We start from the raw sequence: 57,445 nt of genomic DNA, 5'->3' as shown, positions 1-57,445 counted from the left end.
CGCCATTACATCACCGGAATGACCGATCGCGGCTGGGGACGGGTGCAGTTCATCGCGAGCGACTCGGCCATTGTCACTCCGGGGGAAATGGTGCACTACGGGATGACGAAGACCGCGCTCCTGGCGGTGTCCCGTGGCCACGCGAAGGCCGTCGCGGGGACCGGGGTGACGGTCAACACCGTCGTCGCCGGGCCGACCCACACCGGGGGCGTCGAGGAGTTCGTGGCGGAGCTGGTCGGCGACGATCTGCCCTGGGACGAGGCACAACGGCGGTTCATGGCCGAATACCGGCCGAACTCCCTGCTGCAGCGTCTCATCGAACCCGAGGAGATCGCCAACATGGTCGTCTACCTCAGCTCGGCGGCGGCCTCCGCGACCACGGGCGGCGCGCTCCGCGTCGACGGCGGTTATGTCGACAGCATTCTCCCCTGATACCTCAATCACCCCGCATATCGGGAAGTGAATACGGCGGCCGGCCACGACTCCATCTGTGATCAGTACCGATCCTCACCGGCGGCGGCAAAACGCGCTGCCGGGTCTCCACCGGAGCCGCCCGGCCGTGATGACGTCGATCTTTGAGACGACAAGAGGAGCTCAAATGATCACGTCGATCGGAAAGCAGGCCGTGGCCGCCGCCACGGTGGTGGCGGCCGCCGGCCTCACCGCCCAGGCGGCCGCCCATACGGCGCGGGCCGCCGGCTTCTCCACGGCCTACACCTGCAGCGGTCCGATGCTCGGCACGCGGACCGCCGTCCTCGACGGCTGGCTGACCTCGCCCGGCCAGGCGGCGGTGAACCGGCCGGTCGACTTCCAGCTGCACGTCGCGAGCCTCGGCCTCGGCGCCCCGTACCCGCTCCACTCCTGGACCGCCTCGGCCCGGGTCGGCGTCGGCGGAGCGGAGAACACGGCGTTCCGCGTGACGGGCTCGGGCGAGTCCGTCCCACTCGGAGAGTCACTCTCCGGCGACCTGCCCGGCCGGTGGACGCCGCTCGCGAACGGCACGCACGAGCTCACCGTCGGCGCCATCACGATCGACGCCGACACCCCGGCGGGCGGGCTCACGGCGTACTGCGTCCCGAGCGGGCCGCACCCGGTGGCCGCGACCCTGACGGTCTTCCCCGTGTTCCAGCCCGCGTGGGACCAGCCGGTCGCCCCGCCGTACGGCGTCGAACCGCCCTACAGCGACCCGCCTCCGTACAACGTCGCGCCGCCGTACACCCCCGAACCGCCGTTCGTGGCCCCGTACCCGCCCGGCGGGCATCGCCCCGGGGGCCGCCCCCCGCACCACCACCACGGGCGGCCGCACCACCCGCACGGCCGCTAACCGCCCGCCACCCGCCGGTGCCGCGCCGGCGGGTGGCCGGTGACGCGCTTGAAGGCGTTGCTGAACGCGCTCTCGGAGCCGTACCCGAACTCCGCGGCGACCGAGCCGACCGTACGCTCGCCCGAGCGCAGCGCGCGTGCGGCCGACCGGATGCGCCAGCGCCCCAGGTAGTCCAGCGGCGGCAGGCCCACGAGCGTCTTGAACCGCAGCGCGAACGTGCTGCGCGACAGGCCGGCCACGGCGGCCAGTTCGGCCACGGTCCAGTGCCGTGCGGGTTCGCGGTGGATCGCGGCGAGCGCCACGCCGACGCTGTCGTCGGTGAGCGCGCCGAGCCAGCCGGGCAGTTCGTCGGCGATCAGCAGCGTCCGCAGGGCCTGGACGAACAGGATCTGGGTCAGCTGCTCGCGCATGACCATCGAGCCGGGCGCGTCGCCGGCGGTCTCCTCGCCGAGGAGTTCGAGGATGGGGCGCAGCACCTGGGCGCGGTGGCTGTCCGCGCCGATCCGTACGCAGGGCGGCAGGTGGTCCAGCAGCAGGGCGGCGGCGGTCTCGTCGAAGGTGACCGACCCGCCCACGAGAATCGTAGGTTCCAGGTCGCCCGCCGCGACGTTGTGCCGCACGGTGCCGGGGTGGACGCCCTCGAACACCGCGTGGCCGTCGACCGGCTCGACCTCCGGGTCGGAGGCGCTGGTGTACGGCCGGCCGCTGGCGAGCAGGTAGCAGTCGCCCGGCCGCAGGAGCACGGGCTCGGCGCCCTCCGGCGTCAGCCAGCACCGGCCGGCGAGCAGCGCGCCCACCTTGACGTGGTGGTGCCGTTCGAAGCGCAGCGCCCACCGGCCGCCGGCCTCGAAGCGGGACGGCAGCGCCGCCCGTACGTCGAGCAGGGTGAGCACCTCGGACAGCGGGTCCACGCGATCTCCCGGACGGTCGAGCAGGTATTCCGGAGTTCCACTCATGGATTATCCGCCCTGCCGTTCCTAGCCTGACCAGCAGATCTACGGAAAGGAACCCCTGTGCGCTTCGAGCGACTCGGCACGACCGGCGTCTACGTCTCCCGGCTCGCCCTGGGCACGATGACCTTCGGCGGGGCGGGCACGCCGCCCTGGAGCACCATCGGCGCCCTCGACCTGCCCGCCGCGGACAAACTGCTGGGCACGGCCCTCGACCACGGCGTGAACCTCATCGACACCGCCGACATGTACGCCGGCGGGGAGAGCGAGTCGATGCTCGGCGAGCTCCTCGGGTCGCGCCGCGACGAGGTGGTGCTCGCCACCAAGCTGGCGGCCCGCATGGGCCCCGGGCCGAACCAGACGGGCCTGTCCCGCCTGCACCTCATGAACGCCCTGGAGGCCAGCCTCCGCCGGCTGCGGACCGACCACATCGACCTCTACCAGATCCACAGCTTCGACCCGCTCACGCCGATCGAGGAGACCCTCACGGCGCTGGACGACGCCGTACGGCAGGGCAAGGTCCGCTACATCGGCGCGTCCAACCTCGCGGCGTGGCAGCTGGCCAAGGCGCTCGGCGTCGCCGACCGGCGCGGTCTGACCCGGTTCGTGGCCTCGCAGTCCTACTACTCGCTCGCCGGCCGTGACATCGAAGCCGAGCTCGTACCGCTGCTGGCCGAGGAGAACGTCGGCCTGATCGTCTACAGCCCGCTCGCCGGCGGATTCCTGTCCGGCAAGTTCGGCCGGTCGGGCGGCACGGACGCGAACGCCCGGCGGTCCAAGGCCGACCTGCCGCCGATCGACAAGGAGCGGACCTACGACACCATCGACGTGCTCCGCGACGTCGCCGGCCGGCACGGAGCGGCCGTCGCCCAGGTCGCGCTGGCCTGGGTGCTCACCCGGCCCGCGGTCACCAGCGTGATCGTCGGAGCCCGGCGCCCGGAGCAGCTCACCGACAACCTCGGCGCCCTCGACGTCGAGCTGACCGCCGAGGACCTCGCCCGGCTCGACGCGGCGAGCCGCCCGCCGCTCGGCTACCCCGGCTGGGTCCAGGCCGACATCGCGAGCTGGCGGCTGCCCGTCGGCTGATCCCGTATTCGCCGGGCGCCCGCCGGGTATGGCCCCTCCGGTCCGGCGCCCGGCGGAAGGGGTACCCAGTGGAACGGATCACCATCGGCGACATCGAAATCCAGCGCGTCATCGAGTGGCGCGGTCCCATCAGCACGGTGGCGGAGATCCTGCCCGACACGCCGCCCGAGGTCTGGGCGGCCAACCGGTCCTGGCTGAGCCCGGACTTCTGGAACCCCGAGACCGACGCGTACGAGGCCGTCGTGCAGACCTGGGTGCTGCGCAGCGGCGGGCGGACCATCCTGATCGACACCGGCGTCGGCAACGGCCGCGACCGCCCGCAGATCCCGCAGTTCGCGCACCTCCAGACCGACTTCCCGGACCGGCTCGCCGCCGCCGGCGTACGGCCCGAGGACGTCGACGTCGTGGTCAACACGCACATCCACTACGACCACGTCGGCTGGAACACCCGCCGGGACGGGGACGCCTGGGTCCCGGCCTTCCCCAACGCGACCTACCTCGTGTCGCGCGCCGACCACGACTACTACGACCCGGTCAACGCGGCGCGGATGCGCCCGCCGCGCGACGAGGACGAGCGGCGGCGCTTCACGGGCATGCGGCTGATCTTCGAGGACAGCATCGCGCCGATCGCCGCCGCCGGTCGGCTGCGTCTATGGGAGGACGGCCTGCGCATCGACGACGCGCTGCGGATCGAACCGGCGCCGGGGCACACGCCCGGGTCCGCGGTGGTCTGGGCGGAGTCGCGCGGTGAGCGGGCGGTGTTCGTCGGCGACGTGCTGCACAGCCCGGTGCAGATCCTGCGTCCCGCCTTCGCCTGCCGGTTCGACCTCGACGCCGACCAGGCCCGCGTCTCCCGCCGCCGGGTCTTGGAGGCCGCGGCGCGTACGGACGCGATGGTCTTCCCGGCGCACTTCGGGGGTTCCGGCGCGGTCGCGGTCGAGAAAGGGCCGGATCCGGACGCGTTCCGCCTCGCGCGCTGGGCGGATCTCAAAACCGCAGGGTAAGCGGCTTTCGGGCCCGTACGCGAAGTTGACCGCCGTGCCGCCCTGGCGCACCTGGCGATCCGCGGATCCGCAGGTCCGAATCGCCACTACGCGTTGACTTCCCGGCCCGCGCGCCGAGTCAATCTCCGGCCGTTCTCCGGCGCCCTCGAAGAACGCCGATCATTCCGTCCGATTCGAGCGTCGAAAAGGTACTGGCATCACAACGTAGTCCGGATGTTTCGGGCATGTCAGGCAGAGGCTTTGCAGGGTACGGTCGTAATTCGGCATGAAGAGGGCGGGGCTGCGGGTGGACGGTCAGCGACGTACGGGCACGGGGAGACCTCTCCGGCCCGATGATCCCGAGCGGGTGGGGTCGTACACGATCATCGGGCGGATCGGCGAGGGCGGCATGGGGGCCGTGTACCTCGGCCGCGGGCCCGACGGCCGTCAGGTCGCGATCAAGGTCGTACGACCCGAGCTCGCCCAAGACGCCGGTTTCGTCGCGCGCTTCCGCGAGGAGGTGGCCAGCGCCGAACGGGTCGCGTCCTTCTGCACTGCGCAGGTGCTCGACCACGGCGAGGACGCCGGCCGCGCGTACATGGTGACGGAGTTCATCGACGGGGTCTCGCTCAAGGACTACGTCAAGGAGCACGGCGAACTCTCGCCCGGCATGCTCCAGGGCGTGGCGGTCGGCGTGGCCGCCGCACTGGTCGCGATCCACTCGGCCGGGCTGATCCACCGCGACCTCAAGCCCGCGAACGTGATGCTGTCCTTCTCCGGACCCCGCGTCATCGACTTCGGCATCGCGCGTGCGCTGGACGTCGCCTCCGGGCTCACCATGACCGGCCAGCTCGTCGGCAGCCCGGGCTGGATGGCGCCGGAGCGGATCCTGCAGCAGCAGGTGACGACCGCGGTGGACATCTTCTCGTGGGGCTGCCTCGTGGCGTTCGCCCGCAACGGGATCAACCCGTTCGGCACGGGCGACTTCTCGGTCATGTCGGCGCGGCTCGTCCACGCCGACCCGCAGGTAGGCGACCTGCCCAGCCCGCTGGACCGGCTCGTACGGGCGGCGCTGGACAAGGACCCGCGCAACCGGCCGACGGCGCGCGACCTGCTGCTGACGATGGTCGGCGGCGAGAGCAGCGAGGCCGCGGTCCTCAGCACGATGACCGCCTGGCAGTCGCCGGTCCCGCTGCTCCCGCAGGGCCAGACGCGGGTGCTGGGCGACGAGCAGCAGGGGCGGCCCGAGACGCCGCGCGGTCTCTCCGGCCCTCCGCAGGGCAACGGGATGCCGGTGGCGTACGGCGCGCAGCCCACGGCGCTCGACCAGGGCCCGGGATCGCGCGGCGCATACGACCAGAGGACGAGCACCCGGCCCGGCGGCCACCCGGCGACCGTGGCGGCGGGCTCGCCGATGGAGTCGCCCACCCTGCCCTCCGGGCCGGGCGCCCGCCCGCCGTCGGGACCGCCTCCCGCACCCTCCGGTCCGCAGCGCGAGAGCCGCGGCCGCGGCCGGGTGCTCCTGGCCGGCGCGGCGGCGGTCGTCGTCGTGGCGGCGGCGGTGACGGGCTGGTTCGTCCTGAAGTCCGGCGACGGCGACAAGCCGTCGTCCAAGGGTTCGGCGGCGGGGCCGGCACCGCTGCCGAGCGACCCGCTGGTGGTGCGCATCGACCGCAAGCCCGGCTGGCCGAGCCAGTGCTACGGGAGCATCGGCACGCTCGTGCCGACGACGACCGTGGCCAAGACCGTCTTCGATGACGCCGACAAGTGCGACATCCTCCCGAGGTGGTCGCCGGACCGGAAGAGCATCGCCTTCACCCGGGCCACGGCCGCCGCCAACGAGCTGTGGGTCGGCAACGCGGACGGTTCGGGCACCCGGATGATCACCAACCAGATGTCGGGCCGGAGCAGGGTCGCCTGGTCGCCGGACGGCAAGCGGATCGCCTTCCTCGCCAAAGTGGGCACGGGACGTCAGATCGACGTCGTCACGCTGAGCAACCCGAGCGCGTTGCTGCAGCTCACCAACGATAATTCGGGCAAGGACGACCCGGCCTGGTGTGGGAGCCGCGTGGGCTTCTGGAGTGACCGTACGGGGACGCAGCAGATCTACACGGTCGACGCGAACAAGGCGGGCGGCCCGGCGATCCAGGTCACGAAGGCGGACCACGACGTCAACGACCCGTCCTTCTCGCCGGACTGCAAGCAGATGGCGTACACGGACCAGCCCGCCAAGACGGACCGGCACCTGTGGATCACCGCCGCGAACGGCCTCGGGACGCCGCGCCAGCTGACCTCCGACGCGACCCGCGACATGGACGCCACCTGGTCCCCGAACGGTGCCTGGATCGCGTTCGCACGCGGCGCCACGGAGAAGCCGAGCATCTGGGCGATCCGGACCAACGGCAAGGACGAGCAGCAGATCTCCCCCAAGAACCAGTTCATGGCCCACCCGGACTGGTCCTAGCCGATCGTGAGGAGGCCGACGGCGGCGGCGGCGCCGAGGAGTCCGAGGGTCTGCTTCCAGGAGAGGCGTTCGCGCAGTGCGGTGATGCCGAGGAGTACAGGAATCGCCGGGTAGAGGGAGGACAGGACGACGGCGACGACGAGCAGGGTCTCTCGCGTCGCGGCCAGGTAGAAGGTCAGTGCCATCGCGGCGATCCCGCCCGGGCCTGCGGCGAGGAGCAGCTGCCGCCGGCCCGGCGCGTCCGCGCCGCGAGCGCCGGAGGACCGTCTTCGCGCGACGATCAGCGACAGCAGGCCGAGGGCGGCCGTCACGCGACCCGCGACCACCGGCCACAGGCCCGCCCTCGGCTCGGCCTGGGCCAGCGCGAGGTACTGCAGCGCGATCCCGGTGCCGGCGATCAGCCCGTCGAACGCGGCCGGCGTCGTGGCCGTGGCCGGCCCGGCGCGGCGCCGGGTCTGGGAGACCAGCCACAGGGCGGGCACGGACAGGGCGATGCCGGCCGAGGACAGCGCCGAGGGGTGGTCGCCCAGGAACACCACGCCGACCAGGACCGGCAGTGTCACTCCCCCGACGGCGCTGACGGGCACGACGACGCTCATCGCGCCGCGGCCGAGCCCGCGGTAGAGGAACAGCATGCCCGCGCCGGTGCCCACGCCGGACAGCGCTCCCCAGCCGAGGTCCGACGCGGCCGGTCCCGCCGTCGCCACCGCCGGGGCGAACGCCAGCGAGAGCGCGAGCCCGCCCACCTGCCCGGCCAGCGCGACGATCACGAAGCTCCCGCGCCGCGCCAGCAGCCCGCCGGTGAAGTCGGCGAGGCCGTAACAGACCGCCGAGGCGAGCGCGAGGAGCGTGCCCACGCGATCAGCCGGCCCGGTGCGCCGGCGAGGCGCACCGCGCCGCCGCGCCGGGGGCCGGAGCGGTGGCGTTCTCGGGGCGACCGTGCATGACATATGCACGGTACGCCGCGGGGGTCAGCCCTTACGGGCGGAGGCGATGACGTACTCGGTGTTGGCGATGAACTTGGCCATGCCGTCGGCGACCGCCTCCACCGACAGGTTCTTCTTCGCCGCGCCGGCCATGTGGTTCTTCAGGAACTCCAGCAGCGGCGCGTAGACGTTGTCCGTGATGGGGCGGATCTCGATGCCGGTGAAGCCCTCCGCGTCGAGGCGCCGCGCGTAACCCGCGCGGTCGTACCAGTTGTCGATCGCGACGAAGCCGCGCCAGTCGTCCATCTCGGCGATCCGCTCCTCCTCGCGGCCGCCGAGGAGGACGATGTCGGCGGTGGCGAGCGTGCCGCCCGTGCGCAGGACCCGCCACGCCTCGTGAAAGAACGTCTGGCGGGTGTCGAAGTGGAAGGCCGACTCGAGCGCCACGATCCGGTCGAAGGAACCCGCCGAGAACGGTATGTCGGTCGCCGAGCCGAGCCGCAGGTCGAGCCGGTCGGCCAGGTCCCGCGCCTGTGCGCGGTCCTGGGCGATCTCCACCTGGGCGGGAGTGACGTTCAGGCCGGCGATCAGCGCGGGGCCGCGGGTCTCCAGCCAGTGCATGTCCTGGTCGGCGTAGCCGAAGCCGACGTCGAGGACCCGGTCGCCCGCGCCGATCCCGGCGGCGTCGGCGAGGAGGTCGGCCAGCGCCTCACAGGCCTCGTCGAGGCTGGTGCACCCCGGGTTCCAGTATCCGAAGTTCAGATACATGGTGTTCTCGGTCGGATAGATACTCGTCCTCGCGCGGGGATCCCGAACCCGGTCGTGCACCTGTGATGATGCGTCCTGCTCGGCCGCGTCCTCGGACATCGTTGTCACTCCTCGGAGATCTCGGTGATGCTGATCGCTCCGGCGGGACACAGCGAGATGGCGCGCCGTACCTCGGCGGACTCCCCGGGGTCCGGGTCGATGACCTGGACCAATCCGTCTTCCTCGCTCTGCGCGAAGACCTCAGGAGCCGTGAGCGCGCACATGCCGCCGCCGACGCAGACGTCTCTGTCTCCGTTCACCCTCACGGCCACCACCCCGTAGGCGGACGGTGAACGCCGCTGGTCGGCGTCACTGTCATCCCCTCGCAATCGATCTTGAGCGATCCGCAGGGCTCAGGATCCTTAAGTCGGCTAACGACGCCCTTGACATGGCCTAAAGCCCTGAACCGGACATGAAGGGGGTAAAAGCGGGTAGCGGCGATCGTCAGAGAGGAGCACGCCATGCCGAGTTACCTGCGCGAGGCGTCGCGCAATCCGTTCGTCCTGAAGATCTCGCTGCTGGCCGCCCTCGGCGGGCTGTTGTTCGGCTACGACACCGGGGTCATCTCCGGCGCGCTGCTGTACATCAAGAAGGACCTGCACGCGGGAGACCTCGCCCAGTCCTGGATCGTCGCGGGCCTGCTCGTCGGCGCCGTGTTCGGCGCGCTCGCCGGCGGACGCCTGGCGGACATGATCAGCCGCAGATGGACCCTGCTGATCTCCGGCATCGTGTACGTGGCGGCGGCGCTCGCCGCGGCCCTGGCGCAGTCGTCGGGCCAGCTCGTCGCGGCCCGGATGGTGCTGGGCCTGGCCGTGGGCGCGGCGTCGGCGGTGGTACCGCTCTACATCGCCGAGCACACCCCGCCGAAGATCCGTGGCGGCACCGTCTCGTACAACCAGCTGATGGTGACGGTCGGCATCCTGGTGGCCTACCTCGTCGACTTCGCGCTGCGCGACGTCGGTTCGAACTGGCGCTGGATGCTCGGCCTCGGCGCCCTGCCGGGCGTGTTCCTGGTGATCGGCATGCTGTTCGTCCCGTACTCGCCCCGCTGGCTGATGCAGAAGGGCCGCCGCGACGAGGCGCGCGAGGTGCTGCGGCGTACGCGCAAGGGCGACGACGTCGAGGAAGAGCTCTCCGAGATCGAGTCGGTGCTGGCGGAGGAGCGGAGTTCGGGGCTGCGCGCGCTGCTCCGGCCGTCCCTGCGGCCCATGCTGGTCATCGGGATCGGCCTGGCCGTCATCCAGCAGGTGGTCGGCGTGAACACGGTCGTGTACTTCTCACCGACGATCCTCACCTACACCGGCCTGCACGCCAGCGACGCGATCGCGCAGGCGCTGTCGGTCGGCATCACCAACGTCGTGTTCACCATCATCGCGGTGCTGCTGCTGGACCGGGTCGGCCGCCGGGCGCTGCTCATCGCCGGCACGATCGGGCTCACCGTCGCGCTCCTGACGCTGTCGGCGTTCTTCGCCTTCGACTGGAAGGACGAGGCGCCGTGGGTGGCGCTGCTCGCGCTGGTGCTGTTCATCGCCTCGTTCGCCATCGGGCTCGGCCCGGGGTTCTGGCTGATGATCTCCGAGATCTTCCCGCTGGGCGTACGCGGCTCGGCCATGGCCGTGTGCAGCGTGTTCAACTGGGCCGCGAACTTCTTCGTGTCCTATTACTTCCTGCAGCTCGTCGGCGCCATCGGCAAGGCGTGGACCTTCGGCCTGTACGCCGTGATGGGCGTCCTCGGCATCGTCTTCTTCCTCACCAAGGTGCCGGAGACCAAGAACCGGACGCTGGAGGAGATCGAGCACGAGCTCGGCGCCGAGTCCACCCGGCCGAGCGGATCGCCGCGCACCGCCTGAGGCAGGCCCCCGTACACCGGCCGGGTCCACGACCGTGGACCCGGCCGGTGTACTGCCCGGCCCGGGATTCGGCCGGGCGCCCCAGGGACTGGCCAACTTTTAGAAAAGCATTCTAGAATTCCCTCACCACGTTCGAACGAGGGGGCGATGTGTCCGCCGACCAGCCGAAGGCGATCCCCCGGCCGACCCCCGAGACGCAGCCGTTCTGGGACGGCACCGCCGCCGGCGAACTCCGCGTCCAGCGCTGCCTCTCCTGCGCGCGGCACTACTTCTACCCGCGCCCGATCTGCCCGCACTGCGGCGCATCGGAGGTCGAGTGGGTGACGGTCAGCGGACGTGCCAGCCTCTACTCGTACGTGATCAGCCACCGCCCGGCGCCGGGCTTCGCCGGGGACGGCCCGTACGCGATCGCCGTCGTCGAGCTGGAGGAGGGCGTGCGGATGATGACGAACATCGTGGGCACCGAGATCACCCCGGAGAACCTCGAGCTGGACATGCCGCTGCGCGTGGTCTTCGAACCCCGTGGCGACGTCCACGTCCCCCTCTTCACGCCGGCGGGCGACCGGTGAGCGCGGTCATCGTCGGCGCGGCCGAGACCGACGAGATCGGCCGGCTCCCAGACCGCTCGGTGTTCCAGCTGCACCTGGAGGGCGCCCGCAACGCGCTGGCCGACGCCGGGCTGGGCAAGGACGACGTCGACGGGGTCGCGACGGTCGGCACGCCCGGCCCGGTGCAGGTCGCGCACGCGCTCGGCATCACCCCGGCCTGGCTGGACGGCACGTCGGTCGGCGGCACGTCCTTCCTCTTCCACGTACGGCACGCGGTGGCCGCGATCGGGGCCGGGCTGTGCCACACCGTGCTCGTCACGCACGGGGAGTCCGGGCGGTCCCGGGTCGGCGCGCCGCCGCGGTCGTTCGGGCGCGACTCTCTCCTCGGCCAGTTCGAGCTGCCGTACGGGACGATGGGCCCGGCGACGACGTTCACCGTCACGGCGCTGCGGTACATGAAGGAGACCGGGCTCACCCACGAACAGCTCGCCTCGGTCGCGGTGGCGCAGCGCCGGTGGTCGAGCCGCAACCCGCGGGCGGCGATGCGCGACCTGGTCACCGTGGAGGACGTGCTCGCCTCCCGGCTCGTCGCCTACCCCTTTCACCTGCTCGAATGCTGCCTGGTCACCGACGGCGGCGGCGCGCTGATGATCACCTCGCGCGAGCGTGCCGAGGCGCTCGGCACCCGCAAGCCGCCGGTGCACGTCCTCGGCGCCGGGGAGTCGGCCGAGGCGCCGATCATCTCCCAGATGGAGGACTTCACCACGTCGCGGTCGTTCCGCCTGTCGAGCCGGGCGGCGTTCGCCGAGGCGAAGATCACCCACGGCGACGTCGACCACGTCATGATCTACGACGCGTTCGCGCACGTGCCCATCTACGGGCTGGAGGACATGGGCTTCGTCGGGCGGGGCGAGGCCGGTGCCTTCATCGCGGAGGGGCACACCTCTCCGGGCGGGCGGCTGCCGATGAACACCAACGGCGGCGGCCTGTCCTACACCCACACCGGCATGTACGGCATGTTCGCGATGCAGGAGTCGATCCGCCAGCTCCGCGGCGAGGCCGCGGCGCAGGTGCCCGGCGCCGAGATCGGCGTCGTCCTCGGCAACGGCGGGATGTTCATGGCCGCCGCCACCCTCGTGCTCTCCAACCGCCGGCCCTGACCCGGCGACCCCCAGTCCCGGCACCGCGACCCCGGCGGTGTCACGAACGAGCGGAGCGGCTAGTGGCAGATCGTAGATGGCGGCCGGCCATCGCCTGCGTGGCCCTGGCGACGGCGGTGCCGTTGACGACGTACGGGACGGCGAGCGCGGCGCCGGCGCCCCGGCTGAGCATCACGTCGGTGTCGAACCCCCAACCGCGGTTCGTCAGCGGCGGCCAGGTGCTGGTCCGGGTCGCACCGGCGGGCTCGCGGCCGGTGATCCTCAACGCGAACGGGCACGCGGTGAGCCTCCACCGGGCGGCCGACGGCGGCCTGCTCGGGCTCGCGACCGGGCTGCGCACGGGCGTCAACATCCTGGAGGCCCGGCAGTCCGGCCGCCGCGCCACGCTGCGGGTGACCGACCATCCGATCACCGGGCCGGTGCTGTCCGGCCGGCAGCAGCTGCCGTTCTACTGCGAGACGCAGGCGTTCGGCCTGCCCGCGGCCGAGCAGCCGTACTGCGCCGCGCCCACGCAGACCACGTACGTGTACCGCACCACGGCCGGCGCGTACGCGCCCCTCGCCGACCCGTCCGCGCGCCCGGCGGACCTGGCCACCGCGACGGTGGGCGGCCGGGCCGTCCCCTACGTCGTGCGCGTCGAGCGCGGGACGATCGACCGGGCGGTGTATGAGATCGCGGCGCTGTACGACGGCGCGGCGCCCTCGCCGTTCACGCCGGACCGGAGCTGGAACGGCCGGCTCGTCTACACCTTCGGCGGCGGCTGCAACGCCGGGTACCACCAGGGCTCCGCCACCGGCGGCGTGCTGAACGACCTGTTCCTCGGCCAGGGCTACGCGGTCGCCTCCTCCACCCTGAACGTACTCGACAACAACTGCAGCCCGATCATCTCGGCCGAGGCGGCGATGATGGTCAAGGAGCACTTCGCCGAGAGCTACGGCCCGGTCCGGCACACCATCGGCTGGGGCGGCTCCGGCGGGGCGATCCAGCAGTACGACATCGCCGAGAACTACCCCGGCATCGTGGACGGCATCATCCCCGGCGTGTCCTTCCCCGACCCGCTGAGCACGGGCGGCCCGGTCGCGGACTGCCGGCTGCTGGACCGGTTCTTCGCCGGGCCGGGCGCGGACTTCACCGCCGCGCAGAAGAAGGCCGTCGCCGGGTTCACCGACTACACGACGTGCGTCTCCTGGGACCAGACCTTCGCCAGCCGGTCCACCGCCACGGACAGCTGCAACCCGGCGATCCCGGTCTCCGCGCGCTGGGACCCGGTGACCAACCCCGGCGGCGTCAAGTGCAACTCAGGCGAGCAGCTGGTCAACCAGCTCGGCCGTGACCCGAGGACCGGGTTCGTCCGCAGCCCACTGGACAACACCGGCGTGGAGTACGGGCTGGCCGCGCTGAAGGCCGGGACCATCACGCCGGCCCAGTTCACCGCGCTCAACACCGCGATCGGCGGGCTCGACCACACGGGCAAGCCGGTCGCGCAGCGCACCGCGGCCGACCCGAAGGCCCTCGACGCGGTCTACGCCGACGACATCGTCAACGCGGCGGCGCAGGGACTGCGGCAGACCCCGGTCATCGACCAGCGCACCGATCTGGACCTGGCCGGCGCCATCAACGACATCCACACCACCGAGTGGTCCTTCGTCATGCGGCAGCGGCTGCTGCGCTCGGGCGGCGCCGGCAACCAGGTCATCATCGAGAACCACGCGACGGCGGCCGAGACGGCGGCGGCGTCCGTCTACGAGCTCGACGCGATGGACCGCTGGCTCACCGCGATCGAGGCCGACCACTCGCGCCGCGACCCGCGGCAGAAGGTCCTCGCGGACCGGCCCGGCGACCTGGGCGACGGCTGCTACCTGTCGGCCGCGACGCGGATCCTCCAGCCCCTGACCTACCCGCCGGGCGGTCAGTGCGGCGCGGCGTACCCGGTCGCGGCGAACACCCGCATGGCCGCCGGGGAGGGCCTGACGATGGACGTCATGAAGTGCTCGCTGAAGCCGCTGGACTTCCGCGGCCACCCGGCCGGCTTCACGGCGGAGGAGCGCAAGCGGCTGAGCGCGACGTTCCGTACGGGCGTCTGCGACTACTCCCGGAACGGAGTCGGGCAGCGGCGGCCGATCGGGACGTGGCGGTCCTACCGCTGAGACACCTCGCCCGTACGGGTCACCTGCTGGGCTGCGGAGCCTTGCAGGCGACCCACGGGTTGAGGCCGACGTAGTTGAGCGGGCCGGAGATCCACACCACGCCGATCGTGGCGATCCGGCCGCAGCTGCCGTCGAAGTGGGAGTAGTAGTGGCGCTGCCCCGCCGCCAGCCCTCCGATGATCAGCCAGGCGATGACCAAAGGCGGTCCGGTGCGCATCGCCACCTCCGAACTACCTCGTCGTCACCGGGCCTGGGGAGGAACGGCGAACTACGGACTAGATCGCCATAGTTAAGCAAGTTCCACCCCTAGTGTCAGCTACCTGCGTTGATTCGCGGCGGGGTGTCGCGAATGCCGCTTAGTCCGTGTCACGCGCGCCATGTCACGAGCGCGTCCAGGGCCTCGATCCGGGAGCCGCACACCAGCAGGGGGTTGATCTCCAGCGACTCGAGGTCGTCGCCGAGGCTTCCGGCCAGGGCGCAGACGCGGGCGACGACGTCCGCCACCGCGTCCAGGTCGGCCGGCTCGGTGCCGCGCGCGCCCTCCAGCAGTTTCGCGCCGCGCAGCTCGCCGAGCGCGCGGCGCGCCTCCGCGGCGCCGACCGGCAGCAGCCGAAGCGCGGAGTCCCTCAGCACCTCCACCCACACGCCGCCGAGGCCGACCGCCAGCACCAGACCCCACGCCGGGTCGCGTACGACGCCTACGAGGAGTTCGACGCCGCCGTCCCGCTGCGGCTGCACCAGCGCGCCGAGGGCCGCCGGTCCCGCCGCCGCACGGATCTCGCGGTACGCCCGCCGTACCTCGTCCGGCCCGGTGAGGCCGAGGCGTACGCCGCCGATGTCGCTCTTGTGGCCCAGCCCCTCGGCGGCGGCCTTGAGGACGACCGGGTAGCCGAAGGATCCGGCGGCGGCCACGGCGGCCTCCTCGTCGGCGGCGAGCTCGGCCGGAACCACCGGGACGCCGTTGGCGGCCAGGAACGCGGCGGCGCGGTGCTCGGCCCACACGCCGCTAGCCGTGTCATCGGCCGCGCTGCGGGGCCCGGCCCGTGGCGGCTCCGCGGCCTCGCGCCGGATCCGCGACCAGCGGACGGCCGCGCCGATCGCGGCCATCCCGTGCTCGATGCCGCCGACGACGTGCGGGTATCCGGTGCGCTCCTGGACCGTACGGGCGAAGGCGCCGACGTCGACCAGCACGTTGCCGACGATGACGACGGGCTTGGGTGACTCGGCGATGACGCGGGTGGTGTTCTCGTACTGGCGCAGGACCGGCGCGGGATCGGGCGGCTCGATGCGCGGCAGGTCGGACAGGAGCAGGACCACGTCGATGCCGGGGTCCTCGGCCACGACCCGCAGCGCGCGGCTGAGCAGGGTCCGGTCGACGACGACGTAGCCGGTGACGTCCAGCGGGTTCGCCGCGCTGCCGAACTCCGGCATGATCTCGGTCAGCCGCGCGAGCGTCTCCCCGGCGAACGGCGGGAGCTCCAGCCCCTCGTCCTCGGCGCGGTCGGCGATGATCTCCGAGGCGCCGCCCGAGGGTGTGACCACGCCGAGCCGCGGGCCGGGCAGCGGCCCGGACGACGCGAGCAGGCCCGCGGTGATGATCAGGTCCTCCAGCGAGCGCACCCGGATGACGCCGAGCCGCCGGAAGGCCGCGTCGATGACCGCGTCGTCGCCGACGAGCGCGCCGGTGTGCGCCTGCGCCGTACGCGAGGCGAGGCCGCTCCGGCCGATCTTGAGCGCGACGATCGGCTTGCCCGCCGCCAGCGCGCGGCGGGCCACGCGGGCGAACTCCTCCGGCCGGCGGATCGACTCCAGGAACAGCGCGATGGCCTTCGTCGCCGGGTCGTCCACGAGGTGGTCGATCACGTCGGTCACCGAGACGACCGCCTCGTTGCCCATCGAGGTGAGCAGGCTGAGGCCGATGCCCCGTACCTGGCTGAAGGCCAGGACGGAGCTGGCCAACGCGCCGCTCTGCAGCACGACGCCGACCGACCCGGACAGGAGCGGCGGCGGGATCGGCAGGCCGTACGGGGTGACGGAGGTGGCGGCGTTGATGAAGCCGTTGCCGTTCGGGCCGAGCACGGTCAGGCCGTTCGCCCGGCAGAAGGCGGCGAGCTCCTCCTCACGCGCGCGCCCCTCCGGCCCGGTCTCGCCGAAGCCCGCGGTGAGGACCACGTAGTTGGGGATGCCGAGCCGCGCGCCCTCCTCCAGCACGTCGCGTACGGCCGGGGTCGGCACCATGACGTACGCGAGGTCGACGGGTGCGGGCAGGTCGCTCAGGCTGCGGTACGCCCGCTCGCCGTGCACGACCTCGGTGCGGGGGTTGACGAGGTGGATGGGGCCGCCGAAGCCGTACCGCCGCAGGTTCGCGAACGTGTTCACCGACCAGCCGGACTTGTCGGTCGCGCCGACCATGGCGATCGACGCGGGATCGAACAGTGCGCGGATCGCCGCGGTCATTCGCCGATGCCGCCGAGGCGTACGTGACCTTTCAGGAGGTTGCGGGCGATCGTCCGGCGCTGGATCTCATCGGTGCCCTCGTAGATGCGCAGCAGGCGCAGCTCGCGGTACCAGCGTTCGATCGGCAGCTCCTTTGTGTAACCCATGCCGCCGTGGATCTGCAGGACGCGGTCGACCACCTTGTTGGCCATCTCGGCGCCGTTGAGCTTGGCGATCGAGGAGGCGTGCCGGGCGTCCATGCCCTGCTGCACGCGCCACGCGGCGTACAGGGTGAGCCACTTGGTGGCCTCGATCTCCACCTGAGAGTCGGCGATCTGCCACTGGATGGCCTGGTACTCACCGATGAGGTGGCCCATCGACGTGCGGATGTTCGCGTAGTCGATGGCCATCTGCAGCAGGCGCTCGGCCGATCCGATGGCACGCGCCGGGATCATGAAGCGGCCGTTCCTGATCCAGGTCATGGCCAGCTCGAAGCCCTTGCCGACCTCGCCGAGCACGTTCTCGTGCGGCACGCGCACGTCCTCGAAGACCAGGGCGGCCGGGCCCCACTCGCCCATGGTCGGGATCGGCTCGGACTTCCAGCCCATGTCGCGGTCGGCGAGGAAGCAGGTGACGCCCGCGTCCGGTACGACGGCGAAGACCATGACGAAGTCGGCCTCGTTGCCGCCGGTGATGAACGTCTTCTCACCGTTGATGATCCAGTCGCCGCTCGCGTCCTTGACCGCCCGCGCGGCGATGTTGCGGGCGTCGGACCCGGCGCCGGGCTCGGTGATGGCGAAACAGGAGCGCCGCTCGCCCTCGATGGTCGGGATGAGGTAGCGCTGCTTCTGCTCCTCGGTGCCCGCGTAGAGGATGTTGTCCGCGGTGCCGCCGAAGGTGAAGGGCACGAACGTACGGCCGGTCTCGATGACGAGGATGGCCGACAGGAGGGCGCCCGCGTCGAGGCCGCCGTACTCCTCGGGCGTGTTGATGCCCCAGAAGCCGGCCTTCTTGGCCTTGAGCTGCAGCTCTTTGACCACGTCGGGGGCGAGGCCGGGCCGGCCGGCCCGCTCGTTGCGCAGCACCTCGTCCTCGAGAGGGATGACCTCCTTGGCGATGAAGCTGCGGACGGTGTCGCGGATCTGCCGCTCCTCGTCGCTGAGCGAGAAGTCCACCATGGGCCGTCCCCCTTCAGGAACCTTTTCTAGAATCGCGCTCTAAAACTCAGCGTGCCCCTCGCCCGTAGGTGTGTCAAGTCGGCCTGCGGCGCGAGGATTCTGGAATACGGTTCCGTAACCTGAGAGGGAGCGAGGAAGGGTGGCGGATCCGGTGGCACGCAAGACCAACACACGCCCGAGCGCGAACGCCTGGCGGTGGAGCCGCACGGCCGAGACGCGCCGGAGCATGCTGGTGGCGGCCCGCGAGGTCTTCACCGAACGCGGCTTCGCGGACGCGAGCGTGGCCGACGTCGTCGAACGCGCCGGCTCCAGCGTCGGCAGCCTCTATCACCACTTCGGCGGCAAGGCCGAGATCTTCCTGGCGCTGTGGGAGGACCACCAGAACGCGCAGGAGGAGGCGGCGGCCGCCGCCGTCGCGGCCCTGCGCGAGGCGGGCGAGACCAACCCGCTGGAGCAGTTCATCGCGGGCGCGCAGGCGTTCATGGAGGGGTCGTGGCAGCGGCGCGACGTCGTACGGCTGCTGATGGACGGCGACGGGCCGCCGGGCTTCGAGCTGGTCCGCCGCACCCGCAACCGCGAGTGGGTCCGGCAGAACGCCGTGCTGCTGGGCGCGGGCACCGACCCGGTCGACCGCGTCACGGTGGCGGTCCTCACGACGGTCATCGGCGAGGCCGCCCGCGAGGTCGCCGCCTGCGAGACCAAGACGGAGGCCGACACGGTCGCCGCCGCCGCGATCCGCCTGATCCGCCGCCTGGACCCGCTGACCGAGAACGACTGACTACCGCGGTGCCGCCTGGTCGTGGATGCTCGCGATCACGGTGTCGAGGGCGGCTTCCAGGGCGTCGGTGGTGTGCTGGGCCTGAGCGAGCAGAAGGCCGCCCTGGACGGCGGCCAGCAGCGCGAGAGCGAACCGGCCGGCGTCGGTTCCACGGCGCAGGGTGCCGTTGGCGACCATGTCGAGCAGGCCGCCGCGGATCGTCTCGGCCCAGGCGGTGAAGCTCGCGGCCAGGGCGTCGCGGGCCCACGAGTTGCGGTCGGACAGTTCGCTGGACAGGCCGCCGAGCGGGCAGCCGCCGGCGCCGCCCTGCCACCGGGCGGCGTCGACGACGACGTCGCGCCACGCGCGCAGGGCGTCGAGGCTGTCGAGCCTTGCCAGCAGGGGCGCCTGGTGGGCGAGGATCGCTTCGGTCTGGAAGGCGATGACCGTGCTCGTACCGGCCGCCCCGTGCTTCAGGGGGAACATCATGATTCTCGTGACGGGAGCCACCGGGAAGGTCGGCTCCGAAGCCGTCCGGCTGCTCGGCGCGCAACGCCATCCGACGCGGGCGCTGGTGCGCGACGCGTCCCGCGCACCCCGCGGTGACGTCGAGATCGTCACCGGCGACTTCGACCGTCCGGACACCCTCGACGTCGCGATGCGCGGCGTCGAGACCGTCCTGCTGGTGAGCCCGGCCGTGCCCGCCCAGGAGATCGCGGTCATCGACAGTGCCGTCCGCGAGGGCGTACGGCACATGGTCAAGGTCTCGAGCAAGGCGTCGGCGGACTCTCCCGTCGACCGTCGTCGTGGTCAGGCACGGATCGAGACGCATCTGAGGGCCAGCGGCCTGTCCTACACGCTCCTCCGGGCGAACGCCTACATGCAGAACCTCCTCGCCCTGGCCCCGATGATCGAACGGACGGGCGGTTTCCTGATGTCGGCCGGCGACGGCCGGGTCGGCATGGTCGACGCTCGTGACGTCGCCGCCACCGCGGCGGCGGTGGTCACCGCGCCGGGGACACACGCCGGCCGGACCTACCGGCTGACCGGGCCCGGCCTGGTCACGTACGCGGACGTCGCCGAAGAGCTGTCCGACGCGCTGGGACACACGGTCGAGTACCGCCGGACCGGCCCCGCCGAGCACCGGGCGGCGATGATCCAGGCGGGCGTGCCCGAGGCGGTCGCGACCTCCAACGCCCAGGCCTTCGGGCTGATCGCCGAGGGCGACGCGGCGTGGCTGTCGGAAGACGTGGAATCGATCACCGGCACCGCACCGCGAACGCTGCGCACCTTCGTCGCCGATCACGTCGCGGCGTTCACCTGACGCCGGGAGTCCCCTGGGACGCGCCGTCTCCCGTGCCGAGGATCGCGCGTACGACGTGGTCGGTGTCGGACAGGTCGGGCAGGACGTGCTCGGGGTCGGCGCCGCGCAGTTCCCGGACGTCGCTGCCCCCGGTGGCGACCGCGACCACGCGGGCGCCGCCGTCGTGGCCCGCGCGGACGTCGTGCGGGGTGTCTCCGATGAGAACGGTGGTCAGGCGGTCGAAGGCGTGGCCGTACTTGCCTTCCGCCCGGCGCTGGGCCAGGGCCACGAGCGTGGAGCGGTCGGCGCCGTCCATGCCGAACGCCCCCGCGTCCAGGTCGACCCACTCCGTCAGGCCGAACGCCGCCAGTTTGGTGGCGGCGATCGCCTTCATGTTCCCGGTCAGGACGGACTGGACGACGTCGCGCATCGCCGCCAGCCGGACCAGGACCTCCGGCACTCCGGGGAGGGTACGCCCGGCGAGGGCGAGCTCGTGCCTCCGCGCCTCGAACAGGGCCGCCAGCTCCTCGGCGAACGCGGCGACGAGGTCCTCGGCGGGCACGATGCCGTGCGACTCCAGGGTCTCGGCGATGATCGCCCGGTCGGTACGCCCGGCCATGGCGGCCACCCGCTCCATCGGACGGCCGAAGGCGCGGGAGAACACCGCTCCGTAGATCTCCCCGCTCAGCCCGCCGGCGTCGATCAGGGTGTGGTCGATGTCCCACAGAACAAGGGTGCGCACGAACCGGCAGCCTAGGCGCGGCCGGGCAGGAAGCCGACGTGGGGGCGGAGTTCTCCGTGGACACGTCCCTCGCGCAGGGCCTCGGCGAAGTCGCACGGGCCGTCGAAATCCGGCATCTCCACCCACGCCGCGCCCAGGCCCTGCGGGTCGTGGGCGTCCGAGCCGGCCGCGGCGGGCAGGTCGTGCTCATCGGCGAAGGCCGCCGCGCGCCGGTTGTCCTCCCGGTCGGTGACCTTGGCGTTGAAGACCTCGACCACGTCGAGCGCGCCCATCGCGGTCAGCCGCGCCAGGCCCTCCGCGCCCAGGCTCGTACGGGCCGCGTCGAACGGGTGCGGCGCGTACACCAGCCCGCCCTGCGAGCGCACCCGCCGTACCGCCTCCTCCAGCGGCAGGACGTACGGGACCCGCGACGTCAGGAACAACCCGATGATCTCGCCCGCGTGGGTGCGTATCTCCTCCCCGACCACCACGCGGGCGCCGATGTCGCGGGACAGCGCCTCGTGCGCGCCGGCGAGCGTGTGGTGGTCGGTCACGCAGACGACGTCGAGGCGCTCCTCGCGGACGCGCTCGGCCAGGCGGTCGACGGTGGTGACCGCGTCGCCGGAGTGGACGGTGTGCAGGTGGCAGTCGACCCGCACCCGCCGGGGGCTCACCGGAAGCTCGCCCGCCCCCGGTCGATGACGACCGTGCCGTCGTCCTTGGTCGTACGGAACAGCGCGGTGTCCCGTTCGGCCCAGATCGCGACCGTCAGCGCCTCGCCCGGGAAGACCGGACTGGTGAACCGGCCCGACATCGAGGCGAACCTCCCGGCGTCCGACCCGGCCATCGTGTGCAACAGCGCGCGGCCCGTCACGCCGTACGTGCACAGGCCGTGCAGGATCGGCCGGTCGAACCCGGCGCGGGCGGCGAAGGCGGGGTCGGAGTGCAGCGGGTTGCGGTCGCCGGACAGCCGGTAGATCAGCGCCTGTTCGGGCCGGGTGCGGTACGTCACCTGGTGGTCGGGCTCGCGGTCCGGGGCGTTCCAGTCGTCGCGCGGCCCGCGGTCGCCGCCGAAGCCGCCCTCGCCGCGGATGAACGCCGAACTCCGCGCGGTGATCAGGGCCTCGCCGGTCTCCGGGTCGACCGCGGTCGCCTCGGTGACCACCAGGGCGCCCTTGCCCTTGTCGTAGATGCCGGTGACCTTCATGGTCGCCCGTACGCTGCCTGAGGCGGGAAGCGGCCGGTGCAGCTCGAACGCCTGCTCGGCGTGGACGAGCATCGCCGGGTCGAAGTCGCCGATCCGCCGGGCGCCGGGGACCTGGGCGAGCAGCACGGCGTACGTCGGCAGCACCTGCTGGGGCGTGCCGTCGGAGTTCTCCGTGGTGAAGGCCAGCTCGGCGAGAGGATCGTCGATGCCCGCGCCGACGCCGACCGCGTACAGCAGCGCGTCCTTGGAGGTCCAGGAGCGGTCGACGGGCGCGGACTCGACGTCGATCGCGCTGTGGTCGAGGGCCATGTCACGCCTCCGGGGTACGGCCGTCGGACAGGACGTTCGGCGCGGCCTTCTCGACCAGGTCGGGGATGATCTCACCGAGCTCGGCGGGATCCCAGCGGGCGCCCTTGTCGGCGCCCGGCCCGGCGCGCCAGCCCTCGGCGACGCTGATCACCCCGCCGCGCACGTTGAAGACCCGGCCGGTGATGCCGCGTGCCTGGTCGGAGCCGAGCCAGACGACGAGCGGCGCGATGTTGTCGGCGGCGCGGGGGTCGAAGTCCTGCGGCCCGTCGGCCTGCCAGCGGGTGAGGCCCTCGGTCATGCGGGTGAGCGCCGCCGGGGCGACCGCGTTGACGGTCACGCCGTACCGGCCCAGCTCGCGGGCGGCGATGACGGTGAGCCCGGCGACACCGGCCTTGGCCGCGCCGTAGTTGCCCTGGCCGGCGTTGCCGTAGATGCCCGACGAGGACGTGGTGTTGATGATCGCGGCGTCGACCGGCTCACCGGCCTTGGAGCGCGCCCGCCAGTACGCGCCGGCGTGCCGCAGCGGGGCGAACGTGCCGCGCAGGTGGACGCGGATGACGTCGTCCCACTCCTCGGCGGTCATGTTCACGAGCATGCGGTCGCGCAGGATGCCCGCGTTGTTGACCAGGACGTGCAGGTCGCCGAAGTGCTCGACGGCCGACTCGACGAGCCGTCTGGCACCCTCGAAGTCGGACACGTCGTCGCCGTTGGCGATCGCCTCGCCGCCGTTCGCGCGGATCTGGTCGACGACCTCGCCGGCCGGCCCGGTGGACGAGCCGCTGCCGTCCACCTCCGCACCGAGGTCGTTGACGACCACCTTGGCGCCCTGCCGGGCGAACTCCAGCGCGTGCCCGCGCCCGATACCGCGCGCGGCGCCCGTGACGATGACGACGCGTCCTTCGACGATCCTGCTCATGACGTCCCTTTTTTAGAATGAACTTCTAGAAAAGTCTCCAGAGGGCTAGCGTGCCTGTCAACCCTGGAGATCTCCTACCCGGGCCCGACGAAAGGAGCCCGCTCATGGGCGTACTCGATGACAAGGTGGCGATCGTCACCGGGGCCAGCCGGGGTATCGGCGCGGCCATCGCGGAGCGGTTCGCGGCCGAGGGGGCCACGGTGGCCGTCACCGCTCGTACCGTCGACCCGGCCCGGTCGCGCCTGCCCGGCACGATCGGGGAGACCGTGGCGCGGATCGAGGCGGCCGGTGGCGCGGCGCGGGCTTACGCCGCGGACCTGTCCGACCCCGCCGCGCGTGAGTCGCTCGTCGCCGCGGTCACCGGCGACCTCGGGCCGGCCGACATCCTGGTCAACAACGCCGCCGTGACGTTCTTCACGCCCGTCGCCGACTTCACCGGCAAGCGGTACGCGCTGATGTTCGAGGTGCAGGTGACCGCGCCGTTCCACCTCGCGCGGCTCGTCCTGCCCGGCATGCGCGAGCGGGAGCGCGGCTGGGTGCTGAACATCTCCTCGCTGGCCTCGCGTCATCCCGCGCTCGAGGGGTACCCGCTCCACGGCGGGACGGTGTACGGGATGTGCAAGGCGGCGCTGGAGAGGTTCACGACGGGCCTGGCCTCGGAGGTGTACGGGGACGGGATCATGGTCAACTCCCTGGCCCCGAACCGCGTCGTGCCCACACCCGGCACGGTCTTCCACCGGCTGACCACCGAGGACGACCCGGACAACGAGCCGCCCGCGGTCATGGCCGAGGCGGCCCTCGCGCTGTGCTCGGGCACGAGCCTGTCCGGCCGCATCGCCCTGTCCCAGGACCTGCTCATCGAGCTCGGCGAAGGCTGAGGTCTTCCAAGTTCCTCATCTCCGGCACCGCCACGCGCTACAACCCGAACCCCACCGTCGACCAGCGGAAACAGGCAGTGACGCCGATCGGCACCATCCTGTACACCACGCGGATCGTCGTACGCCGGCCGGGACCTGGCAGATCGCGGGCGCCTCCCACGTACCGGCCTGCTCCACGGACTCGGACGCGGGTGAACACAATTGGTGTGGGTGATGCTGATCTTTTTGGTGATACCCCCCTTTAGTCTTGGGACGTGGCCAGTCCAAATCACGCAGGCGCGCCTGCCGCCAGCCGAACCGCACGGGCCGCCCGTCCAGGCCGGCACGGAAGACCGTCGACGCTGCGGGCGGCCGTGCACGCACGGCTGGAGGAGATGCGGTTCCGCCGCGGCATGTTCCTCATGGTCACGACGGGCGCGGTGATCGTCGCCGCGGTCGCGGGCGTCACGATGCTGCTGACCGGAGGCAAGGGCAAGACGCCGGCCGACCCGGTCGCGGACCCGTCGTCCTCGGCGTCGTCCCCGGCCTCCGCGAAGCCGAAGAGGGGGTCGTCCCTGTCACCGCGCCGGGCGGAGCGACCGCGAACCTCTTCCTCGACGATGGTCGGCGTACCGCTCACCCCGCCCCCGGACACGTCACGCCCGCGGAGCACGGCCTCCACGACACCGACGCCTCCGCCCTGGTGGCCGCGCGACCACCACTGGCACGGCACCCCGCCGCCCTGGTGGCACCACCACTAGGACCTTGTTCGCAGGCCAGATCTTCCTGAGCTACCGCCGCCCGGCGAGACGGGGAGACCGGATCGGCAGTCCCCACAGTTGCCGGACCTTGCCGACCAGCTTGTCGACGATGAAGAACGAGGCGATGTAGAGCGCGAGCCCCGCCGTGATGACCAGGTCCCAGCTGAGGTTGTCGCCCTGGCCGAAGAGATGAATGCCGTGAGTGAGAAAGTCCTTGAGCAGCGTGACGATCGTCAGAATTCCGATGAAAAGCATGGGCGCGTTGGCGATGAGGCCCAGAACGACGAAGATCGCGCGCGCCAGGAAGCCGCCACCGCTGTGATACCCGACGGCGAGGAGCACGAGCGCCAGGATCGCGGCGGGGAGCGCGTACCTCGTCACCGCGTCGTAGCCGCCCCAGTTGGCGCCGTGAAGAATGCTCGGCAGGTCCAGACTGGCGATATCGTAGCTCCAGTTGTTCTCCTGCATCCGCACCATCAGGTACAGCGCGAGATTCGTCATTTCCTGCACGCTGAGGACCCAGAAGGTGAGGCCCACCGCCGCCAACGCGGTAAGCAGTGCCTTGGCGGACGTGTACGTGCCGGCCAGGTCGGCCGCCGCCCGATAAGCCTTTACGGAGCTTTTCTTCGTGGAAGCGGCGAAATCAAGCCACGATTTCACTTTCACGAAGATCAGGAACAGGGCGACGAAAACGCCGTTACCGAAGAAGAGCTTGATCGCCACCTTTTCTAAATCGTCAGGTTCGGCGATACCGTCCAGCCAGTTGATGATGGTGTTCATTCACCGATCCCCCGGTCGCCCCCGCTATTGCCCCCTACATCGCTCAGGCGTCCCCGAATGTTTCAGGATGCCGGGACACTCCCCGAGTCGTGTACGCCCGGTACGTTGAGGCCGGTCAGCGGACGCGGACGCCGTCGAGGGCGATGCTCAGCACGCGTTCGCGTTGTTCGCCGTCGATGAAGCCGGCCGACGTGATGCCGGTGACCATGCGAAGGACGTCGTCGAAGCTCGCGTCCTCGCGCGCCTCCCCCGCCTCCTGGGCCCGGGTCAGCAGCGGCTCGCCCGCCGCGTACATCGCCGCGCGACACGAGCGGAACATCTCCGAGTCGCGGTTCAGTGCCTCCGAGATGGCGCGCTTGGTCGCGGCGTAGGCGACGAAGCGGCGTAGCCAGACCGCGAACGCCTCCCACGGTGGCAGGCCCGCGACCTCCCCCGCCTGTTTGCAGAGCGCCTCGACCTCACCGACGTAGACCGCCTCGAACAGGTCCTGGCGCGTCGGGAAGTTGCGGTAGAGCGTGCCGATGCCCACGCCCGCGCGGCGGGCGATGTCCTCCAGCGACGCCTCGGTGCCGTTCTCCGCGAACGCGTCGCGCGCGGCGGCCAGCAGTGCGTCGAAGTTGCGTCGCGCGTCGGCGCGGTGCGGCCGACGTACGGCGACACCTGGGGCGATTCCCTCGTCCGTCAATCGCGCTCCTCACGGTTCGACTTGTATCGGAGGTGTACCTCCGCTAAAGTCGAGGCATGCCTCCGCTATTACGGAGGCTCCCCTCAACTTTAGCGGATCGGCCGCCCGCCCGCGATGCCCGCCCCGGACGGCCTCCGACCAAGGACCTTCATGCCGAGCAGGACCCCGAGGCTCACCTTTCCCGTGCTGTCCGCCGCCGCGGCGTCGTTCTCGATGCTGCAGTCGCTGGTCAGCCCCGTACTCTCCACCATCCAGCTCGATCTGCACACCACCCAGGCGACCGTGACCTGGGTGCTCACCGCCTGGCTGCTGTCCGCGTCGGTCGCGACGCCGCTGCTGGGGCGGATCGGCGACATGACCGGCAAACAGCGCACGCTGCTCATCGCGCTGGGTGCGATCGCGCTCGGCTGCCTCGTCTCCGCGCTCGCCCCGAACGTCGGCGTGCTCATCGCCGGCCGGGTGCTCCAGGGGCTCGGCGGCGCGGTGTTCCCGCTGTCGTTCGGGATCATCCGCGACGAACTGCCCGCCGAACGCGTGCCCTCGGCGGTCGGCGTCCTGTCCGCCGTCATCGCCGCCGGCGGCGGCCTGGGCCTCGTCCTGGCCGGGCCGATCGTCACCGCCATGGGCTGGCGGTGGCTGTTCTGGATCCCGGTGATCGTCGTCACGGCCACCGCGCTGCTGACCCGCCGGTACGTCCCCGAGTCCCCGATGCGCTCCCCCGGCCGCATCGCCTGGCCGGCCGCGCTGCTGCTGTCGGGCTGGCTCGTCGCGCTGCTGATCCCGCTCAGCGAGGCGCCGTCGTGGGGTTGGGGCTCTCCGGAGGTGACCGGGCTGTTCGCCGCCGCCGTCGTGCTGTTCGCCGCGTGGGTACGGGTGGAGCTGCGGTCGCCGGACCCGCTGATCGACATGCGCATGATGCGGCTGCCGGCGGTCTGGACGGCCAACGCGGTGGCGCTGCTGTTCGGGGCCGGGATGTTCTCGGTCTACGCGTTCCTGCCGGAGTTCCTGCAGGTCCCGGCGGCGGCCGGCTACGGGTTCGGCGTCAGCGTGACCGGCGCCGGGCTGCTGATGCTGCCCATGCTCGTCACGATGGCGGTGAGCGGGGCCTTCAGCGGCCCGATCGCCGCGCTCATCGGCGCCAAGGCGCAGCTCGTGTGGGGCTCGGTCTGCGGCGTCGTCGCCTGCGCCGGGTTCGCCGCCTACCACGATCACCCCTGGCAGGTCGGCCTCGCGAGCGCGGTCTTCGGGCTCGGGCTCGGCCTCGCGTACGCCTCGATGACCAGCCTGGTCGTGCAGAGCGTGCCCGCCGAGCAGACCGGCGTCGCGAGCGGCATGAACGCCAACATCCGCACGATCGGCGGCTCGATCGGCACGGCGGTCGTCAGCTCCGTCATCACCGCGCGGCCGCGGCCCGACGGCCTGCCGCACGAGTCCGGTTTCACCCACGGCTTCCTGCTGCTGGCCCTGGCGGCGGCCGTCACGGTCGGCCTGGCCCTGCTCGTGCCGTCCACGACACGCGACGCCGCGCCGGACCCCGAGCCCGTCGCCCTCGAACCGGCCCGCTGAGAGAGGACACCCCATGGACATGCGGCTGAACCACAGAAGGGCGCTGGTGACGGGTCGAGCTCCGGCCTCGGCCGGGCGGTCGCGCGGATGCTCGCCGGCGAGGGAGCGACCGTGATCGTGCACGGCCGCGACCGTTACCGCGCCACCGCGACGGCGGACGCCATCCGCGCGGACGGCGGGCGGGCCGAGGTCGCCATCGGCGACCTGGCCACCGACGAGGGCGCCGGCGCCGTCGCGGACCAGGCGCTCGCCGGCGGCCCGGTCGACATCCTCGTCAACAACGCCGGCGACTACGACGAACTCTCCTGGGCCGACGCCTCACCGGCGGTCTGGGCCCGGACGTATGAGGTCAACGTGCTGTCCGGCGTACGGATGATCCAGCGTCTGGTGCCCGCGATGCACGAGCGCGGCTGGGGTCGGGTGATCCAGGTCGGCGGCGGGCTGGCGATCCAGCCGATGGCCGGTCACCCCCACTACAACGCCACGCTGGCCGCGCGGCACAACCTCGCGGTCTCCCTGGCGCGCGAGCTGAGCGGCAGCGGCGTCACCTCCAACGTCGTCGCGCCCGGCGCGATCCTCGTCGACGCCGTACGCGAACTGGTGACGCGCATAGCCCCGGCCCACGGCTGGGCCGGCACCTGGGAGGAGATCGAACGGGCGGCGGCCGACACCTGGATCCCGGGCGACACCGGCCGGTTCGGCCGGCCCGAGGAGGTCACCGCCGCCGTCGTCCACCTCGCCGGCCCGCACGCCGACTACGTCAGCGGGGCCACGCTCCGCGTCGACGGCGGCACCATCCGGAACGTCCAATGACATACCCGAAGGAGACGAACATGGCCAGAACCTGGCTGATCACCGGAAGTTCGCGCGGCCTCGGCCGCGCGCTGGCCCGCGCCGTGCTGGAGCGCGGCGACCGGCTCGTCGCGACCGCGCGCCGGCCCGAACAGCTCCACGACCTGGTCGAGGAGTACGGCGACCGGGTACGCGCGGTGGCGCTCGACGTCACCGACGCCGCCGCGGCGCGCGACATCGTACGCCGGGCGGTCGAGGAGTTCGGCTCGCTCGACGTGGTCGTCAACAACGCCGGTTACGCCGACTCCGCGCCCATCGAGGAGACCTCCGAAGAGGACTTCCGCGCCCAGTTCGAGACCAACCTGTTCGGCGTCGTCAACGTCACCAAGGCCGCCCTCCCCGTGCTGCGCGCCCAGCGGTCCGGGCACATCCTGCAGATCTCCTCGGTCGGCGGCCGGGTCGGCGGCACTCCCGGCCTCGGCGCGTACCAGTCGGCCAAGTACGCCGTCGAGGGCTTCTCCGAGGTACTCAACAACGAGGTACGGCCGCTGGGCGTCAAGATCGTCATCGTCGAGCCGGGCGCCTTCCGTACCGACTGGGGCGGCTCGTCGATGCGGCTGCCCGACGTCGGGCCGGACTACGAGCAGACCGTGGGCAAGGTCAACGCCTACCGGCGCGAGGTCGACGGCACGCAGGCGGGCGATCCCGTACGGGCGGCGCGGGTCATCGCCGGTCTGGTCGACCTGGACGAGCCGCCGCTGCGGCTGCTGCTCGGCTCGGACGCCGTGCGCCTGGCCGAGCAGGCCTCCCGCTCGCGCGCCGCCGAGGCCGAGGAGTGGGCCGAGGTCGGCCGCTCCACCGACTACGACGACGCCGGTGACGCCACCGATTCGGTCGTCACGAGCCTTCTCCCGCACGGCCGTACGTGAGACAAGGCCCGGCGGTCTCACGACCGCCGGGTCCTCCGTGCCTACGCCCGGGTGGCGCGCGGACGGCGGCGTCCCATCGCCGCCATCGCGGCGGTCGCCGCTCCGAGGAGGCAGACGATGATGCCGACCACCAGGTTGTTCCAGATGATGCCCCTCGTCGCGCTGTGTCCGGCCGACGCCACCCAGGGCAGGATGATCAGCCAGATACCGATCGGGATGAGCATCCAGCCCAGCCCGAGCGCGCGTTCCGGGAACAACATGAGGCCCAGGCCGATGATCGCGAGCGCCAGGCCCACGATCAGGTCGTTGACCGCGACGTCCGGAGACGTCGAGCGGAAGTGCACGACCCAGGGCGAGATCGCCATGTACAGACCGGTCAGGATGACCAGCCCCTCCAGCATCTCCACCCGGCGGCCCTCCATCATCCGTGCGTAGCGTTCACGCATCTCGGCCGCGTCAGGATGACCCGCCATGCCTGAAGAATGGCGCGACACACCAGCCATTCCGATCGCCTTCTTTCCCCCGTAGATGAGTCCCCCTGGTCCATCCACCAGTCATTATCTCCCGTTCGGTCCATCCGGGACCCGGGGGGTGACCAGCACATACGTCTCCCCGCCCACGGCGGCCCGCGAAACGCGCAGGAGGCGAAGGTCACAGCCTCCGGCACTGCTGTCTCTTTAGGACTTCGGCCTACGCTTCGTCCATGACGGTCCAGCCCGACGGGATCTCCCTGGCCGCCGAGTTCCCGGATCCGACCCGCCGGCAGTGGCGGCAGCTCGTCGAGGGCGTGCTGCGCAAAGCCGGACGGACGGACCTCGCCGACACGGCCGCCGAGGACGCGCTCGCCACCGAGCTCCAGGACGGGCTCACCGTCCGCCCCCTCTACACCGCAGAGGACGGCGCGGCCGACCCCGGATTCCCCGGCCTGGCGCCGTTCGTCCGCGGCGGAAAGCCGCTGGGCAACACCGCCACCGGCTGGGACGTACGCCAGCGGCACGCCCAGCCCGTCGCGAAGCGGGCGAACGAGGCCGTGCTGGCCGACCTGGAGAACGGCGTCACCTCGCTGTGGCTGCGCCTCGGCGACGGCGGCCTGCCCGTGGCCGGCCTGCCGGAGGCGCTCGACGGCGTCCACCTCGACCTCGCCCCGGTCGTGCTCGACGCCGGCGCGGACTTCGAGGCCGCCGCCCGTACGCTGCTGGCCCTCGCCGCCGAGCGCGGCACCCCCCCGCTCGGCCGGCTCGGCGCCGACCCGCTCGGGCACGCCGCCCGTACCCGCGACGACATCGGCCTCGGGGCGGCCGGCGGGCTCGCCGCGCTGTGCCACCGCGAACATCCCGGCGTCCGCGCGATCACGGTCGACGCACTGCCGTACCACGAGGCGGGTGCCTCTCCCGCGCAGGAGCTGGGCTGCTCGCTGGCGACCGGCGTCGCCTACCTGCGCGAACTCACCACCGCCGGCCTGCCGGTCGAGGCGGCGCTCGGGCAACTGGAGTTCCGGTACGCCGCGACCACCGACCAGTTCCTGACCATCGCCACGCTGCGCGCCGCGCGGCGGCTGTGGGCCCGTGTGGCCGAGGTGTGCGGGGCGCCCGGCGTGCCGCAGCTCCAGCACGCGGTGACGTCCTCGGTGATGATGACCCGGCGCGACCCCTGGGTGAACATGCTGCGTACGACGGTCGCGTGCCTGGGCGCGGGGGTCGGCGGCGCGGACGCCGTCACGGTGCTGCCCTTCGACGCCGCTCTGGGCCTGCCCGACGACTTCGCGCGCCGCATCGCCCGCAACACCTCCGCGATCCTGATGGAGGAGTCGCACCTGGCGCGAGTGATCGACCCGGCCGGCGGCTCCTGGTACGTCGAGCGGCTGACCGACGACCTGTGCCGGGCGGCCTGGGACTGGTTCCAGGAGATCGAGCGCGCCGGAGGCCAGGCGGCGGCGCTGCGGTCCGGCCTCGTGGCCGAGCGCCTGGCCCACACGTGGGAGGAGCGGCGGGCCGGCCTGGCCCATCGACGCGAGCCGATCACCGGGGTCAGCGAGTTCCCGAACCTCGCCGAGGACCCCGTCGAACGCGAGCCGTCGCCCGGGGAGCCGCGCGGCGGCCTGCCCAGGGTCCGCCGCGACCACGCCTTCGAGGCGCTTCGGGCCCGCTCCGACGCCCACCTCGCGGCCACCGGCGTACGCCCGCGCGTGTACCTCGCCGGGATCGGACCGGCGGCGGCGCGCACGGGCCGTACGTCCTTCGCCGCCAACCTCTTCCAGGCCGGAGGCGTCGAGGCCGTGCCCGGTGAGGCGTCCGGCTTCGCCGGCGGCGGCACGACCGTGGCGTGCCTGTGCTCCAGCGACGCGCTGTACGCCGAGAAGGCCGAAGCCGTCGCGGCGGAGCTGCGGTCCGCCGGCGCCGCCTGGGTGTTCCTCGCCGGACGGCCGGGCGAGTACGCCGGCGTCGACGAGTACGTCTTCGCGGGCGGCGACGCGATCGCCGTCCTGACCTCCGTCCTCGACCGCTTGGGAGTGGCGTGACGTGATCCCCGATTTCGCGAACGTCGAGCTCGGCGGGGCCTCTACCGGCACCACCGCCGGCGCGGAGGAGTGGCGGGCCGCCGCCGGGGACGCGGCCGACCAGGTGTGGGAGACGCCCGAGGGCATCGGCGTCAAACCGCTCTACTCATCAGCCGACCTGGCCGGGCTGGACTTCCTGAGCACCTACCCGGGCATCGCGCCGTACCTCCGCGGCCCGTACCCGACGATGTACGTCAACCAGCCGTGGACGATCCGGCAGTACGCCGGGTTCTCCACCGCCGAGGAGTCCAACGCCTTTTATCGCCGCAACCTGGCCGCCGGGCAGAAGGGCCTGTCGGTCGCCTTCGACCTGCCCACCCACCGCGGCTACGACAGCGACCATCCGCGCGTGACCGGCGACGTCGGCATGGCGGGCGTGGCGATCGACTCGATCTACGACATGCGGCAGCTCTTCGACGGCATCCCGCTGGACCGGATGAGCGTGTCGATGACCATGAACGGCGCGGTGCTGCCGGTCCTGGCGCTCTACATCGTGGCGGCCGAGGAGCAGGGCGTGCCGCCGGAGAAGCTGGCCGGGACCATCCAGAACGACATCCTCAAAGAGTTCATGGTCCGCAACACCTACATCTATCCACCCAAGCCCTCGATGCGCATCATCTCCGACATCTTCGCGTACACCTCCCAGAAGATGCCGCGCTACAACTCGATCTCGATCTCCGGCTACCACATCCAGGAGGCCGGGGCCACGGCCGACCTCGAGCTCGCCTACACGCTCGCCGACGGCGTGGAGTACATCCGGGCCGGGCGGGACGCCGGGCTCGACGTGGACGCCTTCGCGCCCCGGCTGTCGTTCTTCTGGGCGATCGGGATGAACTTCTTCATGGAGATCGCCAAGCTGCGCGCGGGACGGCTCCTGTGGGCCCGGCTCGTCAAGGGCTTCGAGCCCGCCAACGCCAAGTCGCTGTCCCTGCGCACGCACTGCCAGACCTCCGGCTGGTCGCTCACCGCCCAGGACGTCTTCAACAACGTGACCCGTACGTGCGTGGAGGCGATGGCCGCCACCCAGGGGCACACGCAGTCGCTGCACACCAACGCCCTGGACGAGGCGCTCGCGCTGCCCACCGACTTCTCCGCCCGCATCGCCCGCAACACGCAGCTGCTGCTCCAGCAGGAGTCCGGCACCACCCGGGTGATCGACCCGTGGGGCGGCAGCGCGTACGTCGAGCGGCTCACCTACGAGCTCGCCCGCCGCGCCTGGAGCCACATCGAGGAGGTCGAGGCGGCGGGCGGCATGGCCCAGGCCATCGACGCGGGCATCCCCAAGTTGCGCGTCGAGGAGGCCGCGGCCCGTACGCAGGCCCGCATCGACTCCGGCCGCCAGCCGGTCATCGGGGTCAACAAGTACCGCGCCGAGGGCGACGAGCGGATCGACGTGCTCAAGGTCGACAACTCCGCCGTACGGACCCAGCAGATCGAGAAGCTGCGCCGGCTGCGCGCCGAACGCGACTCCGGGGCCTGCGATGACGCGCTGCGCGCTCTCACCGCCGCCGCCGAGGCCGGGTCGCGGCCCGGCCTGGAGGGCAACCTCCTCGCGCTCGCCGTGAACGCCGCCCGCGCGAAGGCGACCGTCGGTGAGATCTCCGACGCGCTGGAGAAGGCGTACGGGCGTCACGCGGGGCGGATCCGTACCATTTCCGGCGTGTACCGAGACGAGGCCGGGACCGCGCCCGCCGTGGCGCGCACCCGCGCGGTGGTGGAGGCGTTCGAGCGGGCCGAGGGCCGGCGCCCGCGCATCCTGGTCGCCAAGATGGGCCAGGACGGGCACGACCGCGGGCAGAAGGTCATCGCGACCGCCTTCGCCGACCTCGGCTTCGACGTCGACGTCGGCCCGCTGTTCCAGACGCCGGCCGAGGTGGCCCGGCAGGCCGTCGAGGCCGACGTGCACATCGTCGGCGTCTCCTCCCTCGCCGCCGGGCACTTGACGCTGGTGCCGGCGCTGCGCGACGAGCTGGCCGCGGAGGGCCGCGAGGACATCATGATCGTCGTCGGCGGTGTCATCCCGCCCCAGGACATCGAGGAGCTCCACCAGGCCGGAGCGGCCGCCGTCTTCCCGCCGGGCACGGTCATCCCGGACGCCGCCCACGACCTGCTGACCACCCTCGCCAAGGGCCTCGGCCACGAGCTGTGAAGCCGATCGATCTGGACGCCTACGTCAAGGGCGTGCTGGACGGGTCGCGCACGTACGTCGCGCGGGCCATCACGCTCGTGGAGTCGACCCGCGCCGACCACCGGGCGCTGGCCCAGCGGCTGCTCGTCGAGCTGCTCCCCCACTCCGGGCGGGCGCGCCGGATCGGCGTCAGCGGGGTGCCCGGCGTGGGCAAGTCGACGTTCGTCGACGCGCTCGGCACCATGCTCACCGGGCTCGGCCACCGGGTCGCCGTCCTCGCCGTGGACCCCTCATCCACCCGTACGGGCGGCTCCATCCTCGGCGACAAGACGCGCATGGAACGGCTGGCCACCGACCCGGCCGCGTTCGTACGGCCCTCCCCCACCTCGGGCACGCTGGGCGGCGTGGCCAGGGCGACGCGCGAGACCGTGATCGTGATGGAGGCCGCGGGCTACGACGTCGTGCTGGTGGAGACCGTGGGCGTCGGCCAGTCCGAGACCACCGTGGCCGGCATGGTCGACACGTTCCTGCTGCTCACGCTCGCGCGCACCGGCGACCAGCTCCAGGGGATCAAGAAGGGCGTCCTGGAGCTCGCCGACGTCATCGCGGTCAACAAGGCCGACGGGCCGCACGAGCGCGACGCCCGCGCCGCGGCCCGCGAGCTGTCCGGCGCGCTGCGCCTGCTGCGCACCGGCGGCGAGTGGACCCCGCCCGTACTCACGTGCAGCGCGCGGGAGAACACCGGGCTCGACACCGTATGGGAGCGGCTGGAGGACCACCGCCGGAGCCTGGAGTCGACCGGCGCTCTCACCGCGCGCCGCCGCGACCAGCAGGTCGAGTGGACCTGGTCGATGGTGCGCGAGGAGCTCCTGTCCCGCCTGCGCGAGGACCCGGAGGTCCGCCGGCTGGTCCCGGACCTCGAACGGCGGGTACGCGAGGGCTCGCTGACCGCGACCCTGGCCGCCGAGCGCATCGTCGGCGCCTTCACCTCCTGAGGGTGCGCGACACCGCCTCGCGTACGACGGCCGCGAGGTCGCCCTCCTTGTACGCGCGGCGCTGCAGGTCGGCGCCGGTGCCCCCGCGTACGAGCCGGCCCATCAGCTCCTCCGCGGCGTCGCGATCGCCGAGGTCGGACAGCGCGGGCTCGACGTGGTCCAGCAGGGCCCGCATGACGCCCCCCGCGGAGGCGGGACGGCCCGTCACCGGGTGCACGAGCTCGCCCGTCAGCCCGGACCGGCTCGCCCGCCACGAGGCCAGGCGCAGCACCTCGGTCCGTACGGGCGCGGGCGGTTCACCATCGCGCCACTCGCGCGCCGCCGTCTCCACCAGGCCGCGTACGACCGCCGCCAGCAGGACCGCGTCGTCGGCCAGGCCGCAGACGTCCGCGATCCGTACCTCCACGGTCGGGTAGTGCCGCGACAGGCGGGCGTCGAAGTAGACCATGCCCTCGTCCAGCAGCGCCCCGCTGTCGATCATCGCCCGTACGGCCTCGTGGTAGGCCTCCGGCGTGCCGAACGGCTCCGTGGGGCCCGCCGAGGGCCAGCGCCCCCAGACCTGCTGCCGGTAGCTGGCATAACCGCTGTCGTCGCCCTGCCAGAACGGCGAGTTGGCGGTCATCGCGAGCAGCGGAGGCAGCCACGGGCGGATCCGGTCCAGGACCGCGACGCCCTCCTCGTCCGACTCGACCCCGACGTGGACGTGGCAACCGCAGGTGAGCTGCTCCTGTGCGGTGAGCGCGTACGCCTCGATCATCCTTTCGTACCGGTCGCCCGCCGTGGTCTTCGGGCGTACGGGCAGCGGCGAGGTCGCCAGCGCCGCCACCTGGCACCCCTCGGCCTCGGCCGCCTTCGCGGCGGAGGCGCGCCGGTCGCGTACCTGCTCGGCCAGCTCGTCCAGGCTCGTACACGGCGCCGTGTCGGTCTCGACCTGCTGACGCTGAAGCTCGGAGCCGGGCGCGTCGTCGGCGTTTCCGGTGACGGCCTCGGACCGCGCCACCGCGGTGCCGGTGCCCGGATCGACGAGCAGCAATTCCTCCTCGACACCGAAACTACGCACAGTGAACCTCCAAGCTTGGGACCGTCACGGCCGGAAGGTCGGCCGGGATCGTTCCAAGAACTACCGCCTGAGGCTCGCAGTACCCCCTTTGTGCGCTGAATCATAGAGATATGGCCAACGTCCCCCGCCGATCCGAAGACGACCTTGTGCCGCCTGCCGATCTTCCCCCCGCACACTCCGAGGAGTCCGTCCAGGCCGTCCAGGCGCCTGAGACCGCACGCACCGAGCAGATCGAGGGCACCCTCACCCGCGAACTGCGCCCCACCCGAGTCGTGCCACGCTGGATCGGCTGGCTGGTGATCATCGTCGGCGCACTGATGCTGCCGTGGGTCGCCGGCCTGGTCTTCATCCTGCCGACCCGGCACGAGGCAGCGCACTACGGCGCCTCCTGGATCGGCTTCGACCTGGCGCTGTGCGGCATGCTGATCCGTACGGGCTGGCTCGCCCAGAAGGGCCGCGAGCACATCGAGCTGAGCGCGGCGATGACGGGCACGTTGTTGCTGGTCGACGCGTGGTTCGATGTGGTGACGGCGGACAACCACAAGGAACTGGCGCTCGCACTGCTGTTCGCCTTCGTGGGCGAGATCCCGCTGGCCGCGTTCTGCCTGTGGATCGCCGGCCGCGTGGAGTTCCGCCGCCAACGCCGCGCAGAGGCAATGGCCCGCCTGATGCGCCAGTGGACGGCCCGCCGCGGGGCTGTACCTGCCCAGGGGGACGACCCCCTGGAACCCCCGGTGTGAGGGGCTCCGCCCCCCCCACGGGCCGGCGTCGGAGCTCCCGCCATGGGCGTCGGTGTATTTTTCCGCTGACGAGTGCGAAGTGGCTTAACGTCGCCCATATTTATCATCGGACGCTCAGTCCCGAGGCGCTACGAGCTGTGGTTCGCCTTAGAGTGCACGGCGCGTCATTCGGACCGGGTCAGCATTTCGTTACCCGGTGACCGCCTCACTGTGCAAAGTGCATCTCGCTGCCCATGAGAGGCCGCGCCTACTGTCGACCGAAGCAGTTCTCAGGCGCTCGATGAACTCTCGGTAGGGTGCGTGCCACGGCTGACAGGACCGACGTTAACCAGCGACAGACCTCATCGTCGCAGGACAATCAGCAGGCGCTGACACTGCGCCCGGACGCGACGCCGCGCACCCTCGGCAGTGGATCGCCAGGTTGGCCGAACCTGGATGCCGCGCCGACCGTGACCACATGAGCCGGGTGGTACGCCGCCTCGTGCCACCCGACGATCCGGACACTTGGAATTCATGAAAGGAGGTGAAGACCGCCATGAGCACCATCGACTGGGACTAGACCTCAGATTGTCTGCACGATCGACTGGAAATGAAACCAGCTAGGAACGGCGAGCTCGACGTGCCGTAGGTCGGCCGGTGGGTACATACCCACCGGCCTCCTTTATGGTCCAGAGGAGTCATGGTCCGATACCGCGATCTGTTCACGGTGCGCGAATTCCGCTACCTGTACGCCGGCCTGATCATCTCGTACGTCGGTGATCAGCTGGCCGCCGTGGCAGTGGCCGTACTGGTGTTCAACCGGACCGATTCGGGCCTGCTGACCGGCCTGGCCTACGCGTCGGCGTTCCTGCCCGCGCTCGCCGGACCCGTGCTGGGCGCCTACGCCGACCGGTTGCCACGCCGGGCGCTCATGGTCGCCTGCGACCTGGCGCGTGCGGTGTTCATCGCCGCGCTGGTGATACCAGGAATGCCGATCTGGCTGATGATCGTGTTGCTGTTCGCCGGCCATTCATTCGCTCCGGCCTTCGTAGCGGCACGGTCGGCGATCCTGCCGGAGATACTCGACGGCGAGCAGTACATCGCCGGCAACGGCCTGCGCACCATCACCGGCCAACTCTGCCAGGTCGTCGGCGCCGCCGGCGGCGGCATGATCGTCGCACTCGTCGGATCCACCACCGCGCTGACCGTCGACGCCGCCACCTTCGTCGCATCAGCGGCGATCACCGTCTACGGCGTACGATCGCGCCCCGCCCCAACACGCTCCGGCCGGTCGAGAACGGTCGTCGCTGACTCGCGTGACGGACTCCGGTACGTCTTCGGCGATCGCTGGCTGCGTACGTGCCTGCTTCTGGTCTGGTTCGTGCCGATGTTCGCCTTCGCGCCAGAGGCGATCATCTACCCCTACGCCAAGGAACTGAACGGCGGCGCGACCACCGCCGGGCTGATACTCGCCTCCTCGACCTTCGGCTTCGCGTGCGGAGCCGTGGTCATGACCCGCGCCCTGGCACCACTCACCCGGCTACGCCTCGTCGCGCCCTTCGCCATGGTCGCCGGAGCGATCCTCATACCGCTCGCGCTCGAACCACCCCTGCCGGTCGTGCTGCTGTTGTTCTACGTCTCGGGGGCCGGTTCCGCCTTCGCCGCACCGCTCAACGCGCTCTTCGTACGGCGCGCCGACAAGGAATGCCGCGGCCGCGCCATGGGCATCGCGATCGCCGGGATCGCCGCCGGCCAGGGATGCGGATTCCTCCTCGCCGGAGCGCTCGTCGACACCGGCATGCACCCGCCACGCGCCATCGCACTGCTCGGCACCGGCGCCGCCGTGTCCGCCATCGCGACAGCCCCGGCATGGAGACGTGCCGATATGGCGGGCAGGGCCACGATCGGCGTATCCGGCGACCACCGACCGGACTCGCGTACACGTCGACCGGTGCCACAGGAGTCAGGTCGAGCGCGGCCTCAGCCGTCGCCGGAGAGAGCGCAGCGCTAGGAAGCGTCCTGCGGATCACCTGACGGCGTGCCGCGACGGCAGGCTCTTCTTCGGGTGCTGCCCAGGTGGCCACACCAGGACACGTCATCTCACGTCGCATCGCCGGCCGAACCAATCCGCCGATCAAACCCGTCCGGTGGAATGTCAAGAGCAGCAAATCATGTCTTCTCCGTTACGGCGGATCACCGTACGTGTGCCTAAAGTCGACGCACGGCGACAGGTCGCTCACTTAACGTCGATCAGTGGCGGCCTCCTCCTGTGGATAACGCACTACTCGCGGCTTGGGAGAACAGCATGAAGGCGTGGTCTGATCTCTTCATCACTCGCACCGCCGGCGTCTGCCGGCGCCGGATCTTCACGGTCGTGAGCCTCACCAGCGCGTTGATCACCGTGGGGGCGCTCGTCTCCGCGCCGGCCGACGCCTCCACACAGCCGGCCAACGGCAGCTTCGAGACCCCGGTCGTGACCGCGGGGTCCTATCATCGCTTCTCCGCCGGCGAGTCCATCGGGGCATGGACGGTGACCACCGGCACCGTCGACCTGTCGGGCGCGGGACTGTGGGAGACGGTGAACGGAGTGCAGTCTCTCGAACTCAACGGCAACACTCCGGGCGCCGTATCCCAGCGCATCTCCACACTTCCGCTGACCAAGTACAAGGTGAGCTACTGGCTCGCGGGAGAACCGATCGGCGGACCGTCCCTAAAGACGGGCCAGGTGCTCGTCAATGGCCAGGTGACGCAGAACTTCTCCTTCGACATCACCGGGAAAAGCAGGCCGCACATGGGTTACGTACCGATGGAATTCACGTTCCTCTCGCTCGGAACGTCCACGACGCTGCAGTTCGCCACCACGACCACCTACGCGTACGGCCCGGTCATCGACGGCGTGAAGGTCGACAGTTGCCTGCTCGTCCTCTGCCTCCCCTGAGGCCGCACCGCACGATCGCTGAGGACCAGCACCTGCGTGCTCTCAGCACTGGGTGCGAATCTTTCGGCATGCCGCGTTGGACCCCCCGCTACAAATCCTGCTTCCAGCGGTGCGACGAGGCGGGCGCACCGCAGGGGATCGGCTCAGGGAGAGCTTCGATGCTCGGTGAGCCGCTCATGAATATGAGATGGCAGGATGCCGTAACGCTCGAACACCGCAGCGACCAGGGCCTGTAGCCGGGCGAACCCCCGTCCACCCTCAGCGCCATGGCGCACGCGCTGTGACTGCGCCTGCTGGAGATCCCGCTGCCACCCCTGACGATCGGCATGCGCCCCGCCGCCGACGGAGCCCACCAGTGGCTGCGCGGCGCCATCCGCCGAGTGCTCCGTCCGCCCCGGAGCAGTAGCGGCCGCCGAACTCGATCCGTGCCGAGCCTCCTCATCCCGGGCGGGTGGCCCGCGGCACGACCTTCGTGCCGAACCGGTCCAGCAGCGGCACGTTCTCCGGCGTCCCCGCCGGCATTGTGGCGGTGACCTCCTGCACGGCGACGTCGTCGTCGCGGGGGACGACCTCGACCGCTACGGCGGTCCCGGCACGGGCGGCGAGTTCGGCCTCCCACCGGGCCAGAGTCGCGGGGTCGGTCACCGGGACGGCCCGCAGCGCCGTGAGGTCGGCGCCGCCGTCGGCGTGCCTGGGGATGCGGGCCACCGGGACGAGGAGAGGCGCTGGATGGTACGTGGAGAGGCCGCGGCGGAGCCGGTCGGTGACGGCGGGATCCGCGCGAGCGCGGAGCACGACATAGGCGATGACGCGGCCCTCTCGCTCGTCGAGCACGGCGTCGGCCACGGTCGGGTCCGCTTGGAGCCGGTCGCGAACCTCCTCGGGCGGGATCCGGCCCACGCGAAGGTCCGCGAGCTCGCCGAGGATCGCGAGGTAGCGCCGTCCGACCGCGGGCAGTTCCTCCGCGTCCGCCGCGGAGCCGTCGCAGGCGAGCTCTCCGCGGAACCCGCCGTCCTGGTCCCACAGAATGAGCCCGAAGCCGACTCCGGCGTCGAGGAGGAAGGGTGGCAGACGCCGCAGGGTCACCGACGCACCTCGTAGCCGCAGGGCGAGGCGCTCGCCGAACGTCTGCAGCACGAACACCACGTCGAAGACCCGGTTGCGCCCGGGACGCCGCGGCGGAGCGACGTCGGGCGGGAGCGCGTCGAAGGGAAGGTTGCCGTGGGCCATCGCGGCGAGGCGTTCGCGGTGGGCGACGGCGATCGCGTCGGGGGCCGTCCCGGCCAGGGCGAGCCGCAGCAGGAGCAGGTCGCGCGCGCCGCTCACGGTGTGTTCGTCCTCCGGGTGACAGCGTTTCCCCAGCGGGACCGCGACGGTGATGTCGTCGCCGCCCGTGACCTCCGCCAGCAGCGTGGCGTACGCCGCGAGCAGCACGGTGAAGGCGGTCGTCCCCTCCGCGGCGGCCCGCGCCCGCACCGCGTTCGCGAGCCGCTCGGGCAGGACGAGCGGGATGCTCCCGGCCGTGCCCAGAGCCCCGGGACGCCGGGGCAGAGCCGGGGCGGCGGCGAGCCGGTCGGCCCAGTACTCCCGTGCGGCGTCCGCGTCCGGGCTCGCGAGGTACGCGCGCTCCCGCCTGACCTGCCGTCCCGACGACGGCGCCGCCGGCATCGAGGGCGGCCGGCCCGAGCCGGCGGCGTCGTACAGCGACCCCAGCTCGTCGACCAGGAGCGCCAGCGACAGGCCGTCCACGGCGATCGTGTGCACGATGAGGACCAGGAGGTGCGCTTCCGGCCCGCGCCGCATGAGTGCGGCGGTGAGCAGGGGCGGCCGGCCGGGGTCCGGGCGTGGTGGGTGACCCGGCTCCTCGTCGAGGCACGGAACCGCGACCGGCATGGGCGGACGCACCAGGCGGACGCGTCCCCCGCCGATGCGCGGGTAGGCGGTACGGAGCGCGTCGTGCCGCGCGACGAGTGCGGTCAGCGCGGCCTGGAGGGCGTCGTGGTTCAGCGGGCCGCTGATCTCGAACGTCAACGTGCGGATGGCGTTCGGTCCTCCGGCGTGTTCGACCTGGACCCGCTCGATGAGCAGTGCCGACGTGAGACGTTCGCCGCCGGCCAGGAGGGCGATCAGGTCCTCTCGTACGGGGCGCAGCGTGGAGCCGATGGCGGCGGCGGGCAGGTCCGGAGGGGCGAGGAAGCACAGCTCGTCGTTCTCGGTCCACAGCTCGACGCCGCGGTCCACGAGCTCACGGACGCGCTCGGCCGCCGCCGGCGAGAGCTCAGACACGACCGGCCTGCCAGCCGGTGTCATCGTCCTGGGGCGCATCGGATGACAGAGCCTCGGCGAGGTCGCTCGCCAGCATCGTCACGCTGGCGCCGTCGAGCACGCGGTGCAGCGGGACCGAGACGCCGAACCGGCTGGTGAGGGCGTTGCGCAACTGTGCGGCCATGATCGAGTCGACGCCCAGCACGGACAGCGGCTCGTCGTCGAGGTCGGGCTCCGCGCCGCCGATGATGGGCGCGAGGATCCCGCGGATCTCGGCCGTCAGCCGTTCCCGGGCATCGTCGCAGGACATCTCCCGCACCGTCTCCCGTACGGCCGAGGGCGCCGCCGGCCGGGACGGCCCGAGTGAGGCGAGGACCTCGGCCGAGGTGCGCCGCATGACGACGTCGCGCGCGGACGCGACGACCGCGCCGTCCGCGTCGAGCAGCTGAACGCGCCCGTGCACCTCCCGCTCACCGCTGTCTTCGATCTCGGTGCGCGCCCACAGCGGTCCGGCGGCCGGCCGCGGCGGCGCGGTCAGGTCGAGCGCCGCCAGGCGCATGAACAGCAGGAGCCCCGCCGACGCCGGCGTGAGCGCGTTGAACAGCTGCATGCAGGCGTCGAGCACGCCCGGGTCGAACCCGGCGGCGAAGCTGGTGTCCGGCCGGGCCCGCAGCCGGGCCAGCATCGCGTCGTCGTCGAGTCGCCACAGGTGGTCCACGATGGCCACGCGTGGTCCCAGGTCCAGGCCGCGTTCGGAGCGCAGTCGCTGATAGAGGCGCTCGCCCGCGTACTGTTCGACCGCGGTCTCGGTGAGACGCGTCAGGTCGAGCCGCTCGGTGCCCGGCCGCGGCCGCTCGCGTACGACGGCGTGCGCGTGGTCGCACCAGCGTCCGCCGCCGCGGGTCTCGTGCTCCAGCGCGGCGATGCGCACCCGCACCTCGCCGGGCGGCTCGGTGCGAGCGACGGTGTGCAGGGTCCGCTCGGCGTCCTTGGGGACCACCAGCGCCTCGGTGATCGTCAGGTCCTCCAGCTTCAGCGCCTCGCCGGCGCCCAGGCGGCGGGCGCTGGCCGCGGCGATCTCGGCGTAGACCCCGACGTGCACCAGTCCGGCGGTGTCGGCCAGGAACGGCTGTCCCTCGTGGTCGAGAACGGTCTCGAACTGCGCGTCGTACGACGCTGAGCGCAGCCTGCGGCCGGGCAGTGCGCCATCGTGGCGCGGTTCCGGCTGGGTGACCCGTCGCAGCCCGTCGAGCCAGAGCCTGCGCCGTTCGAAGGGGTAGGTCGGCAGCACCCGGCGGCGCGGCGTCCGGCCACGGTCCAGTCCGCCCAGGTCGACCGGTGCGCCGAGCGTGTACAGCGAGCCGAGGCTCGTCAGCCAGTCGCGCACGTCGTCCTGGCCGCGCCGGAGGGAGGAGAGCCACGTGGCGGCCTCGGGCGCCCCGCGCAGCCCGGTACCGGTGAGCGTACGGTCCGGGCCGATCTCGAGGAAGCAGGTGATGCCGCGGTCGAGCAGCGCGCGTACCGCGTCCCAGTACCGTACGGGCTCGCGCATGTGCCGGCGCCAGCGGTGGGCGTCGCGGAGTTCGTCGTCTCCGGCCACTGTGCCGGTGAGGTCGCCGGCGAACGGCAGCGCCGGATCCGCCAGTGGGACCCGCTCGACCAGCGTCTCGAACCGGTCGAGCACCGGGTCCATGAGCCGGGAGTGGAACGCGTGCGTCACCGGAATCGACCGCGTCGCCAGCTCCTGACCGGCGAACACCTCCGCCATCGCGCCGACGGCGTCCACGGCCCCGGCGAGCACCGTCTCCTCGGGCCCGTTGTACGCGGCGATCTCGACGCGCCCGCCGTGCGCGGCCACCAGCCGTCCGACCTCTTCAGCGGAGGCGAACACGACGAGCATCGCCCCCTCGCGTTCGGGCAGCGTACCCACCAGCCGGCCGCGTTCCACGCACAGGCGGAGCCCGTCCTCCCAGCTCAGCACCCCCGCGGTGCACGCCGCGGCGTACTCGCCCAGGCTGTGCCCGGCGACCGCCTCAGGCCGGACGCCGACCGAGGCCCACAGCCGGGTGAGGGCGGTCTCGACCGCGAACAGCGCCGGCTGCGCCACCGCCGCGTCCATGAGGGGCCAGCCGTCGCCGCCGGCGTCCCGCGGATAGAGGTGGTCGATGAGCGAGTGGCCGGACAGCAGGCCCGCGGCGGCGTCGCTCTCCTCGATCGCCGCGCGGTAGGCGGGTTCGTGGTCGAACAGGGCGCGGCCCATGCCGGCGCGTGCCGCCCCCTGACCGGAGTAGAGGAACGCGATCCGCGGCGGGTCCGGCCGTACGACGCGGCGCACGCCCGTACCGGTGTCGGCCACATCCGCCAGGCGGTCCGCCAGCCGGGCGGTGTCGTCCGCCACCAGGGCGGTGCGCCAGGGCCGGTGCGACCGTCCGGTGTTCGCGGTGTGGCAGATCTCGGCCGGCGTCGCGGTGGTGTCGTCTCGCAGGTGACCGGCGTAGCGTCCGGCGAGCGTACGCAGCGCGTCCGGGCTGTTCGCCGAGAGCGCGAGCAGGTACGCGGGCCGGTCGGGCGCCTCCGCCGACGGGGGCGGCTCGGGAGGCGGTTGTTCGAGCAGTACGTGGACGTTCGTGCCGCTGAAGCCGAACGCGCTCACCCCGGCCGCCCGGGGGCGGTCCGCGGCGTCCCAGCCCACGGTCGCGCGGGGAATGCGCGTGTGGAGGGCGTCCGTCCCGAGCGCCGGGTTCAGCTCGCCGACCGGCTGGCCCGGCACCTCGCCGTGGCGTACGCAGAGGACGGCCTTGATGAACCCGGCCATTCCGGCGGCCGCCTCGGCGTGACCCACGACGGCCTTGGCGGAGCCCAGCAGGAGCGGCCGGTCGGCGGGACGCGGCCTCCCGACCACGCTTCCGATCGCCGCGACCTCGATCGGATCGCCGACCGCGGTGCCCGTGCCGTGGCACTCGACGTACCCCACGTCGCCCGGCGCCAGCCCGGCGTCGGACAGGGCGGCCTGGATCACGTCGGCCTGCGCCCGCCCGCTCGGGACCGTGATGCCGTTCGAGCGCCCGTCCTGGTTGACGGCGCTGCCACGAATGACCGCGAGCACGTTGTCGCCGTCGGACCGGGCGTCGGACAGCCGCTTGAGCACCACCACGCCGCACCCCTCGGCCCGGCCGTAGCCCTCCGCGCCGGCCTCGAAGGTCCGGCTCCGCCCGTCCGCGGACAGCGCGTGCATGCGCGCGAGCACGGTCGAGAGCTCGGGGAGGAGGATGAGGTTGACGCCGCCCGCCAGGGCGAGGTCGGAGTCGCCGCCGCGCAGCTGCCGTACGGCGTGGTGGACCGCGAGAAGCGACGACGAGCAGGCCGACTCCACGGCCAGCGCGGGACCGCGGAGGTCGAGCAGGTACGACAGCCGGCCCGGGGCCATGCTGAGCATGCCGCCGGTGAACGCGTACGGGCTCAGGCCGGCGGGATCGGCCTGGAACTGGCGGTGGAGATAGTCGGGGCTGATGACCCCGGTGAACACGGCGGTGTTCGTCCCGGCGAGCCGGTCGGGAGACTGACCGGCGTGTTCCAGAGCCTCCCAGGAGACCTCGAGCAGCAGGCGATGCTGCGGGTCCACCGCCGCGGCCTCCGTGGGGGTGAGGCCGAAGAACGGGGCGTCGAAGGTGTCGATGCCCTCCAGTAACGCGGCCGGCGGGTCCTCTCGTCGCTCCGCACCGTGGGAGTCCGGCTCGGAAGGCGCGCGACCGGCCTCGCGTTCGGTGATCGACGTGAGCGGCACCGGCCGGCCGGTCCGCAGCACCTCCCAGTACGACGCCGGCGTGTCGGCTCCACCGGGGAACCGGCACGCCATCCCGATGACGGCGATCGGTTCGTGCGCGCTTGTCATCTTCATCTCCTCGCTGTGGTCGTCGTGAGCACCTCGTGTTCTCCTTTCTTCGACACTAGATGCGTGTTATACATAACATGTATCTAGCGTGGTGTTCAACAAGTTCCCGGGGCCCCGGGGACGCCGAGCCGTGCTCACGTGAGGAAAAGGACGCATGCCTGATCTGGAGAGCATCCATTCGGCGGTCGCCGACACCGCTGACCTTCTCGGCGCGGCCTGCCACCGGGATGAGCTGTGGCCGGTTCTACGCGCGTACGAACCCGGCTTCACGAGCGGCGGTGTGGCCCTGCGAACGACCACGCGTGCCCGGCGAAAAGGAGAGTTAAGCGTCCGCTACCTCGAACCCGCCGACGGCACGGACCCCTACCTGCTGGCCCTCGATCGGAGGTTCACCGTCAAGGCGGACCATCCGGTCGACCGGCTCCACCAGGAGGTCCAGGACCACGGGACCGTCATCTTCAACGGCGTCGACGTCGGGGCGGCGTCGGGCTTCGAGAAGATCTGGTCCATCTACGCGGATGACGGCGCGCCGTCCCTCGGGGCGATGAGCCGAACCCCGGCCATGCCGCCGAGCGTCGGCGGCAACCTGGACTACTTCGCCCGGCACGGCCTGACCAAGGTCGCCGGCGTCGGCGTCGACTACCGAAGCCGGTCGGTCAACGTCTACTTCTCCTTCATCGACACGCGCGACACCGCGAAGATCTCGGCGATGTTCGGCGACCTCGGCTTCCACCGGCCCGACGGGGACGAGCTACGGCAGTGCCGTCAGGCGTTCGCGGTGTACTTCACCTTCACGTGGGACTCCCCCGAGGTCGAGCGCGTCTGCTTTCCGATCCGGGTCTTCGAGCCGGAGCTCATGCCGAGCCACCTCGACCCGCTGATCGAACGGTTCGTGACGGGTGCTCGGTTCCACGGCGAGGACCGCGCCTATGTCCATGCCGTCACGTCATCCCGGCACGGCCGGTACTACAAGGTCGAGAGCTTCTACCACCGGCCCGAGCCGATGATCGAGGCCGACAGGCGGACCTGACCGGCGGGTACCGCGCATGACCCGCCCGGACCGTGGGTCTCAGTCGGGCGGGGCGGCCGCGTCGTCCGCGGAGTGGGCGCCGGCGAAGAGCCACACCTGGGGCGCGCCGGGGCGCGCCAACTCGCCGGGAACCTCGCGGCCGGTCCGTCCTCCGAACCGCCGGATCGTGGTGACCTCCCGCGACCCCCATCCGTGCACGGAGAGCCATTCGCCAGGATGATCGGCGACAGGGCCGTAGCGGAACGCCCCCATCAGCAGATCCCACGCGGCCCGGTCCTGGGCGCCCAGCGCGTCGTACCCGACGTCGGCGTTGCTCCAGTGGCGGTCGAAGTACTCGCCGGCGATCCGGCTGCCCGGTGCGGACAGCGCGGTGATCCCGCGGAGGAGCTCGTCGGCCTCCTCACGGGAGAGGTACATCAGCAGTCCTTCGACCACCCACATCGTCGGAACGGCCGGATCGAAGCCGCTGGGCAGCAGGAACCGCGACAGACCCTGAGTGAGGTCGGCGACCACGGGGACCCTGACGCAGGTGGGGACGGCCCCCTGCCGTCGTAGAACGGTGTCCTTGAACTCGTGGACCGGCGCCCGGTCGAGCTCGAAGACCGTGACGCCGTCGCCCGGCGCCAGCCGGTACACGCGGCTGTCCAGGCCCGCTCCGAGAACGACCACCTGCCGGCACCCGTCGTCGGCGGCCGCCGAGATCTTCTCATCGTAGAAGGGCGTGCGCCCGGTGAAGTAGAAGTGGAAGGCGTTCCAGAGAGTGGAGGTGCCATCGGCGTTCGCGGGGCCCAGCCGCGGCAGGTCCGCCCTGCCGCCGAGGTCGGCACCGTGGACCGCCGCCACGAACGCCGTCGCGAGAGGGTCCTCGAACAGAGGGTCGGCTCCGCGCGACTCCTGCGCCCGGCTGTACGCCGTCAGCAGGGCCGTCCAGCCGGCCCCTGCCGGTATCTCGACCTTGGCCATCCTTCCCGTCCCCGTTTCTCAGAGCGCGGTCAGGCGTTGCCGCGCGCGAAGATGACGGCTCCCGGGCGGTCCTCGTCCGGCCCGATGACCAGTTCGGCCTCGATGGTGAACCCCGCGTCACGGAGCCAGCCCGCGATCGTGCCCGGCCGGCGGTCGTGGCTGTCGACGTTGATCGGGCGGCCCGTGTAACCCTCGGATGTATGTCGTGTCCCGTCGCCGACGTGGAAGCCGACCAGCAGCGGGCCCCCTGGGCGCAGCACCCGGCGGAACTGCTCGAACACACCGGGCACCGCGTGGTCGGGCACGTGGATCACGGACCAGAACGCGAGCACGCCGGCGACCGACGCGTCCTCCAGATCCAGGTCCGTCATCGTCCCGACCTCGAAGCGCAGGCCGGGGTGGTCACGCCGCGCGATGGCGATCATCTCAGGCGAGATGTCGATGCCGAACGCGTCCACTCCCAGGTCCTGGAGGTGGCCGGTGACATGGCCCGGCCCGCAGCCGACATCGGCGTACGCCGGACGAACCGCACGAGGTCCCGCGCCTTTCGGTCACTGGGTGTGGATCAGTCCGTGGGCGTTCCAGAAGTCACAGTGGTGATCGCGGGCGGAGGCGCGTGTCACGCCGGACCGGGGCGCCTTGTCCCGGCAGACACCAGTCCTGCCGACAGACTGGCGTATCCCATCGCCTTGAGTTTGCCGGCGAAGCCGAGCGAGGTGTGATTGGCGAGTTCAACCGATCGTTGCAACACCGGGCTGTTGGAGTGAGCGTAGCTGTTCCTCGAAGACTTCGGCGGGGGTCTTACGGGGGCGGTTGTTGATTGCGAGGGCGATGGCTTCAAGGTCCTCGGCCGACCACCGGGACAGGTCGGTTCCTTTTGGGAAGTACTGGCGGAGCAGCCCGTTCGTGTTCTCGTTCGTAGGCCGCTGCCACGGCGAGTGCGGGCCGGCGAAGAACACCCTCGTGCCGGTGTCGAAGGCGAACCGGGCATGGCCGGAGAGTTCTTTCCCGCGATCCCAGGTTTGTGTCTTGCGCAGCTGCTCTCCGCGCTGCCGGAGACCGAACGAGTTCAGATGATCACCGAGTCTGCCAGGAGCGTGCTGCGCGCCGTCCCGCTTGAGCGGCGGGACGCCCGGCCGTCCGAGACCTGCTCGCCCTTGCCTCCGGAGGCGCCACCTGACGTCGACCCCGTCCGCGTGGCGCGGAGGGCAGTCCGCGGCCTGCCGTCGCCGTGTCGGTAAGGCGGGCCCCCTGCGACGACCGGCGCACGGGCCCGCCTTTACAATGTAGATCACTAACGTCCGGTGATCGTCGAACGGAGCCGGACCAGGAGTACGAGCAGGAGCCGTCGCCACTCCGGCAGGAGCAGCCGGACCAGGAGGGACTCCTTCACCGGCCGCCGCTCGGCGTACACCCCCGCCCACGCCTGGATGAGATCGACCATCTCCAGTCGTCTCACGGGATCGTCGCCGGCCGCCTGGACGAACACCGACACGACGCCCTTCCTCAGGCGTGGCCGGCCCACGGCCGTGTCGAGCCACAGCCGGACGGCGTCCTCGAAGTCGGCGAACCCTCCCTCCGATCCGTACCTGTCCACCGGGTCGGCGACGGCGGTCAGCGCCACCCGCCAGGCGGGCAGGGAGGCCTCCGGGTCGAGCGCGTCCGTGCCCGTGAGGGTCAGCGCGTAGTTCTCCGGGTCACGTTCGACCGCCAAGGCCAGGAACAGTTCCGTTCCCATCCTTTCCAGGGGCGACATCGTCGCCACCGGCAGCATCTCCTCGTGCCGGTCCGCGCTCCTCGCCCATGCGAGGGCCGCTCCGAGCACGATCGGGCGATGGCGCTCCGCGAGCGTCCGCAACGCCTCCAGCAGCACGGGACGGCTCAGTTCGTCGTCCCGCATCGCCAGCTGCCCGATCACCGTGACCACGTCGCGCAGACCTCGCGGGAGGTCCTCGGCCGGCTCGTCCTCCATCACGTCGGCGACCAGAAACCGCAGCCCCAGCCGCAGCCGGTTGAGGCCGGGTGTGCCGGGGATCCCTCCGGCGGTGCGGCACCACTCCAGCATCGCCGCGAAGACCGCCCCGGGCTGGGTACGGGCCAGGGCGCGGACCACCTCGAAGACCTCATCCTGGATCTGCCGGTCGCCGTAGGTCGCGAGATGCTTGAGACGGGTCAGCGCGATCGACACGTGCGTCTCACCGAGGACCTCGCAGACGCGTGCGACGGTCAGTTTCAGCGTCTGGGCGGCGTGCCGTTCACGGGACCATTCGTAGAGCCTTCTGCGGACCCGTCCGCCCACCAGTGGATGCAGGCAGGTCCGGGCCAGCGTGGTGTAGGCGAGGTCCGCCGCCCCGGCGCCGGCCCACTGCTCCCCCATGTACAGGATCTTCTCCGCCGCCTCGTGTTCGGCCGCGAGGTCGGCGAACGTCTCGACGATCTTGATGCGGAGCGGAGGCGCGAGCGTCACCACCTCGTCGGTGGGCAAGGTGGACAGCCACGTCAGCAGGTCCATCCGGGCCAGCGGGTATTCATCCCACACGTGCCGTAGCACCGAGTGGGCGAAGCCCTCTCTACGGAACACGATCCGGCCGTCCACGGAGTCCGCGTCGAGAAGCTCGTTCAACCGCCCGGACGGGCACCACGCCAGGCCGCCGCCCGCCGCGACGATCTTGAGCTGCCGGGCCAGGGACAGTGCCGCTCCGTACACGTTCGTCTCGTCGGCCGGCGTGATCGTCGCAGCCGCGATCATCAGGGTCTCCTCCCGGAGATCGGGATGCGCGGTGAACCAGCCGTGTAGTTCCTCCGCCCATCCCCGGTACGCCTGCTCCACCTCTCGCGCGTCACCGCCACGGCCGGCGGTCATGGCGAGGTCGGCGAGCCGGCGCGCCTCACCGGGCGAGGCGTCCTTCAGCAGCTCCGCCGCCCTCGGCCAGCCCGGCCAGTGCGTGTCGCCGAAGCCGCGGTGGACCAGCCGGCGGCGGTAGACGGCATCGGCCGGCGGCGGCTGGACGGAGATGACCCGCAGGAAGTCGGTGAAACGCCGCTGCTCGGCCTCGGTGCCGACGACCAGCAGGAAGGCCTGGGAGGTCACGACCGTCTCAAGGCACGTACGGAGCCGGGTGGCCTCCTCATCGCCCGCGCGGACCAGATATCCCCTGGCCTCGGTGGTGCCGATCTCCTCGACGTCGTCCTCACCGGTGGAGAACAGGCGGATCGGCATGTGCGGGTGCAACTGACGCAGCGCCGCGACCGCCGTGGTCGCCACCCCGGCGCCCGGCGGCCCCGCCAGCGCGACGATGTGGGACGACTGGAGGGTCTCGACGATCTCCTGGTGGTTCACGGCGGGCACGTATCCGGCGACGCGATCGGCGATCTCACCCTCGGACAGGACCATCGAGGGGCGGCCGCGTACGAAGTTGAGCTGGGTCTGGATCAGGTCGCGGTTGACCGTGTTGCCGAACGCGTTCTGCGAACCGTCACCCTCGATCGTGATGTCCTCGATCGTGGTCACGACCCCTCCTGGTGAAAGTCGCGACCGATGTTGTTACCGAACACGTTCTGGGTTCTGTCGCCGTCGATCGTGACTCCGCTGATCGACGGCGCGCCGGGTACGGGTACGGGGCCGTCCTCGCGCGGCGAGGGAGGCGTGGGCGGCGGGGGCGTCCGGGTCAGCGATGGGACCGGTACGTAGAGGTAGGCGGGCCGCTCGTACTGCTTCACCTTGACCCGTACCTCGGTGAACTGGCTCTCCCGCAGCTTGGTCCGCCCGCCCTCGACGTAGGTGCCGAACAGCTCCGCCGAGAGGAGGAAGGCGGCGAAGGTGATCTCCGGGTCGCTCCCGCTCAGGGCGTCGCGCAGCGGCTCGGCGTCCAGGAGCCGGTTGACGTCGATGGTGGCCGTGGAGATGCCCGGGGCACCGGGGCGTTCGTCGTCCACGAGCCCGTAGTGCAGCGCCACCCGCAGCCGCAGCCGCAGCCCGCGGGCTCGTAGCTCCGGCGCGCACGCGGCCAGCGCCTCCTGCAGGCGGCGCGGGAACACGTCGACGAGTGCGGGCGCCGACTCCAGCGGCAGCATCGCGAGAACACCGTCCCCGGTGCTCTCCATGAACTTGACCGCCTCCCACGCCTCGCGTAACCCGCTGCCGGCACAGGCCGCGGCCAGGACCCGCCGGATCTCCCGGTGGACGTCGGGCAGTTCCGAGTCGCGGTGGGCGCTGAACTTCTCGGCGTCGACGACGAGCAGCGCGCGAAAGGTCTCCATGATGACTCCCCAGGTGCGTCAGGACTCGCACCAGCATGGGGTGGCGTCATGGAGGGCAATGTCGGAAATCAGACACTGCCGCGTCCGAACTCGGCCAACACCCGGTCTCCCGACCCTCAGCGGTCTTCGGACATGCCGAGGCTGTGCACCGTCGTACGGGCGGCGAGGATGTGGGAGCGCATGACCGACTCCGCCCACTCGCCGTCTCCGGCGGCGAGGGCGGCGATCAGCTCGTCGTGGTGGAACATGCTGGCTCGCAGCCGCTCCGGCGCGTACTGGCGGAACGTGCGGTGGACCAGCGGCACGTCGATGAAGCCGCGGATCAGGACCTCGATCTGCGCGTTGCCGCCCGCGCGGGTGATCGTGAGGTGGAACTCCCCGTTGAGCTCGGTGAGCCGGTCGGCCGCCGGGCCGCCGGGGCCCTCCCCCGCGAGCACGTTCATCTCCGCGGCCAGCTCGCGCAGCGCGGTGAGCTGCTCGGCGGTGATCCGGGCCGCCGCCAGCTTGGCCACGTAGCTCTCCAGCAGGGCGCGCGCCTCGTAGAGGTCGTCGAGTTCGCGTTCGCTCCACGCGGTGACGCTGGCACCTCGGTTGGGCACGAAGTCGACCAGGCCCTCGGAGTCCAGGCGGCGCAGGGCCTCGCGGATCGGCGTACGGGAGACGCCGATGCGCTCGGCCAGTTCGGCCTCGCGGAGCCGGTCGCCGCGGGCGAACTCGCCGGACACGATGCCGGACCGGATCACCGAGTACGCCGTCTCGACCGCTTTCGCCACGACCACACCTCCTGAGAGCCCTCCCGTACACAGTTTCACGATCTGCTCCGTTGTATACAAACAGACCCGGAGGCGAGACGGGCAGGAGGCCGGAGAGCGGACAGGGAGGTTCCCGGTCGTGCTCTGAGTCACTCGTTCAGGTGGAGGGTGGCGAGGTAGGCCGTGGAGTTCGTGGCGTTGACGACGTCGGTGAGCTCCCAGCCGGTGCCGGTCGCGAGCTCGGAGAGTTCGCGCGGTGCGAGGCACAGGTAGTGGAACCAGGGCGTGGCCATGTCCCGGTGACGAATGCGCATGGTGCGCTGTCCGGCGATGCGGCCCGCCCGGAGATTTCGCCGGTTGTAGGCCAGATGCTCGGGGTCCGTCGAGTCGGTGCGGTTGTTCCCCTGGCCCACGATCACGGCACCGGGTGCGGCCATCGTGGCGAGGGCGCGCAGGAACTCCGGTGCCCGTTCGCGGCTGTCCAGTAGGCCGAGGTTGCCGCCCAGGAGCAGGAAGCTGTCGTACCGTGCTCCGGTCGCGGCGTGGTCGTCCACCGTGCCGTGAACGACACTCCGTATTCCCTGCCGCCTGCACACGTCCACGGCGCCGGGAGAGACGTCCATCGCGGTGACGGGGTGGCCCCGGTCCTGCAGTGCGCGCGCCGCTCGTCCTCCGCCGGCGCCGACGTCCAGGACCTTGCCCTTGAGCAGGTCCAGTGCTCGGCGATCGTCGTCCGACCACTGGTCGGTCGTCGCGATCCAGGACGCGACGGGGGCGGCCTTCACCATGCCGTCATCGCGTTCCACGATCTGGAGCACAGGGGCGGCGTCCGACTCCCGGGACGCCTCATAGGCGATACGCAGCGTCTCCCCGATGGCATCGCCGATGCGAGGACCGGGCCGGCCCGTTCGTTCCGCTCCGTCGTTTACCCGGCCATCACCGGGCTCACGGACCGTGGGGGTGTCCATCGCGTCTCTCCTGGGCATGAAGGAGGCCGGCGGGCATCATGGTCTGCCCTCCGGCCGGCATACGGCACGTTGTCACTGCAATGAGGAGATGGGCACGTCATTGTCGCCGTGCCGAGCCGGCCTTATTTTCAGATGAGGTCCATGCGCCACCTCCCTTCGAGGGGTGCTCGGCGCTTACCGTACGGCACAGAGAGCCGATTGATCACTAATCCGTTTCCATATTCGACACCGGCCTTTTCCGGATACGGTCTGCGGTTCGGGACCCTCCGTTCCCGGTGACAGCGCTGATCCGATACCGCCGATACACTGGGCAGACGCCGCTGCCGGGGCCGGACCTATGACCATCCGGGAAGCGGCGGTCGCACAGCATTTCGCGACAGAATGCCGTCCTAAATATGCAAATCGAAACCGGCCGCAGGCCCGCCGGAGCGGGACATGGGAATAGACGGTATCGGGCCGGGCCCCGGCCAATCACTGAGCGTTCGGCAAGAGGCGCGAGGCGTACGCGGCGGGTCGATGCCGGGGACGCGGGCGACCTCGCGGAGCGTGGCGGCCAGCACCGGGCCGGTGCCGGTGACCTCGTAGGAGAGGGTCGGTCGGTGAGATCGCGACGCGTACGGGATTCCCGCAGAGCAAGGTGTCGTTGTGCGCGGCGTGGCTGCGCGAGGCGGTTTCGATCGATCACGCCGTCGAGGCGGCCCTGGGCACCACCGATCCGGAGAACGTCGCGGAGGTCGTGGCCGCCCTGGAGCTCGCCGGACGGCTGTCGCCGGAGGTCCTCAGCCGACCCTCATTGAGGCCGGAAAGTGGCCGCAGTTCTCTCTAGCGTTTCCCGGGCCGGAGGGAGAAGGCTCCGGCGACGCCGGATGGCCCTTCAGCCGGGGACGTGTCATGGACTGGAAGCTCGAACTCGTCGCGGTCCCCGTGTCGGACGTCGACCGGGCCAAGGCGTTCTACGCGGACCAGGTCGGGTTCACGGCCGACCACGACCATCGGGTCAGCGAGGAGATCCGTTTCGTCCAGCTGACGCCGCCGGGCTCGGCCTGCTCGATCGCCATGGGCCTGGGCGTGACCGACATGCCGCCAGGTTCGGTACGCGGCCTGCAGATCGTCGTCCCGGACCTCGACGCCGCCTGCGCCGAGCTGAAGGGGCGCGGCGTCGAGGTCGGCGAGATCCAGCCGCTCCCCGGGGGCCGGTTCGCGTTCTTCGCCGGCCCGGACGGGAACGGCTGGGCCCTCCAGGAGGTGACGACCCGTCTCCAAGGCAGCCGCCTTTACAAAGTAAGTCAGCGCCTCGCGTCGGCCGCGGGCAGCGCTTCGATGACGCTGCGCAGGTGGGCGCGGGCCGCCTGCTCGGCGGCCTCGGGGTCGTGGGCGCGGATCGCGTCGATGATGGCCAGGTGCTCCGGCAGGGACACCGAGGACCGGCCGGGGTACATCGCGAGGCGGAACTGATGACGGACGTTCTGCCCGCGCAGGCGTTCGAGGACGGAGGAGGCGGTCCCCTGACCGCTGATCTCGCGGATGCGGCGGTGGAGGCGCTCGTTCAGCCCTGAGTAGCCCAGCACGTCACCGGAGGCCACGGCCTGCCGCATGCTCTCCCCGATGCCGGCGAGTTCGGCCTCTTCGTCCTTGGTGACCCGCTCGGCGGCCTTGGCGGTGCAGAGGCCCTCCACCACCATGCGCACCTCGGAGATCTCGATGGCCTCCTCCAGGGAGACGGCGCGCACCCTCGCCCCGCGGTTCTGGACGCGCTCGATCAGGCCCTCGTTGGCGAGCTCGAGCAGCGCGGCGCGTACGCTCGCCCGGCTGGCGGTGAACCGCTCGGACAGATCGGCCTCGACCAATCGCTGGTTCGGCACGAACTCGCCGCCCAGGATGGCCGCGCGGATGCCGGCCACCAGAGACCGGCCGTTCTCCTCGTCTGATGACACTGCCGATCCCCCAGAAACCCGTCGCCGTCGCCTCGGAAGTCTAGCGACACGCGATGCGGCGGCCCGAAATTCCCGCAAGGCCGATGTATCAGCGGGCGCCCTCCCGGCTCTTGATTGGTGAGATGTCGTAATCGCGGGGGTGTGTGCGCCATGAGAGTGACCGATCCCGTCGAACCTCTGCCATCCGGGCGGTGGCCGTTCACCGGGAGAGATGAGCAGATCGAGCAGATCACGACCGCACTGCGCGCCCGTACGGGGCGGGGCGTGGTGCTGGCCGGCGGCGCCGGAGCGGGCCGGAGCCGTCTCGCGGCGGAGGCCGCGCGTACGTTCGGGCCGGTGCGGCGGGTCGTGGGGACCCGCTGCGGCGCGGCCCTTCCGTTCTCGGCCTTCGCGGGCCTCCGCTCGCCGGACGGCGGCGCGGACCCGATCCGCGAGGTGGCCGAAGTGCTGCGCCGCCCGCCGGGGCACGACCGGCCGGTGCTCGTCGTGGACGACGCGCACCTGCTCGACCCCGAGTCGGCGGCGCTGGTCCACCACCTCGCCGTACGCCGCGAGGTGCGCCTGATCGTCACCGTACGGGACGGCGAACCGGCCCCCGACGCGATCGTGGCGCTCTGGAAGGACGACCTGCTGCGCCGCCTGGAGGTGCCCCCGCTCTCCCACGACGACCTGGCCCGGGTGCTGGGCGGCGCGCTGTCCGGGCACGTCGAGGCGCGGGCCGTACGCCGGCTCACCGCGGTCGCCGGGGGCGACCTGCGGATGGTCGAGGAGCTCGTGCTGGCGGGCACGCTGGCGCACCGGGACGGCGTGTGGGGCTGGCGGGGGCGGCTCGCGGTCAACGGCCGCGTACGCGAACTGGTCGCCAGCCGGCTCGGCGACCTGGACCCGCCCGAGTGGGACGCGCTGACGTACCTGGCGTTCGGCGCTCCGCTGCCGCCCGGGACGCTCACCCGCCTGGCCGGCCCGGAGACGGTCGAGCGGCTGGAGGCCGAGGGCCTGCTCACGTGCGGCGGCGGCGCGCCGTACGCGGGCGTCATCCGGGCGATGTGCGGCCCGGTCCGGTCGGCGCGGGTACGGCGGACGCTGGCCGAGGCCGAGCCGCTGGACGCGCGCGCCGCGCTCTGGCGGCTGGACGGCGGCCTGCCCGGCGACCCGGGCGCGCTGGCCGACAGCTGCCGTACGGCGCTGGCCGCCCTCGACGTTCCGCTCGCCATGCGGCTCGGAGGCGCGGCGGTGGCCGCCGGCGGCGGGGACGACGCGGCGGCGGCGTTCGACCTGGCCGCGCCCTTCGGAACGCTCCGCGCCGAGCAGGAGCGGCTCACCGCCGCCGTGCTCGCCGGGGACCTCACCGCCGAGCCGCTCCTCGGCGCGGACTCCGAGTGGGACGTCGCCGCCGCGGCGTACTGCGGCCACCAGGCGCGGCTGCACCGGCTGCGCGGCGAGGTGCGGCAGGCGCTGGACCACGCCCGCGACGGCGCCTGGCGGCTGCGCGGCGAGCCGGCGGCGGGCCGGTGCCTGGGCGAGCTCGCGCACGCGGCCGGG

The 57,445-nt window shown here is 71.8% G+C and carries 48 protein-coding genes and 4 pseudogenes (1 of these 52 cut by a window edge); 26 read left to right on the top strand and 26 right to left on the bottom strand.

Going from position 1 to position 57,445, the window contains the following annotated elements; all coding sequences use genetic code 11:
* Window positions 1-432 carry the 3' portion of an SDR family oxidoreductase gene (locus tag QWU11_RS44330; protein ID WP_290120615.1) on the top strand. Its footprint begins 363 nt before the window's first position, so only the last 432 of its 795 coding nucleotides appear in the window; its start codon lies off the left edge, out of view; its stop codon occupies window positions 430-432.
* 166 nt (window positions 433-598) lie between these two features.
* Window positions 599-1,324 (top strand): hypothetical protein, encoded by a 726-nt coding sequence (locus tag QWU11_RS44325; protein WP_290120614.1) that lies wholly within the window; start codon window positions 599-601, stop codon window positions 1,322-1,324.
* Here QWU11_RS44325 and QWU11_RS44320 read toward each other — a convergent pair.
* Window positions 1,321-2,280, bottom strand: coding sequence for an AraC family transcriptional regulator (locus QWU11_RS44320; RefSeq protein ID WP_290120613.1), 960 nt, complete (start codon window positions 2,278-2,280; stop codon window positions 1,321-1,323). The two genes, QWU11_RS44325 and QWU11_RS44320, sit on opposite strands and share 4 nt — an antisense overlap.
* Window positions 2,281-2,337: 57 nt before the next feature.
* On the opposite strand from QWU11_RS44320, the gene QWU11_RS44315 reads away from it, so the two are divergent.
* From QWU11_RS44315 to QWU11_RS44305, 3 genes are all read left to right on the top strand, one after another.
* Entirely contained in the window at window positions 2,338-3,360 is a 1,023-nt protein-coding gene (locus tag QWU11_RS44315) for an aldo/keto reductase (RefSeq protein ID WP_290120612.1), read from the top strand.
* A gap of 68 nt (window positions 3,361-3,428) precedes the next feature.
* Window positions 3,429-4,364, top strand: a complete 936-nt coding sequence (locus QWU11_RS44310; RefSeq protein WP_290120611.1) for an MBL fold metallo-hydrolase — start codon at window positions 3,429-3,431, stop codon at window positions 4,362-4,364.
* Window positions 4,365-4,710: 346 nt separating this feature from the next.
* Complete coding sequence (locus QWU11_RS44305; RefSeq protein WP_290120610.1) at window positions 4,711-6,807, top strand: protein kinase; 2,097 nt, start codon at window positions 4,711-4,713, stop codon at window positions 6,805-6,807.
* On the opposite strand, the gene QWU11_RS44300 is transcribed toward QWU11_RS44305, so the two are convergent.
* From QWU11_RS44300 to QWU11_RS44290, 3 genes are all read right to left on the bottom strand, one after another.
* A complete protein-coding gene (locus QWU11_RS44300; RefSeq protein WP_290120609.1) occupies window positions 6,804-7,664 on the bottom strand; it encodes an EamA family transporter in 861 nt (286 codons plus the stop codon). The two genes, QWU11_RS44305 and QWU11_RS44300, sit on opposite strands and share 4 nt — an antisense overlap.
* 114 nt (window positions 7,665-7,778) lie before the next feature.
* Window positions 7,779-8,600, bottom strand: coding sequence for a class I SAM-dependent methyltransferase (locus tag QWU11_RS44295; protein WP_290120608.1), 822 nt, complete (start codon window positions 8,598-8,600; stop codon window positions 7,779-7,781).
* A gap of 5 nt (window positions 8,601-8,605) precedes the next feature.
* Window positions 8,606-8,800 (bottom strand): ferredoxin, encoded by a 195-nt coding sequence (locus QWU11_RS44290; protein ID WP_354670954.1) that lies wholly within the window; start codon window positions 8,798-8,800, stop codon window positions 8,606-8,608.
* A gap of 201 nt (window positions 8,801-9,001) precedes the next feature.
* Here QWU11_RS44290 and QWU11_RS44285 point away from each other — a divergent pair, with 201 nt between their 5' ends.
* From QWU11_RS44285 to QWU11_RS44270, 4 genes are all read left to right on the top strand, one after another.
* Window positions 9,002-10,390: a sugar porter family MFS transporter gene (locus tag QWU11_RS44285; protein WP_290120606.1), complete on the top strand. Its 1,389-nt coding sequence runs from the start codon at window positions 9,002-9,004 to the stop codon at window positions 10,388-10,390.
* Between the two features lie 149 nt (window positions 10,391-10,539).
* Window positions 10,540-10,959 carry a Zn-ribbon domain-containing OB-fold protein gene (locus QWU11_RS44280; RefSeq protein WP_290120605.1) on the top strand — a complete coding sequence of 140 codons (420 nt, stop codon included), beginning with the start codon at window positions 10,540-10,542 and terminating at the stop codon, window positions 10,957-10,959.
* Entirely contained in the window at window positions 10,956-12,098 is a 1,143-nt protein-coding gene (locus QWU11_RS44275) for a thiolase (protein ID WP_290120604.1), read from the top strand. The genes QWU11_RS44280 and QWU11_RS44275 overlap by 4 nt, the downstream gene beginning before the upstream one ends.
* A gap of 62 nt (window positions 12,099-12,160) precedes the next feature.
* On the top strand, window positions 12,161-14,245 hold the full coding sequence (locus tag QWU11_RS44270; RefSeq protein WP_290120603.1) for a DUF6351 family protein: 2,085 nt from the start codon (window positions 12,161-12,163) through the stop codon (window positions 14,243-14,245).
* A 19-nt stretch (window positions 14,246-14,264) separates the two neighbouring features.
* On the opposite strand, the gene QWU11_RS44265 is transcribed toward QWU11_RS44270, so the two are convergent.
* From QWU11_RS44265 to QWU11_RS44255, 3 genes are all read right to left on the bottom strand, one after another.
* The gene (locus tag QWU11_RS44265) at window positions 14,265-14,462 is read right to left on the bottom strand and encodes a hypothetical protein (RefSeq protein WP_290120602.1); all 198 of its coding nucleotides are present in this window, start codon (window positions 14,460-14,462) and stop codon (window positions 14,265-14,267) included.
* Between the two features lie 149 nt (window positions 14,463-14,611).
* Window positions 14,612-16,702, bottom strand: coding sequence for an acetate--CoA ligase family protein (locus QWU11_RS44260; RefSeq protein ID WP_290120601.1), 2,091 nt, complete (start codon window positions 16,700-16,702; stop codon window positions 14,612-14,614).
* Complete coding sequence (locus QWU11_RS44255; RefSeq protein WP_290120600.1) at window positions 16,699-17,859, bottom strand: acyl-CoA dehydrogenase family protein; 1,161 nt, start codon at window positions 17,857-17,859, stop codon at window positions 16,699-16,701. Before QWU11_RS44255 ends, QWU11_RS44260 begins: the two co-directional genes overlap by 4 nt.
* Window positions 17,860-18,010: 151 nt before the next feature.
* Here QWU11_RS44255 and QWU11_RS44250 point away from each other — a divergent pair, with 151 nt between their 5' ends.
* Window positions 18,011-18,637 carry a TetR/AcrR family transcriptional regulator gene (locus tag QWU11_RS44250; RefSeq protein ID WP_290120599.1) on the top strand — a complete coding sequence of 209 codons (627 nt, stop codon included), beginning with the start codon at window positions 18,011-18,013 and terminating at the stop codon, window positions 18,635-18,637.
* On the opposite strand, the gene QWU11_RS44245 is transcribed toward QWU11_RS44250, so the two are convergent.
* Complete coding sequence (locus QWU11_RS44245) at window positions 18,638-19,105, bottom strand: TetR family transcriptional regulator C-terminal domain-containing protein (RefSeq protein WP_290120598.1); 468 nt, start codon at window positions 19,103-19,105, stop codon at window positions 18,638-18,640.
* 7 nt (window positions 19,106-19,112) lie between these two features.
* Between QWU11_RS44245 and QWU11_RS44240 the strand changes: the two genes are divergently transcribed.
* The gene (locus QWU11_RS44240; RefSeq protein WP_290120597.1) at window positions 19,113-19,940 is read left to right on the top strand and encodes an NmrA family NAD(P)-binding protein; all 828 of its coding nucleotides are present in this window, start codon (window positions 19,113-19,115) and stop codon (window positions 19,938-19,940) included.
* Here the strand turns inward: QWU11_RS44240 and QWU11_RS44235 are convergent.
* The 4 genes from QWU11_RS44235 to QWU11_RS44220 are packed head-to-tail and all read right to left on the bottom strand — an operon-like array spanning window position 19,933 to window position 23,072.
* On the bottom strand, window positions 19,933-20,661 hold the full coding sequence (locus QWU11_RS44235; RefSeq protein WP_290120596.1) for a haloacid dehalogenase-like hydrolase: 729 nt from the start codon (window positions 20,659-20,661) through the stop codon (window positions 19,933-19,935). The genes QWU11_RS44240 and QWU11_RS44235 overlap by 8 nt on opposite strands.
* 11 nt (window positions 20,662-20,672) lie before the next feature.
* Complete coding sequence (locus QWU11_RS44230; RefSeq protein ID WP_290120595.1) at window positions 20,673-21,314, bottom strand: PHP domain-containing protein; 642 nt, start codon at window positions 21,312-21,314, stop codon at window positions 20,673-20,675.
* The gene (locus tag QWU11_RS44225) at window positions 21,311-22,156 is read right to left on the bottom strand and encodes a MaoC/PaaZ C-terminal domain-containing protein (RefSeq protein ID WP_290120594.1); all 846 of its coding nucleotides are present in this window, start codon (window positions 22,154-22,156) and stop codon (window positions 21,311-21,313) included. Before QWU11_RS44225 ends, QWU11_RS44230 begins: the two co-directional genes overlap by 4 nt.
* Before the next feature lies 1 nt (window position 22,157).
* Window positions 22,158-23,072, bottom strand: coding sequence for an SDR family oxidoreductase (locus QWU11_RS44220; RefSeq protein WP_290120593.1), 915 nt, complete (start codon window positions 23,070-23,072; stop codon window positions 22,158-22,160).
* A 104-nt stretch (window positions 23,073-23,176) separates the two neighbouring features.
* Between QWU11_RS44220 and QWU11_RS44215 the strand changes: the two genes are divergently transcribed.
* Window positions 23,177-23,950 carry an SDR family NAD(P)-dependent oxidoreductase gene (locus QWU11_RS44215; RefSeq protein ID WP_290120592.1) on the top strand — a complete coding sequence of 258 codons (774 nt, stop codon included), beginning with the start codon at window positions 23,177-23,179 and terminating at the stop codon, window positions 23,948-23,950.
* Window positions 23,951-24,303: 353 nt separating this feature from the next.
* Entirely contained in the window at window positions 24,304-24,690 is a 387-nt protein-coding gene (locus QWU11_RS44210) for a hypothetical protein (protein WP_290120591.1), read from the top strand.
* Between the two features lie 30 nt (window positions 24,691-24,720).
* Here QWU11_RS44210 and QWU11_RS44205 read toward each other — a convergent pair whose 3' ends face one another.
* The gene (locus QWU11_RS44205; RefSeq protein ID WP_290120590.1) at window positions 24,721-25,470 is read right to left on the bottom strand and encodes a hypothetical protein; all 750 of its coding nucleotides are present in this window, start codon (window positions 25,468-25,470) and stop codon (window positions 24,721-24,723) included.
* Window positions 25,471-25,585: 115 nt separating this feature from the next.
* Complete coding sequence (locus tag QWU11_RS44200; protein ID WP_290120589.1) at window positions 25,586-26,155, bottom strand: TetR/AcrR family transcriptional regulator; 570 nt, start codon at window positions 26,153-26,155, stop codon at window positions 25,586-25,588.
* A gap of 150 nt (window positions 26,156-26,305) precedes the next feature.
* Here QWU11_RS44200 and QWU11_RS44195 point away from each other — a divergent pair, with 150 nt between their 5' ends.
* The 3 genes and pseudogenes from QWU11_RS44195 (at window position 26,306) to QWU11_RS44185 (ending at window position 29,442) form a co-directional block, all read left to right on the top strand.
* Window positions 26,306-27,721, top strand: coding sequence for an MFS transporter (locus tag QWU11_RS44195; protein ID WP_290120588.1), 1,416 nt, complete (start codon window positions 26,306-26,308; stop codon window positions 27,719-27,721).
* A 63-nt stretch (window positions 27,722-27,784) separates the two neighbouring features.
* Window positions 27,785-28,534, top strand: a pseudogene (locus tag QWU11_RS44190) (SDR family NAD(P)-dependent oxidoreductase); the annotation flags it as partial.
* A gap of 20 nt (window positions 28,535-28,554) precedes the next feature.
* The gene (locus tag QWU11_RS44185; RefSeq protein WP_290120587.1) at window positions 28,555-29,442 is read left to right on the top strand and encodes an oxidoreductase; all 888 of its coding nucleotides are present in this window, start codon (window positions 28,555-28,557) and stop codon (window positions 29,440-29,442) included.
* A 41-nt stretch (window positions 29,443-29,483) separates the two neighbouring features.
* Here QWU11_RS44185 and QWU11_RS44180 read toward each other — a convergent pair whose 3' ends face one another.
* Window positions 29,484-29,915 (bottom strand): SPW repeat protein, encoded by a 432-nt coding sequence (locus QWU11_RS44180; protein ID WP_290120586.1) that lies wholly within the window; start codon window positions 29,913-29,915, stop codon window positions 29,484-29,486.
* Between the two features lie 230 nt (window positions 29,916-30,145).
* Here QWU11_RS44180 and QWU11_RS44175 point away from each other — a divergent pair, with 230 nt between their 5' ends.
* From QWU11_RS44175 to meaB, 3 genes are read left to right on the top strand one after another with little or no spacing between them, the layout of a single operon-like run.
* Window positions 30,146-31,960 (top strand): methylmalonyl-CoA mutase subunit beta, encoded by a 1,815-nt coding sequence (locus tag QWU11_RS44175; RefSeq protein WP_290120585.1) that lies wholly within the window; start codon window positions 30,146-30,148, stop codon window positions 31,958-31,960.
* Between the two features lies 1 nt (window position 31,961).
* Window positions 31,962-34,148, top strand: coding sequence for a methylmalonyl-CoA mutase (gene scpA / locus QWU11_RS44170; RefSeq protein WP_290120584.1), 2,187 nt, complete (start codon window positions 31,962-31,964; stop codon window positions 34,146-34,148).
* Window positions 34,145-35,122 (top strand): methylmalonyl Co-A mutase-associated GTPase MeaB, encoded by a 978-nt coding sequence (meaB, locus tag QWU11_RS44165; RefSeq protein WP_290120583.1) that lies wholly within the window; start codon window positions 34,145-34,147, stop codon window positions 35,120-35,122. Before scpA ends, meaB begins: the two co-directional genes overlap by 4 nt.
* Here meaB and QWU11_RS44160 read toward each other — a convergent pair.
* Entirely contained in the window at window positions 35,112-36,182 is a 1,071-nt protein-coding gene (locus QWU11_RS44160) for a glutamate--cysteine ligase (protein WP_290120582.1), read from the bottom strand. The two genes, meaB and QWU11_RS44160, sit on opposite strands and share 11 nt — an antisense overlap.
* A gap of 110 nt (window positions 36,183-36,292) precedes the next feature.
* Here QWU11_RS44160 and QWU11_RS44155 point away from each other — a divergent pair, with 110 nt between their 5' ends.
* The 3 genes from QWU11_RS44155 to QWU11_RS44145 all read left to right on the top strand — a co-directional run bounded on the left by QWU11_RS44155 (window position 36,293) and on the right by QWU11_RS44145 (window position 39,839).
* Entirely contained in the window at window positions 36,293-36,922 is a 630-nt protein-coding gene (locus tag QWU11_RS44155) for a hypothetical protein (protein ID WP_290120581.1), read from the top strand.
* Between the two features lie 679 nt (window positions 36,923-37,601).
* Window positions 37,602-38,912 (top strand): MFS transporter, encoded by a 1,311-nt coding sequence (locus QWU11_RS44150; protein ID WP_290120580.1) that lies wholly within the window; start codon window positions 37,602-37,604, stop codon window positions 38,910-38,912.
* A gap of 294 nt (window positions 38,913-39,206) precedes the next feature.
* Window positions 39,207-39,839, top strand: a complete 633-nt coding sequence (locus tag QWU11_RS44145) for a choice-of-anchor C family protein (protein WP_290120579.1) — start codon at window positions 39,207-39,209, stop codon at window positions 39,837-39,839.
* 438 nt (window positions 39,840-40,277) lie between these two features.
* Here QWU11_RS44145 and QWU11_RS44140 read toward each other — a convergent pair whose 3' ends face one another.
* Together QWU11_RS44140 and QWU11_RS44135 are read right to left on the bottom strand one after the other, a co-directional pair.
* Window positions 40,278-42,125: a condensation domain-containing protein gene (locus QWU11_RS44140; protein WP_290120578.1), complete on the bottom strand. Its 1,848-nt coding sequence runs from the start codon at window positions 42,123-42,125 to the stop codon at window positions 40,278-40,280.
* Entirely contained in the window at window positions 42,118-45,996 is a 3,879-nt protein-coding gene (locus QWU11_RS44135) for a beta-ketoacyl synthase N-terminal-like domain-containing protein (RefSeq protein ID WP_290120577.1), read from the bottom strand. Before QWU11_RS44135 ends, QWU11_RS44140 begins: the two co-directional genes overlap by 8 nt.
* A 154-nt stretch (window positions 45,997-46,150) precedes the next feature.
* On the opposite strand from QWU11_RS44135, the gene QWU11_RS44130 reads away from it, so the two are divergent.
* On the top strand, window positions 46,151-47,026 hold the full coding sequence (locus QWU11_RS44130) for an aromatic prenyltransferase (protein WP_290120576.1): 876 nt from the start codon (window positions 46,151-46,153) through the stop codon (window positions 47,024-47,026).
* A 39-nt stretch (window positions 47,027-47,065) separates the two neighbouring features.
* On the opposite strand, the gene QWU11_RS44125 is transcribed toward QWU11_RS44130, so the two are convergent.
* From QWU11_RS44125 to QWU11_RS44095, 7 genes and pseudogenes are all read right to left on the bottom strand, one after another.
* Window positions 47,066-47,989 (bottom strand): SAM-dependent methyltransferase, encoded by a 924-nt coding sequence (locus QWU11_RS44125; RefSeq protein ID WP_290120575.1) that lies wholly within the window; start codon window positions 47,987-47,989, stop codon window positions 47,066-47,068.
* Window positions 47,990-48,018: 29 nt separating this feature from the next.
* A pseudogene (locus QWU11_RS44120) lies at window positions 48,019-48,489 on the bottom strand (class I SAM-dependent methyltransferase); the annotation flags it as partial.
* Window positions 48,490-48,720: 231 nt separating this feature from the next.
* A pseudogene (locus QWU11_RS44115) lies at window positions 48,721-49,032 on the bottom strand (IS30 family transposase); the annotation flags it as partial.
* A gap of 251 nt (window positions 49,033-49,283) precedes the next feature.
* On the bottom strand, window positions 49,284-51,500 hold the full coding sequence (locus QWU11_RS44110) for a hypothetical protein (RefSeq protein ID WP_290120574.1): 2,217 nt from the start codon (window positions 51,498-51,500) through the stop codon (window positions 49,284-49,286).
* A complete protein-coding gene (locus QWU11_RS44105) occupies window positions 51,497-52,249 on the bottom strand; it encodes a hypothetical protein (RefSeq protein ID WP_290120573.1) in 753 nt (250 codons plus the stop codon). The genes QWU11_RS44110 and QWU11_RS44105 overlap by 4 nt, the downstream gene beginning before the upstream one ends.
* A 116-nt stretch (window positions 52,250-52,365) precedes the next feature.
* The gene (locus QWU11_RS44100; RefSeq protein ID WP_290120572.1) at window positions 52,366-53,022 is read right to left on the bottom strand and encodes a GntR family transcriptional regulator; all 657 of its coding nucleotides are present in this window, start codon (window positions 53,020-53,022) and stop codon (window positions 52,366-52,368) included.
* 128 nt (window positions 53,023-53,150) lie between these two features.
* Window positions 53,151-53,807 carry a methyltransferase domain-containing protein gene (locus tag QWU11_RS44095; RefSeq protein ID WP_290120571.1) on the bottom strand — a complete coding sequence of 219 codons (657 nt, stop codon included), beginning with the start codon at window positions 53,805-53,807 and terminating at the stop codon, window positions 53,151-53,153.
* An 805-nt stretch (window positions 53,808-54,612) separates the two neighbouring features.
* Here QWU11_RS44095 and QWU11_RS44090 point away from each other — a divergent pair.
* On the top strand, window positions 54,613-54,795 hold the full coding sequence (locus QWU11_RS44090; protein ID WP_290120570.1) for a hypothetical protein: 183 nt from the start codon (window positions 54,613-54,615) through the stop codon (window positions 54,793-54,795).
* 65 nt (window positions 54,796-54,860) lie between these two features.
* Window positions 54,861-55,193, top strand: a pseudogene (locus QWU11_RS44085) (VOC family protein); the annotation flags it as partial.
* 62 nt (window positions 55,194-55,255) lie between these two features.
* Here QWU11_RS44085 and QWU11_RS44080 read toward each other — a convergent pair.
* Window positions 55,256-55,903: a GntR family transcriptional regulator gene (locus QWU11_RS44080; RefSeq protein WP_290120569.1), complete on the bottom strand. Its 648-nt coding sequence runs from the start codon at window positions 55,901-55,903 to the stop codon at window positions 55,256-55,258.
* 150 nt (window positions 55,904-56,053) lie between these two features.
* Between QWU11_RS44080 and QWU11_RS44075 the strand changes: the two genes are divergently transcribed.
* Window positions 56,054-57,445, top strand: a 1,392-nt coding sequence (locus QWU11_RS44075) for an ATP-binding protein (RefSeq protein WP_290120568.1), incomplete at its 3' end; no start/stop codon positions are given.

Origin of the sequence: Actinomadura sp. DC4 (assembly GCF_030406325.1) — a bacterium.
GTDB lineage: Bacteria > Actinomycetota > Actinomycetes > Streptosporangiales > Streptosporangiaceae > Actinoallomurus.
Note: the sequence above shows the minus strand (reverse complement) of the source record. Positions and strands in the feature narration are given on the sequence as shown.

What these genes read in the sequence shown, in the direction of transcription:
- QWU11_RS44325 (WP_290120614.1), top strand. Translation starts at nt 599, where the DNA reads ATGATCACGTCGATCGGAAAGCAGGCCGTGGCCGCCGCCACGGTGGTG.
- QWU11_RS44320 (WP_290120613.1), bottom strand. Translation starts at nt 2,280, where the DNA reads ATGAGTGGAACTCCGGAATACCTGCTCGACCGTCCGGGAGATCGCGTG.
- QWU11_RS44295 (WP_290120608.1), bottom strand. Translation starts at nt 8,600, where the DNA reads ATGTCCGAGGACGCGGCCGAGCAGGACGCATCATCACAGGTGCACGAC.
- QWU11_RS44285 (WP_290120606.1), top strand. Translation starts at nt 9,002, where the DNA reads ATGCCGAGTTACCTGCGCGAGGCGTCGCGCAATCCGTTCGTCCTGAAG.
- QWU11_RS44265 (WP_290120602.1), bottom strand. Translation starts at nt 14,462, where the DNA reads ATGCGCACCGGACCGCCTTTGGTCATCGCCTGGCTGATCATCGGAGGG.
- QWU11_RS44260 (WP_290120601.1), bottom strand. Translation starts at nt 16,702, where the DNA reads ATGACCGCGGCGATCCGCGCACTGTTCGATCCCGCGTCGATCGCCATG.
- QWU11_RS44255 (WP_290120600.1), bottom strand. Translation starts at nt 17,859, where the DNA reads ATGGTGGACTTCTCGCTCAGCGACGAGGAGCGGCAGATCCGCGACACC.
- QWU11_RS44245 (WP_290120598.1), bottom strand. Translation starts at nt 19,105, where the DNA reads ATGATGTTCCCCCTGAAGCACGGGGCGGCCGGTACGAGCACGGTCATC.
- QWU11_RS44225 (WP_290120594.1), bottom strand. Translation starts at nt 22,156, where the DNA reads ATGGCCCTCGACCACAGCGCGATCGACGTCGAGTCCGCGCCCGTCGAC.
- QWU11_RS44220 (WP_290120593.1), bottom strand. Translation starts at nt 23,072, where the DNA reads ATGAGCAGGATCGTCGAAGGACGCGTCGTCATCGTCACGGGCGCCGCG.
- QWU11_RS44215 (WP_290120592.1), top strand. Translation starts at nt 23,177, where the DNA reads ATGGGCGTACTCGATGACAAGGTGGCGATCGTCACCGGGGCCAGCCGG.
- QWU11_RS44205 (WP_290120590.1), bottom strand. Translation starts at nt 25,470, where the DNA reads ATGAACACCATCATCAACTGGCTGGACGGTATCGCCGAACCTGACGAT.
- QWU11_RS44195 (WP_290120588.1), top strand. Translation starts at nt 26,306, where the DNA reads ATGCCGAGCAGGACCCCGAGGCTCACCTTTCCCGTGCTGTCCGCCGCC.
- QWU11_RS44185 (WP_290120587.1), top strand. Translation starts at nt 28,555, where the DNA reads ATGGCCAGAACCTGGCTGATCACCGGAAGTTCGCGCGGCCTCGGCCGC.
- QWU11_RS44180 (WP_290120586.1), bottom strand. Translation starts at nt 29,915, where the DNA reads ATGGCGGGTCATCCTGACGCGGCCGAGATGCGTGAACGCTACGCACGG.
- QWU11_RS44175 (WP_290120585.1), top strand. Translation starts at nt 30,146, where the DNA reads ATGACGGTCCAGCCCGACGGGATCTCCCTGGCCGCCGAGTTCCCGGAT.
- QWU11_RS44155 (WP_290120581.1), top strand. Translation starts at nt 36,293, where the DNA reads ATGGCCAACGTCCCCCGCCGATCCGAAGACGACCTTGTGCCGCCTGCC.
- QWU11_RS44150 (WP_290120580.1), top strand. Translation starts at nt 37,602, where the DNA reads ATGGTCCGATACCGCGATCTGTTCACGGTGCGCGAATTCCGCTACCTG.
- QWU11_RS44145 (WP_290120579.1), top strand. Translation starts at nt 39,207, where the DNA reads ATGAAGGCGTGGTCTGATCTCTTCATCACTCGCACCGCCGGCGTCTGC.
- QWU11_RS44135 (WP_290120577.1), bottom strand. Translation starts at nt 45,996, where the DNA reads ATGACAAGCGCGCACGAACCGATCGCCGTCATCGGGATGGCGTGCCGG.
- QWU11_RS44130 (WP_290120576.1), top strand. Translation starts at nt 46,151, where the DNA reads ATGCCTGATCTGGAGAGCATCCATTCGGCGGTCGCCGACACCGCTGAC.
- QWU11_RS44125 (WP_290120575.1), bottom strand. Translation starts at nt 47,989, where the DNA reads ATGGCCAAGGTCGAGATACCGGCAGGGGCCGGCTGGACGGCCCTGCTG.
- QWU11_RS44105 (WP_290120573.1), bottom strand. Translation starts at nt 52,249, where the DNA reads ATGGAGACCTTTCGCGCGCTGCTCGTCGTCGACGCCGAGAAGTTCAGC.